This window comes from Phycicoccus sp. DTK01 (genome assembly GCF_017312765.1).
Taxonomy (GTDB): Bacteria; Actinomycetota; Actinomycetes; order Actinomycetales; family Dermatophilaceae; genus Phycicoccus; species Phycicoccus jejuensis.
Genome location: NZ_BOPU01000005.1, coordinates 54,812 through 111,021 on the forward strand (window position 1 = coordinate 54,812; position 56,210 = coordinate 111,021).

Annotated in this window: 53 protein-coding genes and 1 riboswitch (2 of these 54 running past the window's edge); of the genes, 27 read left to right on the forward strand and 26 right to left on the reverse strand. The window is 74.1% G+C overall.

Features of this window, described 5'->3' with window-relative positions:
* Positions 1–2,612 carry the 3' portion of an ExeM/NucH family extracellular endonuclease gene (locus tag J3473_RS12135; protein ID WP_207023756.1) on the forward strand. 688 nt of this gene lie to the left of the window's left edge, so only the last 2,612 of its 3,300 coding nucleotides appear in the window; its start codon lies off the left edge, out of view; the stop codon is at positions 2,610–2,612.
* 94 nt (positions 2,613–2,706) lie between these two features.
* On the opposite strand, the gene J3473_RS12140 is transcribed toward J3473_RS12135, so the two are convergent.
* On the reverse strand, positions 2,707–4,266 hold the full coding sequence (locus J3473_RS12140) for a DEAD/DEAH box helicase (RefSeq protein WP_036829118.1): 1,560 nt from the start codon (positions 4,264–4,266) through the stop codon (positions 2,707–2,709).
* Between the two features lie 253 nt (positions 4,267–4,519).
* Positions 4,520–5,467 (reverse strand): ROK family protein, encoded by a 948-nt coding sequence (locus tag J3473_RS12145; RefSeq protein ID WP_207023759.1) that lies wholly within the window; start codon positions 5,465–5,467, stop codon positions 4,520–4,522.
* A 90-nt stretch (positions 5,468–5,557) separates the two neighbouring features.
* Here J3473_RS12145 and J3473_RS12150 point away from each other — a divergent pair, with 90 nt between their 5' ends.
* The 4 genes from J3473_RS12150 to J3473_RS12165 all read left to right on the forward strand — a co-directional run bounded on the left by J3473_RS12150 (position 5,558) and on the right by J3473_RS12165 (position 9,640).
* Positions 5,558–6,364 carry a DeoR/GlpR family DNA-binding transcription regulator gene (locus J3473_RS12150; protein WP_036829115.1) on the forward strand — a complete coding sequence of 269 codons (807 nt, stop codon included), beginning with the start codon at positions 5,558–5,560 and terminating at the stop codon, positions 6,362–6,364.
* A 224-nt stretch (positions 6,365–6,588) separates the two neighbouring features.
* Positions 6,589–7,848, forward strand: coding sequence for an extracellular solute-binding protein (locus J3473_RS12155; protein ID WP_242525841.1), 1,260 nt, complete (start codon positions 6,589–6,591; stop codon positions 7,846–7,848).
* Between the two features lie 5 nt (positions 7,849–7,853).
* Entirely contained in the window at positions 7,854–8,819 is a 966-nt protein-coding gene (locus J3473_RS12160) for a carbohydrate ABC transporter permease (protein ID WP_207023763.1), read from the forward strand.
* Complete coding sequence (locus J3473_RS12165) at positions 8,816–9,640, forward strand: carbohydrate ABC transporter permease (RefSeq protein WP_207023767.1); 825 nt, start codon at positions 8,816–8,818, stop codon at positions 9,638–9,640. The genes J3473_RS12160 and J3473_RS12165 overlap by 4 nt, the downstream gene beginning before the upstream one ends.
* A 132-nt stretch (positions 9,641–9,772) precedes the next feature.
* On the opposite strand, the gene J3473_RS12170 is transcribed toward J3473_RS12165, so the two are convergent.
* Positions 9,773–10,480 (reverse strand): M50 family metallopeptidase, encoded by a 708-nt coding sequence (locus J3473_RS12170; protein ID WP_207023770.1) that lies wholly within the window; start codon positions 10,478–10,480, stop codon positions 9,773–9,775.
* A gap of 96 nt (positions 10,481–10,576) precedes the next feature.
* Here J3473_RS12170 and J3473_RS12175 point away from each other — a divergent pair, with 96 nt between their 5' ends.
* The 3 genes from J3473_RS12175 (at position 10,577) to J3473_RS12185 (ending at position 12,565) form a co-directional block, all read left to right on the forward strand.
* Entirely contained in the window at positions 10,577–11,500 is a 924-nt protein-coding gene (locus J3473_RS12175) for an N-acetylglucosamine-6-phosphate deacetylase (protein ID WP_207023773.1), read from the forward strand.
* Positions 11,501–11,588: 88 nt separating this feature from the next.
* Complete coding sequence (locus tag J3473_RS12180; RefSeq protein ID WP_207023776.1) at positions 11,589–12,254, forward strand: LON peptidase substrate-binding domain-containing protein; 666 nt, start codon at positions 11,589–11,591, stop codon at positions 12,252–12,254.
* A gap of 29 nt (positions 12,255–12,283) precedes the next feature.
* A complete protein-coding gene (locus J3473_RS12185) occupies positions 12,284–12,565 on the forward strand; it encodes a MazG nucleotide pyrophosphohydrolase domain-containing protein (protein ID WP_030527189.1) in 282 nt (93 codons plus the stop codon).
* A gap of 35 nt (positions 12,566–12,600) precedes the next feature.
* Here J3473_RS12185 and J3473_RS12190 read toward each other — a convergent pair whose 3' ends face one another.
* Positions 12,601–13,299 (reverse strand): dienelactone hydrolase family protein, encoded by a 699-nt coding sequence (locus J3473_RS12190; RefSeq protein WP_207023779.1) that lies wholly within the window; start codon positions 13,297–13,299, stop codon positions 12,601–12,603.
* Between the two features lie 78 nt (positions 13,300–13,377).
* Positions 13,378–14,202: a fructosamine kinase family protein gene (locus tag J3473_RS12195; RefSeq protein ID WP_256437944.1), complete on the reverse strand. Its 825-nt coding sequence runs from the start codon at positions 14,200–14,202 to the stop codon at positions 13,378–13,380.
* 36 nt (positions 14,203–14,238) lie between these two features.
* On the opposite strand from J3473_RS12195, the gene J3473_RS12200 reads away from it, so the two are divergent.
* From J3473_RS12200 to J3473_RS12215, 4 genes are read left to right on the forward strand one after another with little or no spacing between them, the layout of a single operon-like run.
* Positions 14,239–15,012 carry a GAF and ANTAR domain-containing protein gene (locus tag J3473_RS12200; RefSeq protein ID WP_207023784.1) on the forward strand — a complete coding sequence of 258 codons (774 nt, stop codon included), beginning with the start codon at positions 14,239–14,241 and terminating at the stop codon, positions 15,010–15,012.
* Between the two features lie 23 nt (positions 15,013–15,035).
* Positions 15,036–16,187, forward strand: coding sequence for an App1 family protein (locus J3473_RS12205; protein ID WP_084696599.1), 1,152 nt, complete (start codon positions 15,036–15,038; stop codon positions 16,185–16,187).
* 38 nt (positions 16,188–16,225) lie between these two features.
* Complete coding sequence (locus J3473_RS12210) at positions 16,226–17,086, forward strand: Fpg/Nei family DNA glycosylase (protein ID WP_207023788.1); 861 nt, start codon at positions 16,226–16,228, stop codon at positions 17,084–17,086.
* Positions 17,087–17,135: 49 nt separating this feature from the next.
* Complete coding sequence (locus J3473_RS12215) at positions 17,136–17,474, forward strand: rhodanese-like domain-containing protein (RefSeq protein WP_207023791.1); 339 nt, start codon at positions 17,136–17,138, stop codon at positions 17,472–17,474.
* An 82-nt stretch (positions 17,475–17,556) separates the two neighbouring features.
* Here the strand turns inward: J3473_RS12215 and J3473_RS12220 are convergent, their stop codons facing one another.
* Positions 17,557–17,871, reverse strand: a complete 315-nt coding sequence (locus J3473_RS12220; RefSeq protein ID WP_030527182.1) for a multidrug efflux SMR transporter — start codon at positions 17,869–17,871, stop codon at positions 17,557–17,559.
* A 10-nt stretch (positions 17,872–17,881) separates the two neighbouring features.
* A riboswitch (guanidine-III (ykkC-III) riboswitch) is annotated at positions 17,882–17,947 on the reverse strand.
* A 259-nt stretch (positions 17,948–18,206) separates the two neighbouring features.
* Between J3473_RS12220 and J3473_RS12225 the strand changes: the two genes are divergently transcribed.
* Positions 18,207–19,862: an alkaline phosphatase gene (locus tag J3473_RS12225; protein WP_207023795.1), complete on the forward strand. Its 1,656-nt coding sequence runs from the start codon at positions 18,207–18,209 to the stop codon at positions 19,860–19,862.
* Positions 19,863–19,958: 96 nt separating this feature from the next.
* Here the strand turns inward: J3473_RS12225 and J3473_RS12230 are convergent, their stop codons facing one another.
* Complete coding sequence (locus J3473_RS12230) at positions 19,959–21,521, reverse strand: M20/M25/M40 family metallo-hydrolase (RefSeq protein ID WP_207023797.1); 1,563 nt, start codon at positions 21,519–21,521, stop codon at positions 19,959–19,961.
* Positions 21,522–21,786: 265 nt separating this feature from the next.
* Here J3473_RS12230 and J3473_RS12235 point away from each other — a divergent pair, with 265 nt between their 5' ends.
* Positions 21,787–23,001, forward strand: coding sequence for an ATP-binding protein (locus J3473_RS12235; protein WP_207023800.1), 1,215 nt, complete (start codon positions 21,787–21,789; stop codon positions 22,999–23,001).
* Positions 23,002–23,130: 129 nt separating this feature from the next.
* Here J3473_RS12235 and J3473_RS12240 read toward each other — a convergent pair whose 3' ends face one another.
* Complete coding sequence (locus tag J3473_RS12240; protein WP_207023803.1) at positions 23,131–24,132, reverse strand: methyl-accepting chemotaxis protein; 1,002 nt, start codon at positions 24,130–24,132, stop codon at positions 23,131–23,133.
* Positions 24,129–24,665, reverse strand: a complete 537-nt coding sequence (locus tag J3473_RS12245) for a PAS domain-containing protein (RefSeq protein ID WP_207023805.1) — start codon at positions 24,663–24,665, stop codon at positions 24,129–24,131. Before J3473_RS12245 ends, J3473_RS12240 begins: the two co-directional genes overlap by 4 nt.
* 124 nt (positions 24,666–24,789) lie before the next feature.
* Here J3473_RS12245 and asd point away from each other — a divergent pair, with 124 nt between their 5' ends.
* The 6 genes from asd (at position 24,790) to J3473_RS12275 (ending at position 30,779) form a co-directional block, all read left to right on the forward strand.
* Entirely contained in the window at positions 24,790–25,641 is an 852-nt protein-coding gene (asd, locus tag J3473_RS12250) for an archaetidylserine decarboxylase (protein WP_207023808.1), read from the forward strand.
* A gap of 168 nt (positions 25,642–25,809) precedes the next feature.
* Complete coding sequence (locus tag J3473_RS12255) at positions 25,810–26,334, forward strand: OsmC family protein (RefSeq protein ID WP_207023811.1); 525 nt, start codon at positions 25,810–25,812, stop codon at positions 26,332–26,334.
* Between the two features lie 4 nt (positions 26,335–26,338).
* Positions 26,339–27,634 carry an O-acetylhomoserine aminocarboxypropyltransferase/cysteine synthase family protein gene (locus J3473_RS12260; RefSeq protein ID WP_207023814.1) on the forward strand — a complete coding sequence of 432 codons (1,296 nt, stop codon included), beginning with the start codon at positions 26,339–26,341 and terminating at the stop codon, positions 27,632–27,634.
* Complete coding sequence (locus J3473_RS12265) at positions 27,631–28,107, forward strand: CoA-binding protein (RefSeq protein WP_207023817.1); 477 nt, start codon at positions 27,631–27,633, stop codon at positions 28,105–28,107. Before J3473_RS12260 ends, J3473_RS12265 begins: the two co-directional genes overlap by 4 nt.
* 154 nt (positions 28,108–28,261) lie before the next feature.
* Positions 28,262–29,518, forward strand: coding sequence for a PHB depolymerase family esterase (locus J3473_RS12270; protein WP_207023820.1), 1,257 nt, complete (start codon positions 28,262–28,264; stop codon positions 29,516–29,518).
* 40 nt (positions 29,519–29,558) lie between these two features.
* Positions 29,559–30,779, forward strand: a complete 1,221-nt coding sequence (locus J3473_RS12275) for an FAD-binding domain-containing protein (RefSeq protein ID WP_207023822.1) — start codon at positions 29,559–29,561, stop codon at positions 30,777–30,779.
* 3 nt (positions 30,780–30,782) lie between these two features.
* Here J3473_RS12275 and J3473_RS12280 read toward each other — a convergent pair whose 3' ends face one another.
* From J3473_RS12280 to J3473_RS12290, 3 genes are all read right to left on the reverse strand, one after another.
* On the reverse strand, positions 30,783–32,207 hold the full coding sequence (locus J3473_RS12280; protein WP_207023824.1) for an HNH endonuclease signature motif containing protein: 1,425 nt from the start codon (positions 32,205–32,207) through the stop codon (positions 30,783–30,785).
* 137 nt (positions 32,208–32,344) lie between these two features.
* Complete coding sequence (locus J3473_RS12285; RefSeq protein WP_207023826.1) at positions 32,345–32,923, reverse strand: DUF664 domain-containing protein; 579 nt, start codon at positions 32,921–32,923, stop codon at positions 32,345–32,347.
* The gene (locus tag J3473_RS12290; protein ID WP_207023828.1) at positions 32,920–33,495 is read right to left on the reverse strand and encodes a dienelactone hydrolase family protein; all 576 of its coding nucleotides are present in this window, start codon (positions 33,493–33,495) and stop codon (positions 32,920–32,922) included. The genes J3473_RS12285 and J3473_RS12290 overlap by 4 nt, the downstream gene beginning before the upstream one ends.
* Before the next feature lie 55 nt (positions 33,496–33,550).
* Between J3473_RS12290 and J3473_RS12295 the strand changes: the two genes are divergently transcribed.
* Both J3473_RS12295 and J3473_RS12300 read left to right on the forward strand, forming a co-directional pair.
* The gene (locus J3473_RS12295) at positions 33,551–34,522 is read left to right on the forward strand and encodes a YafY family protein (protein WP_207023830.1); all 972 of its coding nucleotides are present in this window, start codon (positions 33,551–33,553) and stop codon (positions 34,520–34,522) included.
* A 57-nt stretch (positions 34,523–34,579) separates the two neighbouring features.
* Positions 34,580–35,986, forward strand: coding sequence for an amino acid permease (locus J3473_RS12300; protein ID WP_030527172.1), 1,407 nt, complete (start codon positions 34,580–34,582; stop codon positions 35,984–35,986).
* 40 nt (positions 35,987–36,026) lie between these two features.
* On the opposite strand, the gene J3473_RS12305 is transcribed toward J3473_RS12300, so the two are convergent.
* Together J3473_RS12305 and J3473_RS12310 are read right to left on the reverse strand one after the other, a co-directional pair.
* Positions 36,027–36,716: a VOC family protein gene (locus J3473_RS12305; RefSeq protein ID WP_207023832.1), complete on the reverse strand. Its 690-nt coding sequence runs from the start codon at positions 36,714–36,716 to the stop codon at positions 36,027–36,029.
* A 60-nt stretch (positions 36,717–36,776) separates the two neighbouring features.
* Positions 36,777–37,307 (reverse strand): GNAT family N-acetyltransferase, encoded by a 531-nt coding sequence (locus tag J3473_RS12310; protein ID WP_207023835.1) that lies wholly within the window; start codon positions 37,305–37,307, stop codon positions 36,777–36,779.
* 190 nt (positions 37,308–37,497) lie between these two features.
* Here J3473_RS12310 and J3473_RS12315 point away from each other — a divergent pair, with 190 nt between their 5' ends.
* Positions 37,498–38,127 carry a peroxiredoxin gene (locus J3473_RS12315; RefSeq protein ID WP_030527169.1) on the forward strand — a complete coding sequence of 210 codons (630 nt, stop codon included), beginning with the start codon at positions 37,498–37,500 and terminating at the stop codon, positions 38,125–38,127.
* 116 nt (positions 38,128–38,243) lie between these two features.
* On the opposite strand, the gene J3473_RS12320 is transcribed toward J3473_RS12315, so the two are convergent.
* Together J3473_RS12320 and J3473_RS12325 are read right to left on the reverse strand one after the other, a co-directional pair.
* Positions 38,244–39,527 (reverse strand): Nramp family divalent metal transporter, encoded by a 1,284-nt coding sequence (locus J3473_RS12320; protein ID WP_207023837.1) that lies wholly within the window; start codon positions 39,525–39,527, stop codon positions 38,244–38,246.
* 137 nt (positions 39,528–39,664) lie between these two features.
* Positions 39,665–40,600: a dihydrodipicolinate synthase family protein gene (locus J3473_RS12325; protein WP_207023840.1), complete on the reverse strand. Its 936-nt coding sequence runs from the start codon at positions 40,598–40,600 to the stop codon at positions 39,665–39,667.
* Between the two features lie 93 nt (positions 40,601–40,693).
* Between J3473_RS12325 and J3473_RS12330 the strand changes: the two genes are divergently transcribed.
* On the forward strand, positions 40,694–41,758 hold the full coding sequence (locus J3473_RS12330) for a LacI family DNA-binding transcriptional regulator (RefSeq protein WP_207023842.1): 1,065 nt from the start codon (positions 40,694–40,696) through the stop codon (positions 41,756–41,758).
* Between the two features lie 123 nt (positions 41,759–41,881).
* Here J3473_RS12330 and J3473_RS12335 read toward each other — a convergent pair whose 3' ends face one another.
* The 8 genes from J3473_RS12335 to J3473_RS12370 form a co-directional block, all read right to left on the reverse strand.
* Positions 41,882–42,406 carry a metallophosphoesterase gene (locus J3473_RS12335; protein WP_030527168.1) on the reverse strand — a complete coding sequence of 175 codons (525 nt, stop codon included), beginning with the start codon at positions 42,404–42,406 and terminating at the stop codon, positions 41,882–41,884.
* Positions 42,403–42,558 (reverse strand): DUF2256 domain-containing protein, encoded by a 156-nt coding sequence (locus tag J3473_RS12340; protein WP_207023844.1) that lies wholly within the window; start codon positions 42,556–42,558, stop codon positions 42,403–42,405. The genes J3473_RS12335 and J3473_RS12340 overlap by 4 nt, the downstream gene beginning before the upstream one ends.
* Before the next feature lie 33 nt (positions 42,559–42,591).
* Entirely contained in the window at positions 42,592–44,217 is a 1,626-nt protein-coding gene (locus J3473_RS12345) for an ABC-F family ATP-binding cassette domain-containing protein (RefSeq protein WP_207023846.1), read from the reverse strand.
* A gap of 303 nt (positions 44,218–44,520) precedes the next feature.
* On the reverse strand, positions 44,521–47,316 hold the full coding sequence (locus J3473_RS12350; protein WP_207023848.1) for a sugar-binding protein: 2,796 nt from the start codon (positions 47,314–47,316) through the stop codon (positions 44,521–44,523).
* Between the two features lie 41 nt (positions 47,317–47,357).
* Complete coding sequence (locus tag J3473_RS12355) at positions 47,358–48,185, reverse strand: carbohydrate ABC transporter permease (protein WP_030527165.1); 828 nt, start codon at positions 48,183–48,185, stop codon at positions 47,358–47,360.
* On the reverse strand, positions 48,185–49,126 hold the full coding sequence (locus J3473_RS12360) for a carbohydrate ABC transporter permease (protein ID WP_030527164.1): 942 nt from the start codon (positions 49,124–49,126) through the stop codon (positions 48,185–48,187). Before J3473_RS12360 ends, J3473_RS12355 begins: the two co-directional genes overlap by 1 nt.
* Positions 49,123–50,487, reverse strand: coding sequence for an extracellular solute-binding protein (locus J3473_RS12365; RefSeq protein WP_207023850.1), 1,365 nt, complete (start codon positions 50,485–50,487; stop codon positions 49,123–49,125). The genes J3473_RS12360 and J3473_RS12365 overlap by 4 nt, the downstream gene beginning before the upstream one ends.
* Positions 50,484–51,638, reverse strand: coding sequence for a carbohydrate kinase family protein (locus J3473_RS12370; protein ID WP_207023851.1), 1,155 nt, complete (start codon positions 51,636–51,638; stop codon positions 50,484–50,486). The genes J3473_RS12365 and J3473_RS12370 overlap by 4 nt, the downstream gene beginning before the upstream one ends.
* A 135-nt stretch (positions 51,639–51,773) precedes the next feature.
* Here J3473_RS12370 and J3473_RS12375 point away from each other — a divergent pair, with 135 nt between their 5' ends.
* Genes J3473_RS12375 through J3473_RS12385 form a run of 3 tightly spaced genes read left to right on the forward strand, consistent with a single transcriptional unit; the run spans position 51,774 to position 54,731 of the window.
* On the forward strand, positions 51,774–52,535 hold the full coding sequence (locus J3473_RS12375) for a DeoR/GlpR family DNA-binding transcription regulator (RefSeq protein ID WP_207023852.1): 762 nt from the start codon (positions 51,774–51,776) through the stop codon (positions 52,533–52,535).
* Positions 52,532–53,896, forward strand: a complete 1,365-nt coding sequence (locus J3473_RS12380; RefSeq protein ID WP_207023853.1) for a 6-phospho-beta-glucosidase — start codon at positions 52,532–52,534, stop codon at positions 53,894–53,896. The genes J3473_RS12375 and J3473_RS12380 overlap by 4 nt, the downstream gene beginning before the upstream one ends.
* A 52-nt stretch (positions 53,897–53,948) precedes the next feature.
* Positions 53,949–54,731 (forward strand): hypothetical protein, encoded by a 783-nt coding sequence (locus J3473_RS12385; protein ID WP_207023855.1) that lies wholly within the window; start codon positions 53,949–53,951, stop codon positions 54,729–54,731.
* A gap of 6 nt (positions 54,732–54,737) precedes the next feature.
* Here J3473_RS12385 and J3473_RS12390 read toward each other — a convergent pair whose 3' ends face one another.
* Together J3473_RS12390 and J3473_RS12395 are read right to left on the reverse strand one after the other, a co-directional pair.
* Positions 54,738–55,550: an ABC transporter permease gene (locus tag J3473_RS12390; RefSeq protein WP_207023856.1), complete on the reverse strand. Its 813-nt coding sequence runs from the start codon at positions 55,548–55,550 to the stop codon at positions 54,738–54,740.
* On the reverse strand, positions 55,547–56,210 hold the 3' portion of the coding sequence (locus J3473_RS12395) for an ABC transporter ATP-binding protein (protein ID WP_207023858.1). The gene runs 290 nt beyond the window's last position; only the last 664 of its 954 coding nucleotides appear in the window; its start codon lies off the right edge, out of view; the stop codon is at positions 55,547–55,549. The genes J3473_RS12390 and J3473_RS12395 overlap by 4 nt, the downstream gene beginning before the upstream one ends.

The following is a 56,210-nucleotide window of genomic DNA, read 5'->3' on the forward strand; positions in this document are numbered from 1 at the left end:
CCCCGCGCCAGCGTCTCGGCGTGACGTTCTCCGAGCCGGTCGCCCTCGCCGACGGCGCGCTGTCCCTCGCGTGCTCGGCCTCCGGCGACGTCGCCCTCGCGGTCTCCGGCGGACCCACCGACTGGTCGTTGGCGCCCGCCTCGCCCCTCGCGGACGGCGAGTCCTGCACCCTGACCGTCGCGGCCGACGGGGTCACCGACCTCGACCAGGTCGACCCGCCCGACACGATGGCCGCCGACGTCACGCGCCGCTTCACGGTCGCGAGCTCGTGCGACGCCGACTTCACGCCGGCCTACGCCATCCAGGGCAGCGGCGCCGAGGCCGCGGTCACCGGCCCCGTCGCGACCGAGGGCGTCGTCGTCGCCGACTACCAGGGCGCCTCCCCCGCCCTGCGCGGCCTCTACGTCCAGGACCTCGAGGGTGACGGCGACCCCGCCACCTCCGACGCCGTCTTCGTGTTCACCGGCAGCGACGACAACGCCTCCGTCGGCGACGTCGTCCACGTCACCGGCACCGCGGGTGAGTTCCAGGGCCAGACCCAGGTCACCGCGAGCAACCTCGAGGTCTGCGGCACCGGCTCGGTCGCCCCGACCGAGGTCGCCCTGCCGATGACGCGCGCCGACGACTTCGAGCGCTACGAGGGCATGCTCGTCACCTTCCCGCAGGAGCTGACCGTCACCGAGCTCTTCCAGCTCGGGCGCTTCGGCCAGGTCACCGTCTCCTCGGGCGGCCGCCTGCAGCAGCCGACCAACGTCGTCGCCCCGGGCCCCGAGGCCAACGCGCTCCAGGCGCAGAACGACCTCAACCGTCTGATCGTCGACGACACGACGCAGGCCCAGAACCCCGACCCGATCGTCTGGGGTCGTGGCGGCCGGCCGCTGAGCGCCGAGAACACCCTGCGCGGCGGCGACACCGTCACCGGCGCCACCGGTGTCCTCACCTACACGTGGGGCGGCAGCTCGGCCAGCCCGAACGCCTACCGCCTGCGGCCGGTGACGGCCGACGGCACCGGCATCGAGTTCGCGGCCGCGAACCCACGGCCGACCGCCGCCCCGAACGTCGGTGGCGACGTCCAGGTCGTCGGGATGAACCTGCTCAACTACTTCAACACCTTCACCGGGTGCACCGGTGGTGTCAGCGGTGCCTCGCTCGACTGCCGCGGCGCCGAGAACCAGGCCGAGCTCGACCGGCAGACGGCCAAGACCGTCGCGGCGATGACGACCCTCGACGCGGACGTCTTCGGCGTCAACGAGATCGAGAACGACGGCTACGGCCCGGACAGCGCGCTGGCCCACCTCGTCGACCGCCTCAACGCGGCGACGGCTCCCGGCACGTACGCCTACCTCGACGTCGACGCCCGCACCGGGCAGGTCGACGCCATGGGCGACGACGCCATCAAGGTCGGCGTCGTCTACAAGCCCGGTGCGGTCACCCCCGTCGGCACGACCGCGGCGCTCAACTCCGCCGCGTTCGTCACCGGCGGCGACCCGGCGCCGCGCAACCGCGCCTCGCTCGCGCAGGCGTGGAAGGTCAACGCGACCGGCGGCGTCTTCGTCACCGACGTCAACCACCTCAAGTCCAAGGGCTCGGCCTGCTCGGCCCCGGACACCGGTGACGGTCAGGGCAACTGCGCGGTCGTCCGCACCAACGCGGTGAAGACGCTCCTGCAGTGGCTCGGCACGGACCCGACCGGGACCGGCGACACCGACGTCCTCCTCGTCGGCGACTACAACTCGTACGCCAAGGAGACGCCGATCCGCACCCTCGAGGAGGGCGGCTTCACCAACCTCGTCGAGAAGTTCCAGGGCGAGGACGCCTACTCGTACGTCTTCGACGGGCAGTGGGGCTACCTCGACCAGGCGATGGGGTCGGCCTCGCTCGTCTCCCAGGTCACCGGGGTCGCGGACTACCACATCAACAGCGACGAGCCGTCGGTGCTGGACTACAACACCAACTTCAAGTCGCCCGCCCAGGTCGCGTCGCTCTACGCGCCCGACCAGTACCGCGTCTCCGACCACGACCCGGTCATCGTGGGCCTCAGCCCGCGGGGTCCGCTCGGGGCGACGGCGGCCTTCGCCGACGCCTCCGTCCGGTGCGGTCGCGACAACGCGTCGCTGACGGTGTCGGTGGCCAACGCCGACGACGCGACGAGCGTCGTCGTCGACTGGGGTGACGGCACGAGCACGACGCGCGAGAACGCCTCGGGCGACGTCACCCTCGGCCACACCTACCGGACGGCCGGGAAGCACACGGCGACGGTCACCGTCACCGACGCGGCCGGCACCGTGGTGCGCACCAGCGCCGACGTCGTCGTCGACTACCGCCTCGACGTCCTGCCGCAGGGCACGCTGACCCTGCCGCGCGGGGTCACCGTCCCGGTCATCGCGGCCGTGCGCGACTGCAACGGGCTGCCGGCCCGCGGCATCACCGCGCCGGTCGTCACGCTGACCGGCGCCGACGGCAGCACCGTGTCGAGCACGTCGATGCGGGCCGTCGGCCCGCTGTGGCTCGACACCGTGCGGACCAAGGGCCTGGCCAAGGGCACGTACACGCTGAGCGTGACCGTGCCCGAGACCGGCCAGTCGGAGTCCTCGACGCTGCGCCTGCGCTGAGCCGCCGAGGGGCCTGACCGGGCCCGGCACGACGGACCCCCGGGTCGCCACGCAGGTGGCGGCCCGGGGGTCCGGTCGTGAACGGGGTTCTCGCTCAGGCGCCGCGGCGCGGGCGCGCGCTCTGCGAGAACGACGCCGCCGAGCCGCCGGAGCGGCCCCCGGCCGAGCCGGCGCCCGAGGACGCGCGGCGCGGGCCCGAGCGGGCCGGACGGCCGGAGGACTGACCGGCGGAGCGCGCCTGGCCCTGGCCGCGGCCGCCGCCCTGCCCGCCGCGAGCGGAGCCGGAGCCCTGCCCACCGCGGGACGGACCGCCACCCTGGCCCCCGCGGGAGGGGCCGGAGCCCTGGCCGCGTGCGGGGCGACCGGAGCGCGACCCGGCGCCGGACCCGCCACGACCACCGGAGGCGCCACGACCACCGGAGCGCGAGCCGGAGCCGTTCCGACCCCCGTCGGCCGCCGGCGCGAGGACGAGACCGCCCTCGACGAAGGTCCGCTCACCCGGCGCGAGCCGGCTGAGCATCGGGTGCTTCGCGTCGACTCGCGTCGTCGTCGGCTTGACCCCGGCCTTGCGGGTGAGGTCACGGACGTCGCGCACCTGGTCGTCGGTCATCAGCGTGACGACGGTGCCGGACGCGCCGGCCCGGGCGGTGCGCCCGGAGCGGTGCAGGTACGCCTTGTGCTCGACCGGCGGGTCGGCGTGGATGACGAGGGCGACCTCGTCGACGTGGATGCCGCGGGCGGCGATGTCGGTGGCGACGAGCGTCTTCGCGGTGCCGGAGTGGAAGGCCTCCATCGTCCGGGTGCGCGCGCCCTGGCTGAGGTTGCCGTGCAGCTCGACCGCCGCGACCCCGGCCGCGTTGAGCTGCTTGGCCAGCTTCTTCGCGCGGTGCTTGGTGCGGGTGAACACGACGGTGCGCCCGGGGGCGGCGGTGAGGTCGACGAGCACCGGCAGGTGGTCGGCGGTGCCGACGTGCAGCACGTGGTGCTCCATCGTCGCGACGGGCGACTGCGCGGAGTCGGCCTCGTGGGTCACCGGCTCGTGCAGGTAGCGCCGGGCGATGACGCCGATGCCGGCGTCGAGCGTGGCGGAGAACAGCATCCGCTGGCCGCGGGGCGGTGTCGCGTCGAGCAGGCGCCGGACCTGCGGGAGGAAGCCGAGGTCGGCCATGTGGTCGGCCTCGTCGATGACGGTGACCTCGACGGCGTCGAGGGACACGTGGCCCTGGCCGATGAGGTCCTCGAGGCGCCCGGGGCAGGCGACGACGACGTCGACCCCCTTGCGCAGCGCGGTGACCTGCGGGTTCTGGCCGACCCCGCCGAAGACGGTGCGCGAGGTGAGGCCGAGGGCGCTCGCCAGCGGCGTCATCGCGTCCTCGATCTGGGTCGCGAGCTCGCGGGTCGGGGCGAGGACGAGGGCGCGAGGGCGCTTGGGCTGGCGTCGGGTCCGGCTCTGCGAGAGGCGGGTCAGCAGCGGGAGCAGGAAGGCGACGGTCTTGCCGGAGCCCGTCCGGCCGCGGCCGAGCACGTCACGGCCGGCGATCGAGTCCGGCAGCGTCGCGGCCTGGATGGGCGTGGGGGTCGTGATGCCGCCGGAGGCGAGCACGTCGACGAGGGTGGACGGCACGCCGAGCGCGCCGAAGGAGGAGGTGGTCACGAAGGGGGTCTCCCGGGAGTGGGCGTCGCCGGTCCGCGGACGGCAGCGACGGGGCTGGATGTTCTGCCGGGCGGGGCTCTGGGGCCGCGGCTCAGGGTGATGCGGACCGGGTCCGTCACACAGGCATCGACATCGGAGAGAACGTTGGGCCCGAGGCAGAACTGGGCGGGCCGCTGGTGACCAGTCTACCGGTCGCGGGGCGGTCCCCCGGACCACCGGGGTCCCCGCAGGACCGTCGGGAGGACGCAGCGGGTCAGGCGGTCCCGGGCAGGTGGGCCGCCCCGATGGCGCCCGCCCAGTCGCCGAGCTCGGCCCGCACGACCTCGAGCGCGTTGTCGGGGCCGCGCAGGCGCAGGGCGGCGCGCAGGGGGTCGAGGAGGACCGGGCCGGCCTGGGCCATCCCGCCGCCGACGACGACACGCCGCGTGCCCGCGGACGCGACCACCGGTGCGAGCGTGCCCGCGAGGACCTCGATGGCGTCGTTCCAGATGCGTTGTGCGACAGCATCGCCGGCGGCCACGGCCTCGGCGACGGTGCGCGCGTCACCCTCCCGGCCGGCCTCCCGCCACCGACGGCCGACGGCTCCGGCGCCGGTGAGCGCCTCGAGGCACCCGCTGCGCCCGCAGCCGCACCGCGGACCGGCCGGGTCGACGACGACGTGCCCCAGCTCCCCGGACCAGGACGAGCCGCGGACGACGCGACCTGCGGTCATGAGGGCGACGGCGACGCCCGTGCCGAGCGGGACGAAGAGGACGTCGTCGACCCCCCGGGCCGCCCCGAGCAGGTGCTCCCCGAGCAGCCCGGCCCGCACGTCGTGGCCGACCGCCACCCGTCCGGGCACCCGCCCGCGGAGGGCGCCGAGGAGGTCGAGGTCGCGCCACCCGAGGTTCGCCGACCACTCGGCGACGCCCCGGCGCTCGTCGACGAGCCCGGGGACGACGACCCCGACCCTCGACGGCGTCGCGCCCGCGAGCCCGTCCCCGGCGGCGACGGCGAGCAGCCGGTCGACGCCGCCGGCGACGACGTCGCCGAAGCGAGCCGCGAGCCCCTCCGGCGTCGGCTGGACATCTCGCGCCACGACCGAACCCTGCTGCACGAGAACGGTCTTGATGCGAGTCCCGCCGATGTCGACGCCGACGGCGAGGTCGCCCCCGTCGACGGCAGGACCGCCGTCCGCGGGGTTCGGGCCGGGAGTGCTCAAGGGATCCTCCTCGTGCGCGAATGCGATGGGTTGGCGGGCCGATCGAGCATAGACGGACGCGGGCCGCCGGGCGCGCCCTACGATGACCGCGTGAGCGACGAGGCCAACGGCACCCGCACGCCGACCTCGCGGTGGGCCGCCGTCCTCGACCTGCTCGCCACCCGGGGGCGGCTCTCGGTGACCGAGACCTCGCGCGAGCTCGGCGTCTCGGAGGCCACGGTACGGCGCGACTTCACCGAGCTCGCCCGCCGGCAGCTCGTGACGCGCCACCACGGCGGGGTCGTCGCGACCGCGGTCGCCTACGAGCTCCCCTACCGCTACCGCGTGAGCCAGACCGACGAGGGCATCGACCGGATCGCCGCCCGTGCGGCCGCGCTCGTCGGCCCCGGGGAGGTCGTCGCCCTCAACGGCGGGACCACGACGACGGCCACGGCGCGCGCCCTGACCTCCCGCGAGGACCTCGTCGGCGAGGACGGCCCGGCGCTCACCCTCGTGACCAACGCGCTCAACATCGCGGCCGAGGCCGTCCTGCGCCCCCACGTGCAGTGCGTCTCGCTCGGTGGCGTCGCCCGGCCGGAGTCCTACGAGGTGACCGGTCCGCTGGCGGCCCAGGTCATCCAGCAGCTCTGGTTCGACGTCGCGGTCGTCGGGGTCAACGCGCTCTCGGCGGCCGAGGGGGCGACCTGCCGGTTCGAGGACGAGGCCGCGGTCGTGCGCGCGATGGTCGAGCGCTCGCGACGGGTCGTCGTCGTCGCCGGGGCGGCCAAGCTCGGCGAGCGCACCTTCGCGGCCATCTGCCCGGCGGAGCGCATCGGCACGCTCGTGACGACCGCCGACGAGGCCGCCCCGGAGGTCGCCGCGCTGCGCGAGCGGGGCGTCGAGGTGCTCTGCGTCTGACCGGGACGCCGCCCCGGTGGCCGACCCGCGCGCGGTGCTGTTCACTGCTCGGGACAGCAGCCGCGACATCCCGCACGGATGAGCGTTCGTGATCGCTTCGTTCACCTATCGCTCACAAACGTGCGCGTGTGTACAGTGGCAGGCGCCCGGGCCGGCGGGTGGTCACGAGCCACGCGGCGGGCAGGGCGGCACGCCGGACCTCCGGCTTCTCGACGAGGAGAGCGATGAGCAGCACGCGACGACACATCATGCTGGCCGCGACCGCGGTGACGGGGGCCATGGTGCTCTCGGCCTGCGGGGGCGGCACGGGGGCCGGGCAGGCCGCCGGGGGCTCGGGGGACGGCGAGAAGGCCACCTCGATCACCCTCATGGCCGCCGAGTACTCCAAGGACAACACCAAGGCGTTCTGGGACGCCTTCGCGAAGGAGTACAAGAGCAAGTACGGGTACACCCTCAACGTCAACGTCGTCAGCTGGGACAACATCGACCAGCAGTCCTCGACGATGATCCAGAACAACCAGCCGCCGGACATCCTCAACCTCAACGCGTACGCCAGCTACGCCAAGGACGGCCTGCTCTACGACGCCGACGCGGTGCTGCCGTCCGAGGTGAAGTCCGACATCCTGCCGACGTTCGTCCAGTACGGAACGTACGACGGCAAGTTCTACGGCTTCCCGGACCTCTCCAGCGCCCGCGCGCTCTTCTACAACAAGACCCTCTTCGACAAGGCCGGCATCAGCGCGCCCCCCACCACCTGGGCCGAGCTCGAGGCCGACGCCAAGAAGGTCAAGGACGCGACCGGCGACGCCGGTTACGCGATGCCGCTCGGGCCGGAGGAGGCCCAGGGCGAGTTCTCGATGTGGCTGTTCAACAACGGCGGCGACTGGAAGAGCGACGGCTCCTGGTCGATCAACTCGGACAAGAACGTCGAGACGCTGACCTTCCTCAAGAAGCTCGCCGACGAGAAGCTCACCCAGTCCAACCCGGCGCGCACCAACCGCGCCGACGCCTTCGACCTCTTCAAGTCCGGCAAGGCCGGGATGGTCGTCGGCTTCAGCCCGCTCGCGGCCGCGCTCGACGCCGACAAGACCGTCGACTACGGCGTCGCGCCGTTCCCCTCCAACGACGGTTCCGAGAGCAAGACGTTCGGCGTCACCGACTACCTCATGGCGTTCAAGAAGAGCGGCAACCAGGACGCGGTCAAGGCGTTCTACGAGCTCTACTACGACAAGGACCAGATCAACACGTTCATCGAGAAGGAGGGCTTCCTCCCGGTGACGACCTCGGGCCTGGAGTACTTCCAGAAGGACGACGCGCTCAAGGTCTACCTCGACACCCTGCCGAACGCGCGGCTCACCCCGACCGACGACCCGACGTGGGACAAGGTCAAGCTCGCCGTCCAGCAGAACCTCGGCGCCGCGATGACCGAGGACCCGAAGTCGGTCCTCGACAAGCTGCAGCAGTCGGCCGAGGCGGAGAGCTGACCGACGTGACGACGACCGACGACGTCCAGGCGCCGTCGGCCCGCACCACCCCCGGCGGTCCGCGCGCTCGACGCCGGACCGCCGGGGTCGGTCGGGTCAGCGCGCCGGTCGCGCTGCTCTGGCTCGCGCCCGCCATCGCGCTCATCGTCGGCGTGGTGTTCTACCCGGCCGTCATGCTCTTCCGCGCCTCGCGCTCGGAGTACTCGATCACCGGGCTCTACAAGGGCTCGGCCGGCTGGGACAACTACAGCAAGGTGCTGGCCTACCCGGACCTGCCGGTCGTGCTCAAGAACACCGTGGTCTGGGTCGTCGCCGTCGTCGCCATCACGATCGTCCTCTCGCTGGCGCTGGCCCAGCTGCTCGTCAAGGACTTCCCCGGCCGGCGCTTCGTGCGCTGGGCGGTCATCGTGCCGTGGGCGGCCTCGCTCGTCATCACGAGCCAGCTGTTCGTCCTGCTCTACGACAGCAACTACGGGCTCATCAACCACGTGCTGACCGGGCTGCACCTCATCGACGAGCCGATCAGCTTCCTCGGCGACGACCGCTTCACGATGGCCTCGATGATCGTCGTCGGCGTCTTCGTCTCGCTGCCCTTCACGATCTTCGTCTTCATCGCCGGCCTGGCCGCCATCCCGACCGACGTCATGGAGGCCGCCGAGGTCGACGGCGCCTCGCCGTGGCAGCGCTGGCGGCAGATCACCTTCCCGCTGCTCCGACCGGCGATGCTCATCGCGACCGTGCTCAACACGATCTACGTGTTCAACAGCTTCCCGATCATCTACACGCTCAACGACCGCAACCCGGGCTTCACGCACGACACCCTCATCACGTTCATGTACAAGCTCGCCTTCAAGAGCCAGGAGAAGGACGTGGGGATGTCGGCCGCGACCGGCGTGCTCAACGTGGCGATCATCCTGCTCGTCGTCCTCGTCTACCTCAAGGTCGTCAACTGGCGGGAGGAGACCCGATGACGACGACCCGCCGCCCCCGGCTCGTCGCGTTCACCGCGGCCGTCGTCGCGCTCGTCTTCCTCGCGCCGTACGTCGTCATGGTGCTCGACAGCCTCCGCACGAGCACCGACGTCAAGACGACCCCGCCGTCGTTCCTCCCGCGGGTGTGGCAGTGGGACACCTACGCCACCGTCATCGGCGACGGCAGGTTCCCGCACTGGCTGCTCACGTCGCTCATCGTGTCGGTCGGGGCGACCGCCGTCGTCGTGCTCGTGGCCGTCCCGGCGGCGTACATGACGGCGCGGCACCGCTTCCCGGGCCGCGGGGTCTTCCTGCTCGTCGTCCTCGTGACGCAGATGTTCGCGCCCACCTCGCTCGTCGTCGGCCTCTACCGGCAGTTCTTCGAGCTGAACATGGTCAACACCTACGGCGCGCTCATCATCACGAACGCGGCGTTCAACCTGGCCTTCGCCATCTGGATCCTCCACGGGTTCTTCTCCTCGATCCCGGTCGAGGTCGAGGAGGCGGCCGCGCTGGACGGCGTCGGCCGGGTCGGGATGCTCCGGCGCATCATGCTGCCGCTGACGCTGCCCGGGCTCGTCACCGCGACGATCTTCACGTTCATCGCGGCGTGGAACGAGTACGTCGTCGCGCTGACCCTGATGATCGACGACGACAAGAAGCCGCTGACCGTCGGCTTCCGGTCCTACGTCACCGGCTACGAGCAGAACTGGGACCAGCTGTTCGCGGCGTCGGTCATCGCGGTCGTGCCGGTCGTCATCCTCTTCGCGGTCATCGAGAAGCACCTCGTCGGCGGCCTGACCGCCGGCTCCGTCAAATAGCCCTCCCCCCATTCCCGACTTCTTGCGAGTTGAGCCGCTCGACACGCCGTCCGCACGGCGTGTCGGCGGCGGAACTCGCAAGAAGTCGGGTGGATGGTGGCCGCGGCGCGGGTCGGACGGTGCGTGTCGCCGTCAGGTGCGGAGGGCGGGGACGACGGTGCCGGCGAGCACCCAGGTCGACGCCCCGAGGACGAGCACGAAGGTGGCGAGCCAGAGGACGCGCGGCACGCGGGTCAGCTGCGCGAGGACGGCGGGGTCGCTCGTGCCGGGGTCACGGGCTCCGGCCACCGCCCCGAGGTGGCGCCACGCGCCGACGACGAGGACGAGCCCCACCCCGACGAGCACCTGCGCCTGCACCCGGACCGCGCCCGACCACCACAGCCACGCGGTGAGCGCCCCGACGACGAGGACGACGAGCACCGTCAGCGCCGACCGCGACCGGACGAGCGCGACGAGCAGGACGACGAGGACGGCCGCGAGCACCGGTGCGGCCCAGCCGCGCACGGCCAGCCAGGCCAGCGCGGCACCGACCACGGCGGGCGCCGGGTAGCCGGCCCACGTCGTCGCGACCCGACCGGGGCCGCGCGCCGGCCCGACCGTCACCGCGTGGCCGGACATGTCGCCGCGCAGGACGAACCCGGTGAACCGGCGGCCGCACAGCATCCCGACGACGGCGTGCCCGAGCTCGTGGACGAGCGTCACGCCGAGCCGCAGCACGGACCAGACCGGCCCCACCCCGACGGCGACCAGCGCCGTGACGAGCACGACGAGCAGCGGCCGGCCGGAGAGGGCCACCTCCCCCACCGGCTGCACCCGCTGCCACACCTGCCCGACGTCCACGGTCACGGACCGTAACGGCCGCACCTGTGCCCCCGGTGGGAGGGCCCGGCCGGGAGCCCCGGTGGGACGGTCCGGGCGGCCGGTAGCGTCGGGGAGGTGACCGGCCTCGTCGACATCCACTGCCACGGCGCCGCGGGCGCCGAGCTCGGCCTCGCGACCGACGGCTCCCGGGCCGCGGCCGCCCACCACCGCGCCGACGGGGTCGAGCACCTCGTCGCGAGCCTCGTCTCGGCGCCGTTCGACGACCTCGTGGCGCGGGTCGCGACGCTCGGGCCGCTCGTCGCGGACGGCACGCTGGCGGGCATCCACCTCGAGGGACCCTTCCTCGCGCACGGCCGTCGCGGCGCCCACGACCCCGCCGCGCTGGCCGACCCCGAGCCCGCGCTCGTCGAGCGGCTCGCGGAGGCCGCGGCGCTCACCGGGGCACCGGACGCCCTGCGGCAGATGACGGTCGCCCCCGAGCTGCCCGGCGCCGACCGGCTGGTGCGCGCCCTCGTCGAGCACGGGGTCCGCCCGGCCGTCGGGCACACCGAGGCGGACGCCGCCCTGACCGCGCGCACCCTCGCCGCCGTCGCCGACCTCCAGGGCGCCCCGGCGCTCGTCACCCACCTCTTCAACGGGATGGCGCCGATGCACCACCGGGCCGGCGGACCGGTCGCCGCCGCCCTCGCCGCCGCGGCCCGGGGCGACGCCGTCGTCGAGCTCATCGCCGACGGCGTGCACGTGGCCGCCGAGGTCGTCCGGATGGTCTTCGAGACGGTCGGGCCCCAGAGCATCGCCCTCGTCTCCGACGCCATGGCCGCGACGGGCCTCGGCGACGGCCGGTACCGGCTCGGCGGCCTCGAGGTCGAGGTCTCCGGGGGGACGGCGCGCACGACCGACACCGGCTCCATCGCCGGCAGCACCTCGACCCTCGCCGGGTGCGTCCGGTGGTGCCTCGAGGTCGTCGGGCTGCCCGAGGACGACGTGCTCACCGCCGCGACGAGCACCCCCACGCGCGCCCTGGGCCTCCTCGTCTGACGAGCCGCCGCTCGGCGCTTCGACCCGTCACCCGAAGGGGTGCGGATGCATCGCGTGCGGCAGGTCTCCGCGTGCCTACAGTTGGGGCATGGAGCCGCTGCCGATCTTCCCCCTGGGCGGGGTCCTCCTGCCCGGCGGCCGGATGCCGCTGCAGCTCTTCGAGCCGCGCTACCTCGACCTCGCCCAGCGGCTGGCCGACGAGCCCGAGGGCGAGCGGCGCTTCGGCATCGTCCGGATCCGGCAGGGGCACGAGGTCGGCGAGGGCGCGGCCACCGACCTGCACGAGATCGGCTGCGAGGCGGTCGTCGACGCGATGGCCATCGCGCAGGGCTCGGCCGGCGCGGTCGTGCACCTCGTGGCGCGCGGTGGGCGACGCTTCCGGCTCGACGCCATCGACGAGGGCGCGGGCACCTCGTTCCTCACCGGTCGCGTCTCGTGGCTGCTCGAGCCGGCCGCCGCGACGGACCCCGACCTGCGGGCGCTCGCCGCCCGGGTGCTCGCCGCGCACGCGGCCTACCTCGAGGCGCTCGGGGCGACGGCGGACCCGGTCGAGGGGCGGCCGGTCGACCTCGCCTACCGCATCGTCGAGCGGATGGTGCTCGAGCCGGGCGACCGCCAGCGGGTCCTCGACTCCGCCGACGCGGTGACCCGCCTGCGGCTCGTGCTGGGCCTGCTGACGCGCGAGACGGCCATCGTCCAGCGCTTCCGCGCGGTCCCCACGCCGACCGACCTCGGCGGGGCGTCCCTCAACTGAGGGCCGGGCCGCCTCGTAGGCTGCCGGGCATGGACCTCGGCCACCTCCAGCGCGTCATCGAGCAGACCTACGGTGAGCGCGACCGCGAGCGCGGGGTGCCGAGCACCGTCGCCTGGCTCGCGGAGGAGGTGGGGGAGCTCGCACAGGCGGTCCGCAAGGGCACGGCCGCGCAGCGCGAGCACGAGTTCGCCGACGTCGTCGCGTGGGTGGCGTCGCTCGCGAACCAGACGGGGGTCGACCTCGACGCGGCGCTGGCGCGCTACGCCGACGGCTGCCCGAAGTGCCACGCGATGCCCTGCGCCTGCGCCTGACCCGCATCGCCCCGGCCGGCTGCCGGCCGGTCGGGTCAGCCGGTGGGCAGCGTGCGGGCGAGGAACTCCACGGTCCGCGCCCAGGCGGCGGCCGACGCGTCGCCGTCGTGGTTGACGAAGTCGTCGTTGTCGAAGGCGTGGTCGGCGCCGGGGTAGGTGACGACCTCGGCCGGGGCGTCGCCGCCGGTCACCCGCTCGGTGATGCGCCCGACGACGTCCATCGGCAGGTAGGCGTCGGACTCGCCGAAGACGTGGAGCGAGGGCGTCGACACCGACGGCACGGCGTCGACGAGCTGCGGCAGCGCCGAGCCGTAGAACGAGACGAGCGCATCGGCCGGCTCACCGGCGACGACGGCGTAGCCCAGGCCGCCGCCGAAGCAGAAGCCGACCACGCCGGCGCCGCCCGTCACGGCCTCGTCGTCGCGCAGGGCCCGCAGCGCCTGGGTGGAGTCGGCGACGGCGGCGTCCCAGTCGAGCCGGCCGAGCAGCCCCATCGCCTCCTCGAGCATCGACGGCCCGTTCGGCACGTCGGAGACCCCGAGCCGCCAGAAGACCTCGGGGGCCAGCACGACGTAGCCGAGGGCGGCGAGGTCCTCGGCGCGCCGGCGGATGTAGGGGCTGATGCCGAAGATCTCCTGGAGCAGGAGGACGCCGGGGCCGGTGCCGCTCTCGGGGAGCCAGCGGTGGGCCGGCATCGTACCGTCGGGGAGGGTGACGTCGACGCGCTCGCTCATCGGGTCAGTATGTCCGTGCCCGCTGTGCCGTGCAGGAACCGTCGAAGGTGTCGTTCCCCGTCCGGGCGCGGGCTGCGGTCAGGCGTAGCGGCGCGCGGCGTCGAGCGCCTGCCGGACGTAGCCGCCGCCGAAGAGCACCGCGTGGAGCAGCAGCGGGTGGACCTGGTGCAGCAGCACCCGCTCCCGCCAGCCGTCGGCGAGCGGGGCCGCCTCGTCGTACGCCGCGAGGAGGCGCTCGAGGCCGGGGGCGCCGAAGAGCGCGAGCATCGCGAGGTCGCCCTCGCGGTGGCCACCGTGCGCGGCCGGGTCGATGAGGACCGCTCCGTCGCGGGTCCACACGACGTTGCCCGACCAGAGGTCGCCGTGGATGCGCGCGGGCTCGTCCGGGGTGTCGAGGGCGCCGGACGCCAGGCGCTCGGCCAGCCGCTCGAGGAGTGCCACGGCGTCGTCGTCGAAGGTCCCGCGCTCGCGGCCCAGCCGGGCCAGGGGCAGCACGCGGGCCTGCGCGTGGAAGGCACCCCAGGTGTCCCACCGGCCGAGCACCAGCGGCAGGGGCTCGCTCAGCGGGCCGAGCCAGCCGTCGCCCTCCCAGCCCTCCGGCGCGCAGCCCCAGGCCGGGGCGCCGGCCGCGTGCAGCGTCGCGAGCCCACGGCCCAGCTCCTCGGCGTCCGTCGGCGTCGCCGGGGCGGCGTCGAGCAGCGGCAGCTCGAGGTGGTGCGGCCCGTCGTCGAGGACCTCGGCGACGGCGGCGCCGCGCGCGGCCGCGAGCCAGCGCAGCCCGGCGGCCTCCCAGGCGAAGTAGCCCGCGGGCGCCGTGGTCGAGGTCTTCCGGTACCGGCGCGGCATGCGTCCCATCGTGGCACTCGCGGCGCCCCCGACGTGCAGCCGCTCGGTATCCTGCACGTCGAGCAGACCGGGTGACCTCGGAGGATTCCCCTGATGACGAACACGTTGACCGTCCCACCGCCGGAGAACGAGGACACCGACCAGACCGCACTCCTGGCCCGGCTGACCGATGAGGTCAGCGGGGTCCTGGAGTCGATGGGCGAGCTGTCGGACTACCTCGAGCGCGTCGTCCACGCCGTGCGCCGGGCCGTCGACGGCTGCGACGAGGTCGGGGTGACCATCCTGTCCAAGGACCGGCCGCACACCGCCGCCTACACGACCGTCCAGACCCTCGAGATCGACGCGGTCCAGTACGCGCTCGACGAGGGGCCGTGCCTCGAGGCCGCCCGCACCCGCGAGGAGCAGCTCGTCGCCGACCTCTGCTCCGACGACGGGCGCTGGCCGCTCTTCGCGCAGGCCTCCCGCGAGGACGGCCTGCGCAGCCTGTACGCCGTCCCGCTGGTCAGCGGTGACCAGTGCGTCGGGGCGCTCAACCTCTACGCCTGGGCCACGGACGCCTTCGACGGGTTCGACGCCGCGCTCGTCCGGGTCGCCGCGAGCCGGTGCGCCGACGCGGTCGTCGCCGTCACCGCCCTCGACGGGATGCGCGAGCTCGCCGGCCAGCTCGAGCAGGCGATGGCCAGCCGCGCCGTCATCGAGCAGGCGAAGGGCGTCATCATGGCGATGCGGGGGGTGCCCGAGCACGACGCGTTCGAGATCCTGCGCAAGACCTCCCAGGACCGCAACGTCAAGGTGCGGGTCCTCGCCGAGGACGTCGTCGCGGGTGTCCTGCGCGTCAGTGCCGCCCCGGGTGGTGCGGACGCCTGATCGGCGTGTCCTAGAGTCGGGTCATGGCGCGTCCCCACGCGGCAGCCCTCGTCGAGGATGCCTACACGAGCCGCAAGGCGCGGTTCCTCGAGGCGCGCGGCTGGGTGACCCGGATCGTGCCCTCGACCGGCTACGGCAGCTCGTCGCAGCTGCGCGTGTTCGGGCGCGTCATCCACACCCGGGGGCGTCCCGAGGACGAGCCGACCGAGCCGACGTACGCTGCGCGCCTGCGCGCCGTCGAGCTCGAGACCCGGGGCTGGAAGGCCTTCTTCGCCACGCCCGCGGTCGAGGAGCCGGTGACGGTGCGGGTCAACGAGCGCCTGGTCAGCACGCGCACCGACCGGGGCGGGTTCATCGACCTCGTCATCCGCGGGCACGGCCTGACCCCCGGCTGGCACCAGGTGTTCCTCTCCTCGCCCCGGGCCGAGACCATCGACGTGCCGGTGCTCGTCGTCGGGTCGCAGGTGACGCACGGGATCATCTCCGACATCGACGACACGGTGCTGTCGACGTCGCTGCCGCGCCCGATGATCGCCGCCTGGAACACGTTCCTGCGCTCCGAGGGGGCCCGGCGCCCGGTGGCCGGGATGGCCACGATGTACCGCGAGCTGCTCGCCGCGCACCCCGAGGCGCCGGTCGTCTACCTCTCGACGGGCGCGTGGAACACCGCGCCGCAGCTGACCCGCTTCCTGCAGCGCAACGGCTACCCGGCGGGCCCGATGCTGCTCACCGACTGGGGCCCGACGAACACCGGCTGGTTCCGGTCCGGGCAGGAGCACAAGCGCGCGCAGCTGCACCGGCTGGCCCGTGAGCTGCCGAACGTGCGCTGGCTCCTCATCGGTGACGACGGCCAGCACGACCCGCGCCTCTACACCGACTTCGCGGCGGCGCGACCGGACCGGGTGCGCGGCATCGCGATCCGTGAGCTGACCGCGGGCCAGCAGGTGCTCTCGCACGTCATCCCGATGGCCACGGACGACATCGCCCCCGCCCCGACCGAGCGGCTCGAGGTGCCGGTGGTGCGCGGCCCCGACGGCTACGAGCTGTCCCGTCGCGTCCGGGGGCTGTGGGAGGGCGGGGTGCCGCAGCGCACGCTGCGCGAGTACGCCTCCACCGTCGTCACCTCGTCCGAGGACCCGCCGGCCTACGTCGTCGAGGACCCGGACGAGCGCTGACCTCCCCCCGCGTCGGTGGTGGACGGTAGCGTCGGGCCATGCCCGAGCTGCCCGAGGTGCAGGCGCTGGCCGACTTCCTGGCCCAGCGCACCGACGGGCTCGTCGTCACCGGCGTCGAGCTCGGGAGCTTCCACGTGCTCAAGACCTTCACGCCGCCGCCCGACGCCCTCGTCGGCGCCCCGGTCGACGGGGTGTCGCGGCACGGCAAGTTCCTCGACCTCGACTGCGGCGGCACGCACCTCGTCTTCCACCTCGCGCGGGCCGGCTGGCTGCGCTGGTCCGACGCGATGCCGGCGACGGTGCTGCGGCCGGGCAAGTCGCCGATCGCGCTGCGGGTGCGGTTCGACGACGCGTCGGGCTTCGACCTCACCGAGGCCGGCACCCAGAAGCGCCTCGCCGCCTACGTCGTCAACCGCGTCGAGGACGTGCCGGGCATCGTCTCGCTCGGGCCCGACCCGCTCGCCGACGAGTTCACGCAGGAGGTCTTCGCGGGCATCCTCGCGGAGCACCGGATGCAGGTGAAGGGGCTGCTGCGCGACCAGTCGATCATCGCCGGGGTCGGCAACGCCTACTCCGACGAGGTGCTGCACGTCGCCAAGCTGTCGCCGTTCGCGATCGCGGCGAAGCTCGACTCCGAGCAGGTGACCCGCCTGTACACGGCGCTGCGCGAGACCCTCGCCCACGCGGTGGCGACCGCGTCCGGCAAGCCGGCGAAGGAGCTCAAGGACGCCAAGCGGGCGGGGATGCGGGTGCACGGCCGCACCGGCGAGACCTGCCCCGAGTGCGGCGACGTCGTCCGGGAGGTCTCGTTCGCCGACTCCTCGCTCCAGTACTGCGCCACGTGCCAGACCGGCGGCAAGCCCCTCGCCGACCGGCGCACGAGCAAGTTCCTCAAGTAGCGCGGACGCGACCGCCGGCGCCGGCCGGGCCGTGCGCGATGCTGGGGGCATGAGCGAGTTCCCCGACGTGCCGGTCTCCGCGGTCCCCGACGACGCGACCTTCCTCGACATCCGCGAGCAGGACGAGTGGGACCGCGGCCACGCCCCCGGCGCCGTCCACATCCCGATGGCCGAGCTGCCGCAGCGCCTCGACGAGCTCGCGCCCTTCCTCGACCGCGACGAGCCGCTGGTCGTCACCTGCCGCTCCGGCGGGCGCGTCTCACGGGTGCTGCCGTGGCTCGCGCAGCAGGGCTACGAGGTGGCCAACCTCGACGGCGGGATGCGCGCCTGGCACGCGGAGGGCCGCCCGATGGAGGCCGCCGGCGGCGCGGAGCCCCAGGTCCCCTGACCCCCCGCCCGATCGCGCGCTACACCGCAGTAACTGCCGCTGTGACGACACGTACTGCGGTGTAGCCCGGCACGGAGGCGGGTCAGGAGACGAGCTTGAGGCCGACGACGCAACCGACGATGCCGAGCACGAGCAGGACCCGCAGCAGCGAGACCGGCTCCTCGCCCGTCGCCATCGCGACGGACACGGTGAGCACGGCGCCGATGCCGACCCACACCGCGTAGGCGGTGCCGACGGGCAGCTCGCGCATCGCCCAGCCGAGTCCGCCCATGCTCGCGGCGAGCGCGACGACGAAGACGACGGCGGGGACCGGACGGCTCAGGCCCTCGGACCGGCCGAGGGCGGTGGCCCAGACGGCCTCGAGGACACCGGAGAGGACGAGGACGACCCACGACATGACGTGCTCCTGAGGGCCGTCTTGTCGCGTCACCGGGTACGGCGCCCATCGTCCGGGAGCCCGTGCGGGGCTCTGCCGCCACTGTCGCACGCCCCGTCCGCCGGGGCAAACCCGTGTCGATGGTCTCGTCTGTGACTCTCTAGCTCTTCCACTAGACGAGGCCAGACGCGTGCATCGACGGGTGGCACCGCGGTCGCCGGCTCGCTCTTGACGCTCCCCTGACCCGGGCCGGGTGAGCCGCAGGGGCACCGGCCACCCCGGGGTCACGGACCCTTCACGCACCCCTCGTGCCGTGCTCCCCCGCCGGTCGCCGACCGGCGGCGAGGGTGGCGGCCATGACCACGACAGCCTCCCGCCGGACCCTCCTGCGCGTCGGGGCGGTCGCCGCCGCCGGCGCCGCCACGTCCACCGTCGCCCTGCGCGCCGACGCCCGCCCGACCGCGGCCGCCCCGACGCCGCGCACCGACCCCTTCACGCTCGGCGTCGCCTCGGGCGACCCCTCCCCGGACGGCTTCGTCCTCTGGACGCGGCTGGCCGTCGAGCCGCTGGCCGCCGACGGCCTCGGCGGGATGCCGGACCGCACCTTCGTCGTCGGCTGGCAGGTCGCCCGGGACGAGGACTTCCGCCAGGTCGTGCGCTCCGGCGTGGTCCCGGCCCGGGCCGCCAGTGCGCACGCCGTCCACGTCGAGGTCGGCGGCCTGCTGCCCGGCCGGGAGTACTTCTACCGCTTCCGCCTCGGACGCTTCGTCACCCGCACCGGCCGCGCGACGACCGCCCCCGCGCCCTGGCAGTCCCCGACGTCGCTGACGATGGCCTTCGCCTCCTGCTCCAACCTGCCGTCGGGGTACTTCACGGCGTACGGGCACCTCGCCGACGAGCGGCCCGACCTCGTGCTCCACCTCGGGGACTACCAGTACGAGGGCGCCGGGGACGGCATCGGACGGCACCACGCCGGCCCGGAGACGACGACGCTCGCGGGCTACCGGCAGCGGCTGGCGCAGTACAAGACCGACCCCGACCTCCAGGCGGCGCACGCCGCCGCCCCGTGGCTCGCGATCTGGGACGACCACGAGGTCGACAACAACTACGCCGACGACGTGCCCGAGAAGGTCTCGGAGACACCGGGGTTCCTGGACCGGCGGGCTGCCGCCTACCGCGCCTACTACGAGAACATGCCGCTGCGCCGCACCTCCGTGCCGCGCGGGCCGGACCTGCAGCTCTTCCGGCGGGTGGGCTGGGGCTCGCTCGCGACGTTCCACATGCTCGACACGCGGCAGTACCGGTCCGACCAGGCGTGCGGCGACGGCTACAAGGACTGCCCGGAGGCCGCCGACCCGCCGCGCTCGCTGCCGGGGCACGCGCAGGAGCGCTGGCTGCTCGACGGGTTCCGCCGCTCGCGCGCCCGCTGGGACCTGCTCGGGCAGCAGGTCTTCTTCGGCCGCCGCGACAACGACCCCGGCGCCGCGACGACCGTCTCGATGGACGCCTGGGACGGCTACCCCGCCTCGCGCGAGCGGGTGACCCGCGGCTGGGTCGACGCCGGCGTGCGCAACCCGGTCGTCCTCACGGGCGACGTGCACGCGCACTGGGCCTCCGACCTGTTCCTCGAGGGGGACGACAGCCGGGTGGTCGGGTCCGAGCTCGTCACCTCGTCGATCACGTCGGGCGGCGACGGGTACGACGAGGCCGACGGCACGCACCCGTGGGCCGCGTGGAACCCGAACCTCCGGTTCTGGACCAACCTGCGGGGCTACGTCAGCACGACGATCACCCGGGACGAGCTGACCGCGCGCTTCCGGTGCGTCCCGGTCGTCACCACCCCCGGAGCGGAGGCCTTCACCCGCGCGACGTTCGTCCTCGGCGACCGGGAGCGGGGGCTCGTCCAGGTGCAGGACGCTCCGATGGCGAGCGCCGTGGCCCGCGGCACGGCGCGCTCGGACGCGGACAAGGTCGCCGACACCGTCCGCGAGGAGACGCACGGCGGCAGCTGACCGCTGCGATTCGGGCTCCGGCACAGGCGGACCCGCCCCGCATCGCCCCGGTCGTGGGGCGGTGGGGGGCGGGTCCCTGTACGTGGTGGGTCGGCGTCAGGCGCGGAAGCCGTCGAAGACCCGGTACATGAAGTCCGTGCCGCGCTCGAGGGCCTCGACGTAGATCCGCTCGTCGTTGCCGTGCATCCCGATGAGCTGGTCGTTGTCGATGACGTACGGGTAGACGCCGTACCCGGGGATGCCGCGCTCGCGCCACGGCCCGAGGCTCGTCCCGGCCTCGAAGAGCGCCGGCGAGAAGACGGCCTTCGGGTAGGTGCGCTTCGCCGCCCGCTCGATCGCGTCGTAGAGCGGGGTGTCGAGCGACGCCGGCGCGGTGGCCCACGTCTCGTCGAGCTGGTCGAGGTAGTCGGCCTCGCTGACACCCTCGGGCGCCCCCAGACGGACCTCGATGTCCTTGCCGCGCAACGTCCGACGCAGCCGCGCCACGAAGTCACGCGGCTTCTCGCCACCGGGGATGCCCCGGCAGTTGACGCGCACGTGCGCCTCGGACGGGATGACGTTCTCCTTGTACCCCGCGTCCTCGATGACGAAGGCGGTCGTCGTGCGCAGCAGCGCCGAGTGGAGGTAGGGGTAGTCGGAGTACCGGACGACGAGCGCGGCGGCCCGCTCGCGGACCTTCGTGCTGCGGGTGCCGAGCATCAGCCGGATCGCGTTCGCGAACCGGCGGTCGTCGGTGGCCCGGGCGAGTGCGGAGAAGTACTCGCGGGTGACCTTCGTGAGGTGCACCGGGGCGAGGTCGTCGCCGATGTCCGCGACCGCCCGCGACAGCGAGACGATCGCGTTGTCCGGGATGGGCTTCGACGAGTGCGTCGCGGTGCCGGAGGCGTAGAGGTCGAGGTTGAAGTAGACCTTGTCCTGGCGGGTCACCGTCACGAGCATCGGCGTCGTGCCGTTGGACTGTGCGAGGAACCAGCCGCCCTCGGTCAGCACCATCCCGGCGTCGAGCTTGTCCCAGTGCTTCTCGGCGAGCCAGCCGGAGCCGTAGCTGCCGGCCTCCTCGTCGCAGTCGGTGAGGACGATGATGTCGCGCTCGAACCGGTGCCCCTCCTGGACGTGCCGCAGCAGCCCCGCGATGGACGCCGCGTTGGCGCCCTTCATGTCGAGCGCGCCACGGCCGTAGATCTCGCCGCCCTTCACCACGGCGGCGAAGGGGTCGACCGACCAGTTCTCGCGCTCGACGGGCACGACGTCGGAGTGGCCGAGCAGGAGCAGCGGCCGCGCCGAGGTGGTCCCCTTGATCCGCGCGATGAGGTGGACGTTGTCCGGCTGGGGGGTCGGGATGATCTCGGAGCGGACGCCGGCGGCGTCCCAGACGCCGCGCAGCCACTGCGCGTGCGCCCGGGTCTTGCCGCCCTCACCGAAGTTCTGGGTGTCGAAGGAGATCATCCGGCGCAGGAGCGCGAGCGGGGTCGGGGCGGTCGCGGCGGGCAGGCCGGCGACCGGTCGGGCCACGGCCCCGCTCCCGCTGACGAGGCCGGTGGCCGCGAGGGTCGCGGCGCCACCGGCGCCCGCGAGGAGGGCGCGTCGCCCGAGGCGGCGGGCGGTGCCGCCGTCGGTGGGGGTGGTGTCGGCTGGTCCGGTCGATGGGTGGTCGGTCATCGTCGTGGTCCTCACGTCATTGTGTGGTGGATGTCGCTGTGTGGTGGTCCCGGGGCGCCCCGACTGTTTCCCCGGGTCCGGGGGTGACCCACGGGTAGGCCCGGCGTCGTCGACGAACGGTCCCCGCGGTGGTGCGAGCGGTCGGTCGACCTCCGCGGCGGGGTGACATGGGCGGGCCATGTCACCCTGGCGCGTCGGCGGCGACACGATCGGGGCGTCTGCGGATGTATCGGGTCAGGGCTAGAGATGCCCATACGGTGTGATCGTGGACCCGATCCGGAACCCCTACGCCCCCGGCGCCGGCCAGCGGCCGCCCGAGCTCGCCGGGCGCGACGAGCAGCTGGACGCCTTCGACGTCGTCCTCGAGCGGGTGGCCCGGGGCCGTCCCGAGCGCTCGGTGGTCCTCACCGGCCTGCGCGGCGTGGGCAAGACCGTCCTGCTCAACGCCCTGCGCTCGGCCGCGGTGCGGGCGGGGTGGGGCACCGGCAAGCTCGAGGCGCGGCCCGACCAGTCGCTGCGTCGGCCGCTGTCGTCGGCCCTGCACCAGGCGGTGCGCGAGCTCGGGCCGGCGGGCGGTGCCGGGGACCACGCGCTCGGGGTGATCCGGTCCTTCGCCCAGCGCGAGCCGGAGTCGGGCCGCTCGGCCCGGTCGGCCCCCAAGCTGCGCGACCGCTGGAACCCGGGCATCACCGTGCCCGCGGTCACCGGGCGCGCCGACTCGGGCGACGTCGAGATCGACCTCGTCGAGCTGCTGTCCGACCTCGGGGGGACGGCGGCCGACACCGGCCGCGGCATCGCCGTCTTCATCGACGAGATGCAGGACCTCGGGCCCGAGGACGTGTCGGCCCTCTGCGCGGCCGCGCACGAGATCAGCCAGACCGGGCTGCCGCTCATCGTCGTCGGCGCCGGGCTGCCGCACCTCCCGGCGGTCCTGTCGGCCTCGAAGTCGTACTCCGAGCGGCTGTTCCGGTACTCGCGCATCGACCGGCTCGACCGCGACGCGGCGGACGCGGCGCTCGTGCGGCCGGCGGCCGACGAAGGGGCGGAGTACGAGCCGGACGCGCTCGCGGCGATGTACCTCGCGACCGGCGGGTACCCCTACTTCATCCAGGCCTACGGGAAGGCGGTGTGGGACAGGGCACCCGGCTCGCCCATCACGCCGGCCGACGTCGAGGTCGCGGCGCCGGAGGCCGAGGCCGAGCTGGCGGTCGGGTTCTTCGGGTCGCGGTTCGAGCGGGCGACGCCCGGTGAGCGCGAGTACCTGCGGGCGATGGCGGAGGTCGCCGCCGCGGCCGGGGGCACCGACGACGCCGACGCCGTCCCGACCGCGGACGTCGCGGCGCACCTCGGACGCAAGCCGCAGTCGCTCTCGCCGGCCCGCGACGCGCTGCTCAAGAAGGGCCTCATCTACTCCGGCGAGCGGGGGCTCATCGCCTTCACCGTGCCGCACTTCGGGCGGTACCTGCGCGACCACACCTGACCCGGGCACGCGCGGGCGGGCGTGCAGCAATCGTCACATTCGTCGATGTCTGCACGGCGTACAGGACGGGCACCGGTCGCGCTCCGGAGTGCGCGCGACCGGTGCCCGTCCAGCCCGGGGGGCGCCGCCTCAGGTGCGGCGCATGACGTCGAGGAAGGTCCCGACCTCGGCGCGGAGCATCTCGGCCATCTGGGCCAGGCCCTGGCCGACGCGGGGGTCGAGACCGTAGCCCCCGTCCGACATCGAGGCGTTGCCGTCGACGGCGTAGCGGAGGTCGTCGACCATCGGCGACATGTCGCGGACCATGCCGTGGACGGACTGGATCGCGTTGATGCTGCGGCCGGAGGCGGCGATCATCTCCTGGACCTGGTTGGTGATGTCCTCCGTCGACTTCGCGGTGGTCTCGGCGAGCGACTTGACCTCGGAGGCGACGACGTCGAACCCGCGGCCGGCGGTGCCGGCCCGGGCCGCCTCGATCTGCGCGTTGAGGGCGAGGAGCTTGGTCTGTGCGGCGACCGAGGAGATGAACCCGACGACGTTCTCGATCTCGCGCGAGGCGCCGTCGAGGTTGGCCATCGTCGTCGTCGCGGCGTCGGCCTGGCCGACCGCGTCCTCCGCGTAGCGGCCGAGGTTGGCGGCCGTCGCCGACAGCTCGGTGGAGGCGGCCGCGACCTGCTGGGACACCGCGAGGACGGTCTCCTCGAACCGGTCGGCGAGCTCGAGGCGCTCGGTGACCGCGCTCTTGGAGCGGCCCTCCGCCTCGATCATCGCCGCGCGGGCCGCGTTGATGGCGCCGGCGCCGCGCAGGAAGGAGCCGAACAGGCCGGCGGGCAGCACCTGGCGGTAGTAGCGGCCCTCGATGATGGCCTCGAGCGCGCCGGTCACCTCGCGGGCGAAGGCATCGGTGCGGTCGAGCGAGTCGTTGAGGGCGAGCCGCAGCCCGGTGACCTCGGGGAAGGCGTCCTCCCCGTCGATGCGGGTGAAGCGGGCCTCGGAGTCGCCGGCCCCGGCAGCGGCCGCGACCCGGCGGGCCTCGGCCAGCGCCTCGCGCAGCACCTCGACCTCGCTGCGGCGGCCGGAGGCGCCCTTGTCCTTGGTGGCGCCGCGGCGGCGTGCGGTGACGATGCTCATGCTGCGACCTCCGTGGCGAGGGACCAGACCCACTCGTCGTAGGTCATGCCGAGCTGCTCGAGGCGCTCGTGCAGGAAGGTGAGACCGGCGGCGGAGGCCTCGGTGGCCCGGCCGAAGGAGGCCTCGTGCGAGCGGATCTCGCGGTAGAGGGGCTCGATGACGTTGAGGGCCGAGCGGCTCGGCACGCGACGGTTCGAGTGGTAGCCGATGATCGAGCCACGGGCGTCGAACGTCGGGGTCACGTGGGCGAAGACCCAGTAGTGACCGCCGTCGCCGGCCATGTTGACGACGTAGGCGAAGAGCTCCTGGCCGGCCTGCAGCCGGTCCCAGAGGAGCTTGAACACACCCGCGGGCATGCTCGGGTGGCGGATGATGTTGTGCGGCTTGCCGAGCACGTCCGCCTCGTCGAAGGCGGAGACGCGGCAGAACACCTCGTTCGCGTACGTGATCCGACCCTGCAGGTCGGTCTTGGTCACGATGATCTCGTCGCGACCGAACGTACGCTCGACGCCGCTGGGGGTCGTGCGTGTCATGGGGGGCCTTTCTCCGGAACGGCAATGTCCACCCCGCTCATCGGCGCCGCGACGGGGTGCTCGAGCAAGATCGCGTCAAGATCGGCTCAGGATCGGCGTCGGCCGCCCTTGCTAGGTTGGCCGGGTGCTCGGACGCCTCCTCATCGCCCTCGTCTCGGTCCTGCCCCGGCACGGGATGAGCCGCGGCGCCGGCTGGCTGGCGAGCCGGACCATCCCGCGCCGCCGGCGCGCCACCGTGCTGGGCGGCTTCAGCCGCGTCGTCGGCGCCGACCCCCGCGAGGCGGCGCTCCCGCTCGAGGAGTACCCGACGCTCAACGCGTACTTCACGCGCACCCTCGCGCCCGGGCTGCGGCCGGTGGCCCCGGGGGCGCTCGTCTCGCCCGTCGACGCCACGGTCGGGGCCTGGGGCGAGGTCGTGTCCGACACGCTGGTGCAGGCCAAGGGGCACGACTACTCGCTCGCGGCCCTGCTCGCGGACCGGGCGTACGCCGACCTGTTCGAGGGCGGCACCTACACGACCCTGTACCTCTCGCCCAGCGACTACCACCGCATCCACGCCCCGATCGACGGTCGGGTCACGGCGGCCACCTACGTCCCGGGCGACCTCTGGCCGGTCAACAGCGCCGCGGTGGCGAACGTCGCCGACCTCTTCGCGCGCAACGAGCGCATCGTCGTGCGGATGGAGACCGAGGGCGGCGGCCACGTGGCCGTCGTGCCGGTCGGCGCGACGATGGTCGGGATGACGCGCCTCGCCTTCGACGAGCGGCTGCACACCAACGCGCGCCGGCGCGAGGTGCAGCGGTACGACTACGACGAGCCGCACCACCTCGCGGCCGGAGACCCGCTCGGGCACTTCGAGTTCGGGTCCACCGTCGTCCTCGTGTGCTCACGGGGGGCCGGAGTCGTCGAGCCGCTCACGCTCGGGGCTTCCGTGCGGATGGGCGAGCGGATCGGGTCCCCGGCGACGTCCGCCTGACGCGGCGCCTCCCCGGCGTGGGGTGGGCGCGTCTCGGTCGGCGAGACCGGCTGTCGAACCACGCAGCCACCGGACGGCCGGCATAAGCATCCGTTATACCGTCGCAAACATCGAGTGATCTCCGGTCGCGCCGCGACCTCTCCCCGAACCCGCCCCCAGGAGCCCCCGATGACCGACACGACCACCGCCGCCACCGATCTCGCCCCCGTCGTCGCCGCCCTCGAGGCGGCCGTCACCGCGGACGCCGCCAACGCCGCAGCGCTCTTCCGGGTGCACGCCGTCGGCGGCGACGGCCCGACGAGCACGATCCGCGTCAACCGCCACGCGTTCGAGCAGGACGAGCCGGCCGGCTTCGGCGGCGCCGACTCCGCGCCGGGGCCCGTCGACTACGCGCTCGCGGGGCTCGCGTCGTGCCAGATCGTCGTCTACAAGTACTGGGCAGCCAAGACCGGCGTGGCCCTGGACCACATCGCCGTCGACGTCGACGGGGACTTCGACTTCCGGACGATGTTCGGGTTCGAGGGCGGTGGCCGTCCCGGCCTGACCGACGTGCGGGTCGCCGTGAGGGTCAGCGGCTCGGAGGCGCCCGAGCGCTACGAGGAGCTCCAGCGGCTCGTCGACGAGCACTGCCCCGTGCTCGACCTGGTCGGCAACGCCACCCCGGTGTCGACGACGCTCACCGTGGCATCCTGACCGGATGACGGACCGTTCCTGGGGATTTCGGACCCGCGCGCTCCACGCCGGTGGCCCGCCCGACCCGACGACCGGGGCGCGCGCCGTCCCGATCTACCAGACCAGCAGCTTCGTCTTCGAGGACACGACCGACGCCGCGAGCCTCTTCGCCCTGCAGAAGTACGGCTCGATCTACACACGGATCGGCAACCCGACGGTCGCCGCGCTCGAGGAGCGGATGGCCAGCCTCGAGGGCGGCATCGGGGCGCTGGCGGCGGCGAGCGGTCTCGCCGCGGAGTTCCTCGTGTTCGCGGCGCTGACCGGTGCGGGCGACCACGTCGTCGCGGCCGGCAGCCTCTACGGCGGGACGCTGACCCAGCTCGATGTCACCCTGCGCCGCTTCGGGGTCGAGACCACGTTCGTCCGCGGTACCGATCCGGCCGACTACGCCGCCGCCATCACCCCGGCCACCCGCTGCGTCTTCGTCGAGGTCGTGGCCAACCCCAGTGGCGACGTGGCCGACCTCGCGGGACTCGCCGACGTCGCGCACGCGGCCGGCATCCCCCTCGTCGTCGACGCCACGACGGTCACGCCCTGGGTGTGCCGTCCCCTCGAGCACGGTGCCGACATCGTCGTGCACAGCGCGACGAAGTTCCTCGGCGGCCACGGCACGACCCTCGGTGGTGTCGTCGTCGAGGGAGGCCGGTTCGACTGGGGCAACGGCAAGTTCCCGCGGATGACCGAACCGGTGCCGTCGTACGGCGGCATCGAGTGGTGGGGCAACTTCGGCGAGTACGGGTTCCTCACCCAGCTGCGCAGCGAGCAGCTGCGCGACGTCGGGCCGGCGCTCTCACCGCACTCGGCCTTCCTGCTCCTCCAGGGCGTCGAGACGCTCCCCCAGCGGATGGACGCCCACCTGGCCAACGCGCACGAGGTCGCGCACTGGCTCGCCGCCGACCCCCGGATCGGCTGGGTCCGCTGGGCGGGGCTGCCCGACCACCCGCACCACGAGCGCGCGCAGCGGTATACGCCGAAGGGCCCCGGAGCGGTCTTCTCCTTCGGTGTCCGTGGCGGTCGGGAGGCCGGGGCGCGCTTCATCGAGGCGCTCCGTCTGTGCAGCCACCTCGCCAACATCGGGGACGCGCGCACGCTCGTCATCCACCCCGCGAGCACGACGCACCAGCAGCTGTCGGCCGCGCAGCTCGAGGCGGCCGGCGTCGGAGAGGACCTCGTCCGCATCAGCGTCGGGCTCGAGGACGTCGAGGACATCCTCTGGGACCTCGACCAGGCGCTCGCCGCCGCGTCCGGAGGCCGGTCGTGAGCGGGGGATGGACGCCGCCGTCGGCGCAGGAACGCCGCGCCGTGCTCGAGCGGACCCGCAGCGTGGCGATCGTCGGTGCCTCGGCCAAGCCCTCACGGGCCAGCTACTTCGTCGCGACATACCTGCTCTCCAGCAGCGACCTGCGGATCTTCTTCGTCAACCCCGCCGTCGACGAGATCCTCGGCCACCCGGTGTACCCGTCGCTGCAGGCGCTGCCCGAGCCGCCCGACCTCGTCGACGTCTTCCGCCGTCCGTCCGAGCTGCCCGCGGTGCTCGACGACACCCTCGAGGTGGGGGCGAGCACCCTGTGGCTGCAGCTCGGCCTGTGGGACGACGACGTCGCCCGGCGCGGCGCCGAGGCCGGCCTCACGGTGGTGATGAACCGCTGCCTGAAGATCGAGCACGCCCGGTTCGCCGGGGGTCTGCACCTCGCCGGGTTCGACACCGGGGTCATCACCTCCCGCCGTCGTTGACGGCCCCGTGCGGCGGTGTCGTCGCGCACCATGTCGCACGGGCCCAGGGGCGACCGCTCGTCCTGGGGTCGCACGCCACCGTCGCACCGCGGTGCGGGTGGCACGGTGTCCCGGTCCGGCGTCGACGGAGCCGCCGGGAAACGGAGGCAGACCGATGACGTCCACACCGTCCACCGCCCGCGCGACCGCCCTCGGGCGCAGCCTGGTCCTCCTCGTGGCGCTCGCCGTCCTCGGGGCCGTCGGCCTCGTCGTGACGACCTCGCCACCCGCGCGGGCCGCCGGGCTCACGCAGGTGACCGGGTTCGGCAGCAACCCCGGCGCACTGGCGATGTACAGCTACCGACCCGACGGGCTGCCCTCCGGCGCACCGCTCGTCGTCGAGCTGCACGGCTGCACCCAGAACGCGTCGACGTACTTCGCGAACTCAGGGTGGCGCGAGATGGCCGACCGCCACGGGTTCGCCCTCGTGCTCGCGCAGCAGAGCAGCAGCAACAACTCGAGCTCCTGCTTCAACTGGTTCCAGGCGTCCGACACGGCGCGCGGGCAGGGTGAGGCGCTGAGCATCAAGCAGATGACCGACTACGCGGTGTCCTCCTACGGCCTGGACTCCTCGCGGGTCTACGTCACCGGCCTCTCCGCCGGCGCGGCGATGACCGCCGTCATGCTCGCGACCTACCCCGACACCTACGCGGGCGGGTCCATCAACGCCGGCCTCCCCTACCGCTGCGCGAGCAGCACGCTCGACGCGTTCTCGTGCATGAACCCCGGTGTCGACAAGACGCCGGCCGCGTGGGGCGACCTCGTCCGCGCCGCGTCCTCGGGGTACACGGGCAAGCGGCCGCTCGTCTCGATCTGGCAGGGGACGTCCGACACGACCGTGGCCCCGATGAACGCCGGCGAGCTGCGCGACCAGTTCACGAACGTCGCCGGCCTGTCGCAGACCCCGACGAGCACCGGCACCGTCGCGTCGGGCGTCACGTTCGAGGACTACGCGGGGCGGGTGCGGGTCACCCGCGTCCAGGGGATGACGCACGGCACGGCCGTCGACCCCGGGACGGGCACCGCGCAGTGCGGCACGGCCGGTGCGTACTTCATCGACACCTCGGTGTGCGCCGCCTACCAGGACGTCCGGTTCTTCGGGCTCGACGGCGGCACCGCCCCGACGCCGACCCCGACGGCCACGCCGACCGCGTCCCCGACGGCGAGCCCGACCCCCACCCCGACTCCCACGCCCACCGCGACGCCGACCTGCGTCACCGCGACGAACTACGCCCATGTGACGGCCGGGCGGGCCTACCAGTCCGGCGGCTACGCCTACGCGACGGGCTCGAACCACAACCTCGGCCTCTACAACACGTACTACACGTCGACGCTCAGGCAGACCTCGACGGGCTACTGGGAGAAGTGCTGAGCCACAGCGGTTCCGCATCGGCGGCGGGGTAGAACGGAGCATGCGCCTCCCCACCCCGCCGCCACCCGGCGGTGACGACCCCGTCGCGTGGGTGCGTGAGCACCTCGGCCACCTCGTGCGCGAGGGCGCCGACGGCACGCGGCGGGGCGGGCACGTCGGGGGGCAGAGCGCCGCCGACACCGCGCTCGCGACGCTCGACGTCAGCGGGTACGCGTCGCGCCGCAGCACCGTCCTCCCGGTCGAGCGGCGCGGGGCGAGCCGGATGTCCCCGTACATCCGGTACAACCTCGTGACGCTGCGCGAGGCCTGGGACGCGGTCGCCGACGCTCCGGCCCGCGACCGGACCAAGTACCGCGACGAGCTGCTCTGGCAGGAGTACGCCCGTCACCTCTACGCCCGGGTCGGCCGGGCGCTCGGCCGACCGCTGCGGCGCGAGCAGCCGCGGACGGCGGACCGCTGGCCGGCCCCGTGGCCCGACGAGATGGCGTGCATGGCCGCGACGACGGGCGAGCTCGTCGAGGACGGCTGGCTGGTCAACCAGACCCGGATGTGGCTCGCCTCCCAGTGGGCGGTGCGGGCCGGCGCGGACTGGCGGGTCGGCGAGGACGTCTTCTTCGCCCACCTGCTCGACGGCTCGCGGGCCGCGAACCGGCTCGGGTGGCAGTGGACGGTCGGCACGGGGTCCGGGCGTCCGTACGGGTTCAGCCGCTGGCAGGTCGAGAAGCGGGCGCCGTCCCTGTGCCGCGGGTGCGCGCTCGCGGACCGCTGCCCCGTCCAGGGCTGGCCCGAGGACGGCGTCGGCCCAGCGGCGGACGGTCCGCCGCTCGGTCGGGCGCCCGTCCCGGCCGGCCCGGCCGAGGTCGAGGGGGGTGGGGCGGACGAGGTCTGGCTGACCGCGGAGTCCCTCGGCGACGCCGACCCCGCCCTCGCCGCCGACGAGGAGCGCCCGGCGGTGTTCGTCCTCGACGAGCCGCTGCTCGCCGGGCTACGGCTCTCGGGGAAGCGCCTCGTGTTCCTCGCCGAGACGCTCGGCGACCTCGCGACACGGCGTCCGCTCGAGGTGCGGCTCGGGGTCGTCGCGGAGGAGCTGACCGGGCGGCGGCTCGCGGTCACCCACGCGCCCGTGCCCGGGTTCGCCCGGCGCGCTGCCGAGGTGGAACTTGTGGAGGTCCATCCCTACCCGTGGCTCGTGCGGCCGCGCAGCGTGCCGGTGCAGTCGTTCACCGCGTGGCGGCGCGCGGTGGGGGCGCCCCGCTCCTGAGGGTCAGAAGGGAGGGGTGTCGGGCCACCGGGTCGGAGGTCGCCGAGGCGGATGGTCGCCGGTCGGTGCGACGGTGAACCGCCGGCTCGGGCGGTGGACCTCGACCCGGCAGGGCGCTCGTCCCCAGCAGTCGCCGCCGAGGCGCGACTCGAGCGCGTGCTCGAGGTCGCTGTGCGGACCGTCCGGAACGGTGAGCCGGGGTTCGCCCGGTGGGGCGGCGAGGTCGTCGGGGGCCGGGAGGTCCCGCGGCGGCCGGTCCCGGAGGTGGTCGGGCGGGTCGGTCCTGCGGACCCGCCCGGTGGGGTCGGTGACGGTGTAGGTGCCGTCCGGGTCCAGCCGCGTGCGCCATCCGGGCCGCTGCTTGGTCCGGTGGTGGCGGCGGCAGAGACAGACGAGGTTGAGGGCGCTGGTCGGGCCGGCGGGCCAGGGCGCGACGTGGTCGAGGTCGCACCAGCGGGCCGCGACGGAGCACCCGGGGAAGCGGCAGTGCCCGTCCCGCGCGCGGACCAGGGCCGCAAGGGCCGCACCCGGCCGGTGGGCGGTGGTCGCCAGCGCGTCGCCGGCGTCGAGGAGGGCGCCGGTGACCGGGTGGGCGTCGTGCTCGACGACGGTGGTGCTGACGGTGGCCTGCCGGAGCACGAGGTCGGTGAGCGCGCGGGCCCGGGCCCGGTCGATGCGCGCGCACGTCCCGTCGTCGACGTAGCGCTGCGCGAGCGCGTCGATCGCCGCCCACGCGCCGCGCGCCTCCTCGCTGGGGAAGGTCCCCAGCCACGTGTCGACCCCCGGCTCGTCGACCCAGCGGCGCAGACCCGTCGCGGAGCGGGCACGCTCGGCGCGCTGCCGCAGGAGGTCGGGGTCGATCGTCGCGAGCAGGCGGCGGACGCGTCGGCGCAGCCGGGTGGCGTCCTCCCGCTCGAACCACTCGTCGAGGGACGCCACGACCGCTCGGCGGACGTCCGCCGGGCACTCCTCGAGCTCGGCGGCGACGACGTGCGCGCGGGACGCGTCGAGGCGGCCCTGACCCATCGCCTCGTGCAGGCCGCCGAGCCCGGTCTCCGTCGGCGTGCCCTCGGGGCCGTCGGCGGCCCGTCGCACGGCGTCCCGGACCCGCTGCTCGGCGGCGATGGCCGAGAGGCACAGGACGCCGGAGACGATGGCCGGGGCGTCGAGCGCCACGTGCCCAGGGGCCTTCCGGATCTCGCGGACGGTGCCGTCCTCGGCCCGCTCGGGATCGAGCGCCACGAGGCCGACGAGGACCTCGTCCTGCAGTGCCGTCGCCTCGTCGACGAGGGCCCGGAGCTCGCCGAGGGTCGCCGTCAGCGCCTCGCGGGTCCCGACCCGCGTGCCGTGCGAACGCCCGGTGGAGAGGGCCGAGCGCGCCCGGCGCACCACGTCGAGGAGGTCGTCGGACCTGCGGTCGGTGCCCATGTGCTCCCCCCTCCCCTCAGTGGTCCGATCCTATCGAACGCACGTCCGATTGACAAGAGCCCAGAGGGGCTGAATTGGTTGCACGGCAACCTCATTCGCCACACCACCACCATGCTGATCCCTCTCCGGGCGAGGGCTCAGGACGACGCGCCCCCACCCGGTGGACGCCAGTCCTCCGGCGGGTCCTCACCGACCCGGCCGTCCACCGCCTCGCGGAGCAGGTCGGCGTGGCCGGTGTGCCGTCCGTACTCCTCGAGGAGGTCGAACAACAGCCGCCGGATGCTCGCGTGCCGGCCCTCCTCGTCCGCCGCGTGCGCGTCGCCGTCGAGCCCCCGGGCATCCACAGCCTCGCGCACCAGGGCCCGGTTGCGCTCCACTGCACCGTCGTACAGCGCGTACAGCACCTCCGGCGGGTCGGACGCGGCGGAGGTCATCTCCCAGTCGTCCTCGTCGTCCCAGCCGTTGTCGTCCCAGACGTCGGGCATTGGTGCGCCGGAGAGGCGTCGGGTCGAGTAGAAGTCCTCGACCGTCGCGAGGTGCTTGAGCAGCGCCCCGAGGCTGAGGGTGGACGTGGGGATGGTCGCGCGCAGCCCGTCGGCGTCGAGGCCGTCCGCCTTGTACCGGAACGTGGCGCGCATCCGGTCCAGTGACCCGAGCAGCTGGTCGGCCTCGGAGCCGGCGAGCGGCGGCTCCCACGGCGGTGGGGTACGGCTCACGGCATGCGCTCGAGCATCGCCAGCGAGCGCTCGACGACGAGCGCGGTGGCGTCCGCGTCGTACGACGGCAGGGAGCTGTCGACGAACAGGTGGACGTCGCCGGGGTAGACGAAGAGCTCTGCGCCGGAACGACCCTCGACGAACTCGCGCGCGGCGTCGACGTCCCCCTCGGCGCCGAAGAAGGGGTCGTCGGCCATGCCGTGCACCTGCACCGGGAGCCCGTCGGGCCACGTGCCGAAGTTCGACGGGTCGGCGAACGCCTCGAACAGCAGCGCTCCCGCGGCCCCGGGGGTGTTCTGCGCCACCTGCTGGGCCGCCATGACGCCGAGCGAGATGCCGGCGACGACGAACCCGTCACCGAGCCCGTCGGCGGCGGCGACGCCCCGGGCCCGCATCTCCGCGAAGCCGACCGACCCGACGTACGCCGCGCCCTCGTCGATCGACGCGAAGGTGCGCCCCTCGAACAGGTCCGGCGTGTGCACGGTGTGCCCGGCGGCGCGGAAGCGGTCGGCGAGGTCGACGACCCCGGGGGTCAGGCCCTGGATGTGGTGGAGGAGCAGCATCTCGGTCATGCGCAGCACCGTAGGGGCGGTTGCGGACGGTCGGCGTCCGGTTGAGGATGGCGGCGTGCGCCCCGACACCAGCCCGGCCGCCCGCGCCCTCATCACGATGGAAGCGATCCAGGACGAGCCGGGCATCACCGCCGAGCGGCTCGCCGAGCGACTCGGGGTGTCCGCGAGGGCGGTCCGGCGCTACGTGGGCATCCTGCGCGACGCCGAGGTGCCGGTGGAGTCGACGCGCGGGCCGGCCGGTGGCTACCGGCTCGGCCGGGGCACGCGGCTGCCGCCGCTGGTCTTCAGCAGCGCCGAGGCGCTCGGGCTCGTCATGGCCGTGCTCGACGGCCACCACGCCGCGGCCGACCCGACCGACCCGGTGGGGGTGGCGGTGGCGAAGCTCCTGCGGGCGATGCCGCAGCACGTCGCCGACCAGGCCGACGTCGTGCGGCGCACCACCGCCGCGGCCCCCGACCGCGGCGCCGCGCGGCCCGACCCGGCGACCACCGTCGCGCTCGTGCGGGCGCGCAGCGAGACCCGGTGCGTCACCGTGCACTACCGCTCCGAGAACGGCCGCGAGTTCACGACCGACGTCGAGCCGTGGGCCGTCGTCGTGCGGCACGGGCGGTGGTACCTGCTCTGCCGGTCGCTGCGGTCGGGGTCGGTGCGGACCTACCGGGTCGACCGTGTCCACCGTGTCGACCTGCTGGACACCACCTTTCGGGTGCCGGACGACCTCGACCCCGTCGCCTCCCTCGAGGAGCACCTCGGCGCGGGATGGGAGCACGCGACCGAGGTCGTCATCGACCTTCCCCCGGAGCGTCTCGACCACGTGCCACGCACCCTCGGGCGGCTGGAGGCCGACGGCCCCGGCCGGACCCGCCTGGTCGGCACGACGAGCAACCTGCCGGGGTACGCGAGCGACCTCGCCCAGCTGCAGGTGCCGTTCACGGTCGTCGCCGGTCCGGAGCTGCGGGCGGCCGTCGCCGCCCTGGCCGATCGGCTCGCCGCTGCCGTCGCCGAGCCGGCCCCGTCGACGACCTGAGAGAAGCCCGGACCCTCCGGCGCGCGGGCCACCCCGGCGTGCGGTAGGAACGTCCGGGTGACCACGCCCGACCAGACCTCGCAGAGCGGCCAGAGCCAGCTCGGGACGAGCCTCAAGCCCCGCCACATCACGATGATCTCGATCGCGGGGGTGATCGGCGCCGGCCTGTTCGTCGGCTCCGCCAACGCGATCGAGCAGGCCGGCCCCGCCGTCCTCGTCTCGTACGCCCTCGCCGGCAGCCTCGTCGTCCTCGTCATGCGGATGCTCGGCGAGATGGCGACGGCCAACCCCGACACCGGCTCGTTCTCGGTCTACTCCCAGCGCGCGCTCGGCCGCTGGGCGGGCTTCTCGGTCGGGTGGCTCTACTGGTGGTTCTGGGTGCTCGTCATCCCCGTCGAGGCGACGGCGGCGGCGGACATCCTCAGCCGGATGGTCGGCCTCGACCAGTGGATCTGGGCGCTGCTCGTGACCATCCTGCTCACCGGGACCAACCTCGTGTCGGTCGGCAACTACGGCGAGTTCGAGTTCTGGTTCGCGCTCGTCAAGGTCGTCGCGATCATCGCCTTCATCGCGCTCGGCGTGCTCGCCATCCTCGGCCTGCTGCCGACCTCGGAGGTCAGCGGCGTCTCACGGCTCTGGGAGCCCGACGGCTTCTTCGCCGGCGGCGGGGGCGCCATCATCGCCGCGATGCTCACGACGATGTTCTCGTTCATGGGCACCGAGATCGTCACGATCGCCGCGGCGGAGTCGCCCGACCCGGCCAAGGGGATCACCAAGGCCGTCAACTCGGTCATCTGGCGGATCTTCATCTTCTACATCGGCTCGATCGCGGTCATCGTCTCGCTGGTGCCCTACAACCGGCTCGAGAACGGCTCGTACCAGACGGTGCTCGAGGCGATCGGCATCCCGGGAGCGCCGGTCATCATGGACGTCGTCGTCCTCACCGCCGTCGCGTCCTGCCTCAACTCGGCGCTCTACACCGCCTCGCGGATGGTCTTCTCGCTCGCGGCCCGTGGTGACGCGCCGAAGGCCATCGGCCGGGTCAACGCCCGCGGCGTGCCGGTCGTCGCCATCCTGCTCTCGATGGTGCTCGGCTTCCTCGCGGTCGTCGGCAACTACGTCCTGCCGGACAAGATCTTCGGCTACCTGCTCGCGACGTCGGGCGCCATCGCGCTGTTCGTCTACCTGTCGATCGCGGTCAGCCAGCTCGTCCTCGGCCGGCGGATGCGGGCGTCGCACGAGGTGCCGCCGGTGCGGATGTGGCTCTTCCCCGGCCTGACCATGGTCGTCATCGGGTTCATCGTCGTCGTCATCGGCCTCATGGCCTTCGACCCCGGCCAGCAGCAGGCCATCGCCTTCTCGGTCGTGTCGGCGGCGGTCATCGTCGCGCTCGGGGTCTACCGGCAGCGGCGCGCGGGGGACGCGCGCGAGGTCGTCGAGGACGAGCCGGCCGCCCGCGCCTGAGGCCGTTCGCCGGGATGCCGGTCGGCGCCGCGCGCCCGGCTCAGGCGCCGGGCGCGCAGACGACGCCGCGGTTGCCGTCCGGGTCGGCGAGGACGACCAGCCGGGGAGCCTGGCTGTCGTCGACGACCGTCGCGCCCGCGGCGACGGCGGCGGCGATGCGCGGGCCGGCGGCCTCGGGGGCGACGTAGACCTCCACGTGGACGCGCTGCCCGGCGCGCTCCTCGGCGGGGTCGTCGAACCAGAGGTTGGGGATGCGCTGGGCGGCGTCCCGCACCTCGTCGCCGGGCGTGCCCCGGCCGCGGCTCGCAGGGTCGCCGGTGAGCAGCGCGGCCCAGACCGGGGCGACGCGCGCGGAGTCGGGGGTGTCGAGGCCGAGCTCGAGCACGCTGACGGCGGCCGGGTCGGGGGCGAGGCCCTGCGCGGCGGCGACCTCGGTGATGCGACGGGCGAGGTCGACGTCCTGCTGCGTCATCCACTCGACGACGTGCTCGGTGCCGTCGTCCTCGCGGTAGATCGCGTCCTCGGTGCTCAGCTTGAGGTCGACGACACCCGGGGCGATCGCCACGCGCGGGTGGTGGCCGACCTCGTCCCCCGCCTCGGCGACGGCGGCGACGAAGCGGGCGGCCGCCCCGAAGTCGTCGACGCGGTAGCGGGCGTGCAGCCCCTGGGCCAGCCGGCGCCAGTCGTCGAGCGCGGCCGCGGCGATGTCGTCTCCCCCGAGCATGTCCATGGCGGGCGACCCTAGCCCCGATGTGCCGTGGACGACAGCCCCCGGGAGGGCGGCTCCGGGTCAGGGAGCGACGAGCTCGAACACCTCGAGCGTGGCGTCCATGTACCTGGTGCTCGGGCCGAGGTGGCGCATCCCCAGGCGCCGGCACACGGCCGTCGAGGCGGTGTTCTCGGGGTGGACGACGGCGACGACGCGGGTCAGCCCCCGGGCGAAGGCGTCGTCGAGGATCATCCGTGCCGCCTCGGTGGCGTAGCCGTGGCCCCAGGCGTCGGGGTGCAGGTGCCAGCCGACCTCGACCTCGGGAGGCCCGTCCGTCCGTTCGTCCGTGCTCAGGGGCACGGGCTTGAGGAGGAGGTTGCCGAGCCGGCGCCCGTCGTGGTCGGCGACGAGCCAGACGCCGTGCACGTGGTGCGCGCTGATGGCCCGCCGCCGGTGGATCGACGCCAGCGCCTCGTCGCGCGAGGTCATCGTCGACGGGGCCGCGCCGAGGTGCCGGACGACCTCCCAACGGCCCTCGAGGTCGAGGAGGAAGTCGGCGTCGGCGGGCTCCCAGGGCCGCAGCACGAGCCGCTCCGAGGTGAGGGTGCGCACGGCGCCGACCCTAGCGACGAGGCGCCGGCGCCGGGCGCGTGCCGGATGTCCCCGCAGCCGCCGGGTCGTCCGGCAGCAACCCCGGCGTCCGATCTGCCGGCCTCGCGCGTCCGGAGTGCGGGCAACCTGAGACGACCGGCGGGGTCCATCGATAACATGTGGTCAGCCATCTTCAAACGAGGAGTTATCGATGTCCCTCCACCTCGGCGACACCGCCCCCGACTTCACTGCCGACTCGACGGCCGGCCCGATCAGCTTCCACGCGTGGAAGGACGGCGCTTGGGCCGTGCTGTTCAGCCACCCGGCCGACTTCACGCCCGTCTGCACGACCGAGCTCGGCCGGACCGCGGCGCTCGCCGGGGAGTTCGCCGCGCGCAACGCCAAGCCGATCGCCGTGTCCGTCGACTCGGTCGAGGACCACGGCCGCTGGGTGCCGGACATCGCCGAGGTCGGCGGGGTCGCGGTCGACTTCCCGATCATCGCCGACCAGGACCGCGCCGTCGCGCAGGCCTACGACATGATCCACCCCGGCGAGGGTGACACCTCGACCGTGCGGTCGGTCTTCCTCGTCGACCCCGGCAACAAGGTGCGCCTGACCATCACCTACCCGAAGTCGGTGGGGCGCAACTTCACCGAGATCCTCCGGGCCCTCGACGCGCTCCAGCAGACGGACGCCGCCCCGGTCTCGACGCCGGCCGAGTGGCAGCCGGGCGACCGCGTCATCGTCGCCCCGACGATCTCGACCGACGACGCCCGCGAGCGCTTCGAGAACGTCGACGAGGTCAAGCCCTACCTGCGCTTCGCCGACGCCCCGGCCTGAGCCGGCGGCCGTCCGGCCCGAGACACGAGAACGTCCACGAGACCCCGGCTCCGAGCCGGGGTCTCGTGGACATTTCGGGGTGACCCCGAAAAGGTGAGGTCACCGAAGAGGGCGGGTCAGGACAGGAGCGTCGTGGCCAGCCGCACCGACGTGGCGATGATCGCCACGAGCCCGATGGCCCCGACGACGTTCTGCCACGGCCGGTTGCGCAGGTCACCCATGAGCGAGCGGCGGTTGCTCATGACGAGGATGAGCGCGCCGAGCACCGGGGCCACGAGGACGGTCAGCGACTGCGCGACGACGATGAGCTCGACCGGCGAGCCCTGGAAGAGCAGGGTCGTCGCGAGGCCGAAGGCGAGGATGGCGCCGGTGACGACCTTGGCCGTCGGCGACCCGGACGACGGGCCGCGGCCCAGGGCGTCCGAGAGCATCGTCCCGCCGGCCGTCGCGTTGGCGACCATCGACGAGAACGCGGCGCCCGAGAGCCCGAGCGCGAAGAGCAGCGCGCCCACCGACCCGCCGAGCGGCTCGAAGACCTTGGCGAGGCCGACGATCGTCGTCGCCTTCTCGCCGGTCGCCCCGAGGACGGCCGCCGCGACGACGATGACGAGTGCGGTCATGATGCCGGGGGCGACGATGCCCGGCACGGTGTCGGCCACGGTGACGTCGCGGTACTCGGCCGCGCGGCGACGACGCTCGCGGGTGCAGTACGCCGTGTAGAAGGCGGCGTTGATGGAGAAGTTCGTCCCGACGAGCGCCACGACGAGCACGGTGCTGCCGGCCGGCAGCTCGGGCACGAGCCCGTAGGCGGCCTGTGCCCAGTCCGGCCGGGCGACGAACGCGCTCGTCACGAAGCCGACCGACATGAGCGCGACGACCGCGACGAGCATCCGCTCGACGACCGAGTAGACGTTGCGCGCCAGCAGGACCAGCGCGACGGCGACCGTCGCGAGGATGCTCCAGAGCACGGGCCTGCCGCCGAAGACCATCGACAGCCCGAGACCCGACCCGACCGCGTTGCCGACGGAGAACATCAGCGTGATGCAGAAGACGCCGACGCCGGCGACCCAGCCGGTCGGGCGGCCGAGGTGCTCCTTGATCGAGGTGATGAGCGAGACGGGCGTCCGGATGCCGAGGCGCACGCTCATGTCGGTGTAGACGAGCATGAGCACCGTCGACACGGCGATGACCCAGACGAGGGTGTAGCCGTAGGCGCTGCCGGCCTGGACGGCCGTCGTGAGGTTGCCCGGCCCGAACTGCCAGGCCCCCACGACGAACGCCGGGCCGACGAGGGCGAGCTGCCGGAGGAAGGGCCGCGGACGTCGCGGCTGGTCGTGGTCCGGCGCCGCGGGGGCGGTCGCCGGGCGCGGGGCGGTGCTGGTGTCGGTGCGCTCGCTCATCGCGAGACCTCCTCTGGCGGCGCGGCCGCCGGTCGTCGTTGACCCGGGTGGTGCGCCGGCAGCAGTGTCTCAGCCACTGCGGCCGGTGGGGAGGGTGGCGGGACGGGGGTCCGTCCCGCCACCGGAGGGGTGTGCGGTCAGGCCGGCACGGAGGTGCGCGTGAGCCCGGCGCTCGAGAGGGCGGCGGCGATCTCGGCGTGCGCGCCGTCGGCCAGCGGGAGCAGCGGCGAGCGGACGGTCGCGTGCTCGAGGATGCCGCGGGCGACGAGCCCCTCCTTGAGCGCGACGGTGCCCTCCATGTGCGAGCCGCGGTGGTAGACGGTGCGCGTCACGGGCAGCAGCCGGTCGTGGATGGCGCGGGCCGCCGCGTAGTCGCGCGCCTTGCCGGCCGCGATGAGCTCGACGAGGGGCTCGGGCGCGAGGCCGCCGTAGCCGACGAGCGCGCCGTCGACGTCGAACATCGTGTGGAGCAGGTACTCGTCGTGGCAGGTGAGGACCTGGAGGTCCGGGTGGGCGGCGCGCAGCGCGGGGATCTCGGTGTCCCAGCGGCGCATGTTGCGCACGCCGTTCTTCGTCGCGAAGACCCCCTCCTGGCCCGCGATGTCGATCTGGGTCTCGAGGTCGTAGCTCGCCTTCGTGGCGTCCGGGTACTGGAAGAGGATGAGCGGCAGGCCGCTGGTCTCGAAGATCTCGCGGTAGCGGGCCTGCGGCGCGCCCGGCTGGAAGCCGAAGCGGAGCCAGCCGTGCGAGGGGTAGACGAGGCCGGCCGACGCGCCGGCCTCGACGGCCCGGCGGGCCTCGAGCGCGGCCACGGTGCTGCCCTCGCCGGTGATGCCGGCGATGATCGGCAGCCGGTCGCCGACGGCCTCGCGGAAGGCGCGGATGGTCTGCGCCTGCTCGTCCTGGGTGAGGAACGTGCCCTCCCCGGCGTGGCCGAGGACGACGAGGCCCTTGACCCCCTCGACGGACGCGAGCCAGCCGCCGAGCCGGTGGATGGCCGCCTCGTCGACGGCGCCGTCGCGGGTGAACGGGGTGACGGGGGCGGGGACCAGGCCCCGGAGGTCGAGAGTCATCGGTGACCCTTTCGGTCGAGCGGTGCAATCGTTGCTGGGAACGTTTGCAAGAACGATTGCAACGATGCACCCGCGGCGCGGTACTGTCAAGACATGTCCGAGGGAGATGTCGCATCCGCAGGTCGCGGGGCGACGGCGCTCGACCCGGCGGCCGGAACCCGCGGCCGCGTCGTCACCCTGCGCGACATCGCCGACGAGGCCGGCGTGAGCATCTCGACGGTCAGCCGCGTCCTCGACGAGCGCACCCCCCGCTCCGGCAACGCGACCGCCCAGCGGGTCCGCGAGGTCGCCGACCGGATGGGCTACCGCCGCAACACCGTCGCCTCGGCGCTGCGGCGGGGGAGCACCGGCACCATCGGCGTCGTCGTGCCCCGGCTGACCGACGCCGTCATGGCCATGGTCTACGAGGCGATCGAGCGCGCCGCCCGGGCCCGCGGCCTCTTCGCCGTGGTCACGACGAGCGGGGACGACCCCGACGACGAGCGTGAGGCCGTCGAGACCCTCCTCGACCGCACCGTCGAGGGGCTCGTCCTCGCCTCGGTCCGGCTCGACGACGACCTCCCCGCGCGGCTGCGCACCGCCGGCGTCCCGCACGTCCTCGTCATCCGGACCGACGACGTCAGCCCGAGCTCGCTCGGCGACGACGAGATGGGCGGCTGGCTCGCCACCCGCCACCTGCTGGACCTCGGCCACGAGCGCATCGGGCTCGTCACCGGGCCGGGGTTCGCCTCGAGCGCCCGGGACCGGCTGCGGGGGGCGCGGCGGGCCCTGGAGGAGGCGGGCGTCGAGGTGCCCGAGGGGTGGGTCGTCGGCGACGGCTACCGGACCGAGCACGGCATCGCCGCGGCGGAGCGGCTGTTCGCCGGCCCGGACCGACCGACGGCCGTCTTCGCCGCCAACGACAACCTCGCCCTCGGCGTGATGGCGGTCGCGCACCGGCGCCGGATGGTCGTCGGCGAGGACCTCGCCCTCGTCGGCTACAACGACACCCCGGTCGTCGCCAACCTCTCGGTGCCGATCACCTCCGTGCGCGTCCCGTTCGACCAGATCGCGACGACGGCCCTCGACCTGCTGCTCTCGCCCGGAGGTCGCGGCGGGGTCCGACGGGCGATGCCGACCCTCATCCCGCGGGCCTCCAGCGGCCGACCGCTGCGCTGACGCCGTCCCGTCAGGTGGGGCACCGCCGGCCGCTCGGGACCCCGGTTCGTTCGCGAGACCCCGGTTCGGATCCGGGGTCTCGTGGACATTTCGGGGTGACCCCGAAATGTTGAGGCGCCGGGGTCAGGCGGGGGTGTGCGGGGGGAGGCGGTGGAGCTCCACGTCGTGGATGCCGCCGTCGGCCAGGCGCAGGGTCATCCACGTGAAGTCCGGCTGGCGCCGGCGGTCGGTCGGCGAGCCGGGGTTGAGCAGCCGCAGGCCGTCCTGCGCGGTGTCCCACGGGATGTGGCTGTGCCCGAACACGAGCAGGTCGACGTCCGGGTACGTGACGCGCATCCGCTCCTCGCGGCGCTGCTTCTGGCCGGTCTCGTGGACGACGGCGACGCGCACGCCCTCGATGGTCGCGCGGGCGACCTCGGGCAACCGCGCCCGCAGGCCGGGGCCGTCGTTGTTGCCCCAGCAGGCGAGCAGCCGGGCGCTGCGGGCCTCGAGGGCGTCGAGCGTCGCCTCGTCGACCCAGTCGCCGGCGTGCACGACGAGGTCCGCCGCCTCGACGGCGTCCCAGAGCGGCGCCGGCAGGTCCTTGGCCCGCTTGGGCAGGTGGGTGTCGCTCATGAGCAGCACCCGCGTGCCGGGCTCGCGGCTCATGCGTCTTCCTTCGGGCGGTTGCGGCGGCAGGCCTCCGAGCAGTAGCGCACCTCGTCCCAGTCGCGGGCCCACTTCTTGCGCCAGGCGAACGGCCGGCCGCACGTCGCGCAGACCTTGGTCGGCAGGTCGGCCTTGCGGGTCATCCGCGCCATCGGGCGTCCTGGTCGTGGCGGCGGCTCATCGCCTCACCGTACGTCGCCGCGTGCGGACAGCGGCAGCTCGCGTGCGGTCCATCGACGCCGCAGCCAGCGGTCGTGCGACGCGACGAGCACCGTCGCCGGCGACGCGTCGACCGCCTCCTCGAGCTCGTCGACGAGGGTGAGCGACAGGTGGTTCGTCGGCTCGTCGAGGAGGAGGACGTCCGGGCGGTCCAGGACGACGAGGGCGAGGGCGAGGCGTCGCTGCTGGCCGAGGCTGAGGTCGCCGACCGGGCGGGCGGCGTCGCGCGGGTGGACGAGCCCGAGCGGCAGGAGCGCGGCCCGCGCGTCGTCCTCGGCGAGGCCCTGCTGCGCGGCGACGAGCTGCTGGGGGCTGCGCCGCGGGTCGTCGAAGACGGTGTCCTGCGCGAGGCGCGCCACCCGGCCGCCGACGTCGACGCCGCGGTGCCGCGGGGCGTCCTCGAGGGCGCGCAGCAGCGTGGACTTGCCGCAGCCGTTGGGCCCGGTGACGAGCAGGTGCTCGCCGGGCGCGACGTCGAGCCGCGCGAGCCGGAGGCGTCCGGGCACGTGGAGGTCGCGGACCCGCACGCCCGAGGACGGCGCGCCCCCGCGGCCGAGGTCGATGTCCAGCCTCAGCCGCGCCGGGGGACGCGGCACGGGGTCGGCGACGATGCGCTCGAGGCGCCGCTCGGCGTCCTTGGCCCGGCGGCGGGCGGCGGTCTGTACGCGCGAGCCCTTGAACGCGTGGATGAACTTGTCGTTGTCGGTCGGGCCCCGGCCGTGGGCGACGCCGCCCTCGCGGGTGACGGCCCGCTCGCGCAGGTCCGCGACGAGCTCGCGCTCCTCGAGCCACTGCTCCTCCCAGCGCCGGCGGGCGGCCGCCTTCGCCGCCCGGTAGTCGGCGAAGGAGCCGGTCCAGGACGCCCCGCCGACACCGTCCGTGCCGCGGTGGCGCGGGTCGAGGTCGACGACGCCGGTGCAGGCCCGCTCGAGCAGCACCCGGTCGTGGCTCGCGACGAGCACGGCTCCCGGCATCGACGAAAGCTCGGACTCGAGGAACTCGAGCGCGGCGTCGTCGAGGTGGTTGGTCGGCTCGTCGAGGAGCAATGCGTCCGGGCGGCGCACGAGGAGCGCCGCGAGGGCGAGGCGGGCGCGCTCGCCGCCGCTCGTCCGCGCGACGAGCCGGTCGTGGGGGATGCGCTCCAGCCCGAGCGCGTGCGCCGCCACCTCGGCCCGGCGGTCGGCGTCCCACGCGTCGCGCGCGACGGCCCGGGCCAGGGCGTGGTCGTAGGCCGCCGAGGTCGTGGCGTCGTCCGGCCGCGTGGCGAGGTCGGTGGCGAGCCGCTCGACGTCGGCGGCCAGGCGGTGCAGCGGCGCGAGGGCCGCGCGCAGCACGGCGCCGACGGTCGCGGACGGGTCGAGCCCGGAGTCCTGCGGGAGGTACCCGAGGTCGTCGGGGACGCCCGCCGACCCCGACGTCGGGGCGAGCCGGCCGGCGAGGCAGGCGAGGAGCGTCGACTTGCCGGAGCCGTTCTCGCCGACGAGCCCGACGCGATGGCCGGGCGGGACGGTGAGCGAGACGCCGTCGAGGACGAGGCGGCCGTCGACGGCGTAGGACAGGTCGCGGACGACGAGGGGGGAGGATGCTGGCACGGGGACTCCACGCGGTGGTGCTTGCGTGCTCGCCGGGCGGTGCCTCGGGCGCGAGCAGGGCGTGGGTCAGTGCTTCATGGTCCGACCACGGTACCCCGGCGCCACCGGATGGTCGCAACCACTTTCGTCCCCTTCGCCCCCCGGACGCAGGTGCGGGCTACACCGCAGTCATTGCTGCTGTGGCGACACTTACTGCGGTGTAGCCCGCGATGGGTGGTGCGGGTGGCGGGTTCTCACCGGTGTCGAGTGCGGAAGTGGCCGCCGGAGCAACCACGTCCGCACTCGACTCCGATGGGGCGGGGGTCAGCGGGGGCCGGCCATCGACGCCAACGTGCCGCCGGCCCGGTCGAGCCAGCCGACGTAGACGCGGGTGTTGCTCCCGCCCCGCCGGTCGAGGTCGACCGTGATGCCGCGCTCGGTGGCGCCGCCGATCGTGACGGTGCGGGACCCGATGGTGCCCTTGCCGTCGACGACGTAGACGTGCGCCGTCCCGGCGGCGTTGGCGTGCAGGCGGACCCACGCGGTGTCCTTCGAGGTCGAGACGCGCTCGACCCATCCGGCGCGCTGCGGCGTGCTCGCGGGGCCACCGGCCAGCGGCACGTCGTTGCGCACCGCCTGCTCGAGCGACGGCGGGCTGTCGAGCGAGGACAGCGCCGTGCGCGGGATCACCGGCTCCGGCGCTTCGGTCGGACGGTCAGCCGGCGGGGTGTAGCCCGGCAGCGTCGCGACGCCCCAGCGGTACGGGTCGCCCTGCACGCCGCCCCAGGTCGACCAGCCGATGCGGGTCTGGCCGGTCTTGTCCTGGGTGTCGGAGTCGTAGACGAACAGGTCGAGCCCGAGGTGCTCGGGGTCGACCGCGCCGGGGAGCTCCGACATCGGGATGGACACCTCGACGGTGTAGCCGTCGTAGGGCTCGTTCACCGTCGACGCCACCTTCATGCCGGGAGCGGTCTCGGCCGCCGGGCCCTGGTGGTTGTCGGCGTCGCGCAGGCCGCACGCCGGACCCTCCGCCGTGGCGGGGAGGACGGCTGCCTTGAACGTCGTCGACGTGTTCTCGCTGTCGCCCCGCGGGTCGATCGCGATCTCGACCGAGTCGGTGCGCCAGTGCCGCTTGCAGTCCGCGGTGTCGAGCCGGGTGCCGAGCACGTCGTCGGTCACGTGCACGAGGACGTTGAGCGTGTCCTCGTGCCAGGCGACCTTCGCCGTGGCCGAGCAGTCGGCGGCCGAGGAGCAGGCCGTCCCCTCCCAGAGGCGGGAGATGTCGATGGCCTCACCGGGGTACTCGCCCGGCGACTCGGTGCCGTCGACCACCGGTGCGGCGGAGGCCTCCTCGATCGTCGTCGTCGGGACGATCTCGAGGGCGCCACCGGCCGTCGAGGTGCCCGCCCGGGTCGTCGTGACGATCCGGTAGGCGTAGTCACCGGCCGCGGCGCCGGGGGTGCCGCCCTGGTTGGAGGTCGGGAGGGAGGCGTCGGTGTTGGTGACGGTGAACGTCACGCTGCCGTCCGCCCCGGCCGCCAGCGGCCCGTAGTCGGCGCTCGCCGGCTCGGCGGAGAAGCCGTCGGGCAGCTCGAGGGCCACCGTGCCGGCATCCGGGCGGGTGCCGTTGTTGTGCAGGTCGACCCGCACCTCACGGCTCTTGCCGGAGGCGATGGGCAGGACCGGCGTGACGGTGCCGCTCAGCTGGGGCTCGTCGGCCGTCGCCGGGGCCCACCGCTCGAAGTCGGCGACCTGCGGCAGCAGCTGCTGGCGCGCCGAGACCGTCGGGACGACCTCGACGACGCGGTCCGAGTAGCCGGACCCGATCTTCGTCGAGAGGCGGGCGGCGACGCGCGCCCGCTGGCCGGCGTCGGCGTCGGCCGCCGGGGTGACCGTGAACGTGCGGGTGACGGTGCGCCCGGGCTTCACGGTGCCGAGGTCACGTCGGCCGGTCGCGGTCCAGCCGTCGGGCAGGTCGAGCCGGACGGAGGCACCCGGCAGGGCGCGACGGGGCGCCGTGACGGAGACCGTCGCCTCGAACGACCGGCCGGGCAGGACACCGAAGAGGTCGGTGTCGACGCGCAGGCCGGTGCCCAGCGGGACGGTGCCCGGTGCGTGCACCGTGGACCCGGCGAGCGCCGACCAGGAGCGCTGCGCCGCAGCGGTGCCCGGCTCGGCGAACGGCACGCGCGAGTCGACCTGGCGGAAGACGTCGCAGCCGATCTTCGTCGGGTCGGTCGGCACGTCGGGGAAGCCGGCCCAGCCCTGGGAGGCGTACTGGCGCTGCGCGTCGCGCTCGACGGCGGCCCAGGTGCGGCCGTCCGGCGAGGTGGCGCCGGCCCACACGCCGTAGACCGTCTGGGTCGGGTCCTTCGGGGCGAGCTGCGCCATGCACTGCTCACCGGTCGGGGCGGTGGCCGACCCGCGCATCATCAGCTTGTCGGGCGAGAACGGCCGCAGGCCCTCCGTGCGGATCTGCTCCGGGTAGCGCGTCGGGTCGCCCGCGGCCGCGAAGGCCTCGGTCGCGAGGCGCGCGGCCTCCTGGTGGTTGCCGTGGTTGCCGGGAGACGGCGCGGGGTCCATCGTGAAGAGGATCTCGGGGCGGGTCTCGCGGATGACCCGGACGACCTTGCCGAGGACCTCGTCGTGGTCCCAGACCTCCTGGGTCAGCGGGTCGCTGACGGTGTAGTAGAAGTCGACCTCGTCGAGGTTGAAGATGTCGGTGATGCCCGCCCGACCGACGGCCGAGCGCTCCTCCTTCTCGCGCAGGAGGCCGAGCGGCGGGCCCTCCTCGGGGCCGACCGCGTTGCCGCCGCCCTCGCCGCGCGTCACGGTGACGACGCCGGTGCGCAGGTGGTTGTCGTGACCCCACTGCCCGTAGGCCGACAGCGAGCCGGCCTCGTCGTCGGGGTGCGCGCCGATGAACAGCGCCCCGAGGTCGACCGGCTTCCCGGCGGACGTCGTCGAGGTCGGCGGGCGCGAGGAGTGTCCTCCGCCGTGGTGGTCACCGGACGTGGTCGCCGCGGCGGCCCCCGCCCCGGTGAGCGCGAGCGCGACGGTGGTGGCGAGCGTCGCCACCCTCCGCGCGGACGCGCGTGGTCTGCTGACGTGCGTGGTCATCGTTGACCCCAATCCCTGTCGGTGGTGCGGAATCCCCTGCCCTACTCCCGGACTGCTCCTTCGAGCATCCCGGCGATGAAGTGGCGCTGCAGGAACAGGTAGAGCACGACCACCGGGGTCGCGACGATGCAGGCACCGGCCGCGAGGAGGGTGAAGCCCTGCGTGTACTGCCCCTGGAAGAACGCCAGCCCGAGCGGCGCGGTGCGCAGCGACTCGGAGACGACCATGACGAGGGGGACGAGGAACTCGTTCCACGTCCACATGAAAGTGAGCACGGTGAGCGTGACGACCGCCGGCCGGGCGAGCGGCACGAGCACCTGCCAGAGGATGCGCCACGTCGAGGCGCCGTCGAGCCGGGCGGCCTCGACGACGGACCGGTTCGCGGAGCGGAACCACGCCCGCATCCAGAAGGTGCCGAACGCCACGGACTGCGCGACCTGCGGCAGCAGCAGCGCCCAGATGGTGTCGGTGAGCCCGAGCGCGCGCAGGTCGTAGTACAGCGGCACGAGCACGGCCTCGCTCGGCATCATGATGCCGACGAGGAAGACGTAGAACAGCACCGTCGCCCCGCGGAAGCGCATCGTCCCGAGGGCGTAGCCGGCGAGGAGCGAGAAGACGACGCTGACGACGACGACCGTGCTCGAGACGAGGAGGCTGGTGCGCAGGTAGCTGCCGAACCGGCCCTGGTTCCAGGCGGTCACGAAGTTCTCGGGGTGCAGGCCGAGGACGCCGGCGCCCACGGTGCCGCCCGCGGCGTCGTCCGGCCCGAGGGCCGCGACGACGACCCCGAGGATCGGCCACAGCGCGAAGACGGCGAAGGCCGCGAGGATGACGTAGTTGGTGGCGCGCTCGGCGCGGGAGACGCGCATCAGCGGTCCCGCTCCGCGATCCGGGTGATGCCGAACGAGATCGCGAAGATGATGACCGTCAGCACGACGGCGATGGCGGCGGCCGACCCGACACGCCCCTGCTGGAAGGCGCGGTTGTAGACCTCGTACGACGGCACCGAGGTGCTCGTGCCGGGCCCGCCTCGGGTCGTCACGTAGACGAGGTCGAAGGTGCGCAGCGCCGCGATCACGGTGAGCGTCAGGGCGACCGCGATCTCGCCACGCAGCGCCGGCAGCGTGACGACGAAGAACTCACGCACCGCGCCGGCGCCGTCGAGCCGGGCGGCCTCGTAGAGCTCGGTGGGGATCTTGCCCATCCCGGCGAGCAGCAGCACGGTGACGAGGCCGATCTCGAACCACGTGCCGATGAGGCCGACCGCCGGCAGCGCGGCGGTGTAGTCGCCGAGCCAGCCGCGGGTCAGGGCGTCGAGACCGATCGCCGACAGCAGGTCGTTGATGCTGCCGTCGGGCGCGTACATCCGGCGCCAGGCCACGGCGATGACGACCATCGCGACGACCTGCGGCAGGAAGACGACGGTGCGGAAGAAGGCGAGGCCGCGGACCTTGGCGCGCCCGAGGACGGCGGCGAGCACGAGGCCGACGACGAGCGGCAGCAGCGCGTAGAACGCGATGAGGACGAGGGCGTGCCCGAAGGACGCGCGCAGGGCCGGGTCGCCGACGACCTCGACGTAGTTGTCGAGGCCCGCCCAGGTCGCCAGCGTGTTGCCGTTCCAGTCGTAGAGCGAGATCTGGACGGCGCGCAGGAGCGGGTAGAGGAGGAAGGCCGCGTAGACGAGGAGCGCCGGCAGGACGTAGAGCCAGCCGACGGCGCGCGGCTCCCCGGGGGGCCCGCCGCGGCGTCGGCGGCGGGTCCCCTCGGGGGTGCGGGCGCGGCTGGGTGCCGCGGTCGCGGTGTCGCTCATCCGTTCTGGGCGACGAAGTCGCCGTAGTCCTTCTGCACCGTCTCGAGGAACTGCTCGGGCGTGGCCTTCTTCGCGAGGAGGTCCTGCAGGGCCGCGCCGAGAGTGTCGGACATCGTCGGCGTCGCGTAGTCGAGGTACGGGACGAGCGAGTCGTCGTCGACGGCGGTGCCGAAGGCGGTGAACACGTCCTGCCCGATCGCGCTCGGCGCCTTCTGGTCGGCGGTGTCGGCGACCGGCAGGTTCTCGGTCTTCGCGAGGACGCCCATCGCGTCCTTGTTCGTGATGAAGTCGATGTAGGCCGCGGCCGCGTCGGGGTTCTTCGTCTTGCTCGAGACCGCCCACGGGATGCCCGTGCCGCCGGTGGCGACGGGCGCCTGCTGGGCCTTCGGCGGCAGGACGAAGGTGACGTCGTCGCCCATCGCCTTGCCGAGGTCGGCCTGCAGCCAGGTGCCGGCGATGAGGTAGGCGCCGGTGCCCTTGCTGAACTGCTGCCAGGCGGGGTCGTAGCCGAGGCCGTTGACGTCCTTGGAGAAGTAGCCCTTGTCGACCCAGTCGACGAGCGTCTGCGCGGCCTTCGTGTTCTCGGCGGTGGTCCAGCTGCCGCCGGACTGGCCGAAGCCGAGGGTCCGGATCTGGTCGGCCGGCGTGGTCTGCGCCTGGACGGTGCCGAAGACGTGGATGGCGGGCCACTTGTCGAGGTTGCCGAGGACGAGCGGCTGCTCGCCGGCGTCCTTGACCTTCTGGAGGCTCGCCTCGAAGCCGGCCCAGTCGGTCGGGACCTCGGAGACACCGGCCTTCGCGAGGACGGCCTTGTCCGCGTAGACGCCGACGACCTCGCCGACCTGCGGCAGGCCGTAGAGGTTGCCGGTGCCGAAGGTCTTGCCGTCGGGCGAGTAGCTCGAGTACTTGCGGACCGACTCGGGGTAGCGGTCGGTCCAGCCGTAGGCGTCGGCGTAGCGGTCGAGCGGCAGGAGCTGCCCGGCCTGGACGAACTTGCCCATGTCCGGGCGCCCGTTGTTGGCCTGGAAGACGTCCGGGGCGTCGTTGCCCGAGAGGGCCAGGCCGAGGGTGGTCTTGAGGTCGTCGAACGAGCGCGAGACGCGCTTGAGCGTGATGTTCGGGTACTTCGCCTGGAACTCCTTGTTGAGCTCCTCGATCTGCGCGGCCTGGCCGCCGCGGACCTCCTGGTCCCAGACGGTCAGGGTGACCTGGCCGAGCGACGCGGGGTCGGTGTTGACCGTCCCGGTCGGGGCGGCGCTGGACCCCGTGCCGTCGCTGCCCGACCCGGGCGTGCAGGCGGTGAGGGCCAGGGCGCCCAGGGCGCCGACGGCGATCAGGCGGGTGGTGGGTCGTCTCCTCATGCGGGTGCTCCTCGGTGGATGACGGTGCCGCGGGGGTATCCCTCGACGTCGACGTGGCGGGCGATGGTGGCGGTGGCGCGGCGCCCGGCGCCGACGGGGACGTCCTGGACGAGGTCGTCGAGGAACGCGTACCGGCGGCGGACCGAGCGGTGGTAGCTGTCGGTGGCCTCACCGTCGCGCAGGTGGTGCCACCAGTCGGCGATGTCGCCCCAGCCGGGGGCGGCGAGCGAGCCGCCGAAGTGCTGCACGGCGAGTGCCGAGCACAGCGCGGCGAACGAGATGCGCTGCTGGAGAGGCCACTCCGCGAGGGTCCCGAGGACGACGGCGGCCCCGAAGACGTCACCGGCGCCGGTGGGGTCGAGGGCGTCGACGCGCAGCGCGGGGACGACCGCCTCCTCCCCGGTGCGCGAGTCGATGGCCAGCGCGCCCTCCTCGCCGTTGGTGACGACGGCGAGCGGCACGAGGTCGGCGAGCGCGTAGAGCGCCTCGCTCGGGGTGCGGGTGCGGGTGTAGGCCATCGCCTCGACGGCGTTGGGCAGGAACGCGTCGCACGTGCCGAGCTGGTCGAGCACGGTGCGTGGCCACGTGCCGCTGGGGTCCCAGCCGACGTCGGCGAACACGAGCGCGCCCTGCGCCCGGGCCTTCTCGACCCATGTCGGCTCGTCGGCGTCGACGAGCAGCCGGTCGGGCGCGAGCTCGGCCATGACGGCGCGGCTGCGCGGCGGCTCGCCGATGAGGGCGGTCGCGTCGAGGGGCGGCGGGTGGCCGTGGCTGACCATCCCGCGGTCGCGGGCGACGGCCATCGAGACGGTGACCGGCGAGTGCCAGCCCTCGAAGCGGCGCGAGCGGGAGAGGTCGACGCCCTCCTCGTCGGCGAGGGTCTCCCAGCAGAAGTCGCCGTAGGCGTCGTCGCCGAACGCGGCGGCGAGCGAGGTGTTGAGGCCGAGCCGCCGGGCGGCGACGGCGAGGTTCGCGATGCCGCCGGGGCACGAGCCCATCCCCGTGGCCCACACCTCCTGGCCGCCGTCGGGCAGCGCGTCGAGGCCGGTCATGATGATGTCGAGGAAGACCGTGCCCCAGACGAGGACGTCGATCTGCGGGGCGTCGTCGGCCCGCTGCACGGCGAGCGGGTCGAAGGCCGGGGACGGCACGGCGGGCTCCTCGGGTCAGCGGGGCGGTCGAAGGGCCAAGCATGCACCCGACGACGGGGTCGGACAAGCAGTCGGTGCACACAATTCTTCATCCGTGATCATGACGTGACGAAATCTGATCGGTACAGTGACGGCATGCGAGCGGCCCGGCAGCGATCCATCGTCGGTCGCCTCCGCGCGCGCGGGGTCGCCTCGACCGAGGAGCTCGCCGAGCTGTGCGGGGTGTCCGTCGCCACGGTGCGGCGCGACCTCATCGAGCTCGAGCGGCTCGGCTCCCTGCGTCGGGTGCACGGCGGCGCCGTCCCGACGAACGTCGCCGACGCCGACGCGCTGCGCGGCTTCGCCGAGGTCGCGGCCACCGACGCCGCGGACAAGGCAGCGGTCGCCCGGCGGGCCGCCGCGATGGTCGCCGACGGCGACTCGGTCGTCCTCGACATCGGGACGACGACGATGCTGCTCGCCCGCGAGCTGCGCGGTCGGCACGTCACGGTCGTCACCGCGAGCCTCGCCGTCCTCGACGTCCTGCGCGACGACGACGCCGTCGAGCTCATCCTCCTCGGCGGCATCGTCCGCCGGACCTACCACTCGCTCGTCGGGTCGCTCACCGAGGACGCGGTGCGCCAGGTGCAGGGCTCGTACGTGTTCCTCGGCGCCAGCGGCGTCCGGGCCGACGGCACCGTGCTCGACACGACCGCGGTCGAGGTGCCGGTCAAGCGCGCCCTGCTGCAGGCCGGCGACACCTCGGTGCTCCTCGTCGACCGGCACAAGATGCCCGGCACCGGCTCGCTGCGCGTCTGCGAGGCCGGCGCCGTCGACCTCGTCCTGACCAACGAGGGGGCCGACCCCGCGACCCTGGCGGCCTGTCGGGCCGCCGGCACGGAGGTGGTGCTCGCATGAAGCTCGCGATGCTCGGCGGTGGGGGCTTCCGGACCCCGCTCGTCTACGGCGCCCTGCTGCGCGACCGGCACGAGCGACGGGTCGACGAGGTGTGGCTGCACGACGTCGACGAGGAGCGGCTGGCCGCCATCGGGCGGGTGCTCGCCGAGATGGCCGACGGCGACCCCGACGCGCCGCGCGTCCGCACGAGCACCGACCTCGACACCGCGCTCGAGGGCAGCGACTTCGTCTTCTCGGCCATCCGGGTCGGGGGCCTCGAGGGTCGCACGGCCGACGAGCGCGTCGCCCTCGACCTCGGGCTGCTCGGCCAGGAGACCACCGGCCCCGGCGGCCTCGCCTACGGGCTGCGGACCGTCCCTGTCGCGCTGCACGTCGCCGAGCGCGTCGCCGCGGTCGCCCCCGACGCGTGGGTCATCAACTTCACGAACCCGGCCGGGATGATCACCGAGGCGATGCAGTCGGTGCTGCACGACCGCGTGGTCGGCATCTGCGACAGCCCGATCGGGCTCGCACGGCGCGCCGCCGCGACGCTCGGCATCGACCCGGCCCGCACGACCGTCGACTACGTCGGGCTCAACCACCTCGGCTGGCTGCGCGGCCTGCACTTCGACGGACGCGACGTCCTGCCCGACCTCCTCGCCGACGACGCCGCGCTCGCCTCGATGGAGGAGGGGCAGCTCTTCGGGCTGGACTGGGTCCGCACGCTCGGGGTCGTGCCCAACGAGTACCTCTACTACTACTACTTCACCCGCGACGCGGTCCGCTCGATCACGGCGGCGCCGCAGACCCGCGGCGAGTACCTGCTGGACCAGCAGCAGGGCTTCTACGCGTCGCTGCGCTCCGGAGGGCCCAGCGGCCCGGGCGGGTCCGGTGCGCTCGCCGAGTGGGACCGCGTGCGGATGGAGCGCAACGCCACCTACATGCAGGAGGCGCGCGGCGAGGACGAGGAGCGCGACGAGGCCGACGTCCAGGGCGGCGGCTACGAGGGGGTCGCGCTCGCCATCATGGCGGCGATCTCCCGCGGCGAGCCGGCCGAGCTCATCCTCAACGTGCGCAGCCGGGGCACGGTCCCGGGCCTGCCGGACGACGCGGTCGTCGAGGTCCCCTGCACCGTCGACGCCTCCGGCCCCCGGCCGCACCCGCTGCCGCCGCTCACCGGGCACCCGCTCGGGCTCGTCGAGCAGGTCAAGGCCGTCGAGCGGCTCGTCATCGCGGCGGCCCGCACCGGCTCCGAGCGCGACGCGGTGCAGGCCTTCGCCCTGCACCCCCTCGTCGACTCCGTCACCGTCGCCCGCGAGCTGCTCGCCGGCTACCGGGCGCGCATCCCGGCGGTCGACGCCGTCTTCGCGCGCGGTCGCTGAGGCCGGGTCCGGGCCACCCGCCTCGTAGCATCGGCCGGGTGGGAGACCGACGATGAGCCCGCGCCGCCGGGCGTTCCTCGCGGGGGCGCTCGCCGTCGTCGTCCTCGGCGTGCTCGCGCTCGTGCTCGTCCCCCGGCTGACGTCGGACCCCGCCGACACCACCGCCGGCCCGGTGCTGCTCGTCCCCGGGTACGGCGGCAGCACCGCGTCGCTCGCCCCGCTCGTCACCGCCCTGCGCACCGCGGGTCGCGACCCGCGCGTCGTCGAGGTCGGGGACGGCACCGGTGACCTCGCGGCCCAGGCGGCCGCGGTCGGTCGGGCCGCCGACGCCGCGCTCGCCGAGGGCGCCGCGTCCGTCGACGTCGTCGGCTACTCGGCCGGGGGCGTCGTCGCGCGCGTGTGGGTGGCCGGCGAGGGCGCCGGGGTGGCCCGACGCGTCGTCACGCTCGGGTCGCCGCACCACGGCACGACCGTCGCCGACCTCGGCGCCCTGCTCGGCGGGGCCTGCCCCACGGCCTGCCGCCAGCTCGCCGAGGGCAGCGACCTGCTCGCCGGCCTGCCCGAGACCCCCGGCAGCGCCCGCTGGACGAGCATCTGGACCCGCGACGACGAGACCGTCACCCCGCCGGACTCGGCCGTCCTCGCGGGCGCGGAGGGCGTCGAGCTGCAGGCGGTCTGCGCGGACGCGCGGGTGACCCACGGCGGGCTGCCCGGCGACCCGCTCGCGGTGGGCGTCGTCCTGCGCTCGCTCGGCCGCACCGCCCCGGACGCCCCGCCCACGAGCGCGGACTGCGCGGCCCTGCGGGCGGCCGGCGCCGGGGCGCTCGGCGGCTGACGCGGCTCAGCTCGTGACGTCGCGGGTCGTGAAGTTGGCCCACGCCGCGCCGAGGAAGACGAGCACGTACCCGGCCTGCACGAGCGCGCCGGCCTGGAGGTCGTGCCACGGGATGGGGTCGCGGAACAGGTCGACCCACGCCAGCCAGTACCGGGTCGGCAGGTAGTCGCGGACCGAGCCCGCGGCGTCGAGCGTCACGAGGACGGTGCTGCTCACGAGGGCGGCCAGCCCGCCGAGGGCCGCGCCGAGCGAGGAGTCGGTGAGCGTCGAGAGGAAGAGCGAGATGGCCGCGAGCCCGACCATCGACCAGCCGATCGAGAGCACCATGACGCCGGTGCGCCACGCGAGGTCGGTCGGGGTGAGGGCGGTGCCGGAGAGCGTGGTCGTCGTCAGCTGCCCCGAGTTGCCCAGCAGCGAGATCCCCGTGACGTACCCGACGACCGCCACGGCGACGACGGCCAGCAGCGTGTACGCGACGACCGACACGAGCTTGGCCGCGAGGAGCCGGGTGCGGCCCACCGGCCGGACGAGGAGGTAGCGCAGCGTCCCGGTCGACGCCTCGCCCGCGACCGCCTCGCCCGCCTGCACCGCGACTGCGATCGGCAGGAAGAACGGCAGGACGATGCCGAGCGCCGCCGCCGGGTAGAGCGCGCCGTTGCCGAGGACGGCGGCGAGCAGGGTCGGCCCCTGGCCCGGCCGGGGCGCGATCCCGGTGACCGCCAGGAAGACCGCGACGACGACGGGCAAAAGGCAGAGCAGCCCGATGCTCACCCAGGTGCGAGGACGCGAGACCAGCTTGCGCAGCTCGACCCGGATCACGAGGTCAGCTCCAGCACCGACTCCTCGAGGGTCCGTCGCTCGGGGGCGGCCTCGAGGACGGCGACGTCGGCCCGCACGAGCCGCGACGTCGCCTCGGCGACGCTCGACCCCTCGAGGACCAGACGGCCGGCGGGCTCCCCGGTGCGTCGCCGGTCCGGTGGGGGCACCCCGAGCGCCCGCGCCGCGGCCTCCACGTCGTCGACGTCGACGACCGTGCGGCCGGTCGGACCCCGCAGGGCGTCGAGGTCGTCCTGGGCGACGAGCCGGCCGCGGTGCAGCACCCCGACCCTCGTGCAGAACAGCTCGACCTCGGCGAGCAGGTGGCTGGAGAGGAAGACCGTCGTGCCGCCCTCGTTGAGGCGCAGCAGGAGGTCGCGCACCTCGGCGATGCCGCGCGGGTCGAGGCCGTTCGTCGGCTCGTCGAGGACGAGCAGCCGCGGCCCCCGCAGGAGGGCGGCGGCCAGCCCGAGGCGCTGGCGCATCCCGAGGGAGTAGGCGCGGACCGGCTTGCGGCCGACGTCGGCGAGGCCGACCTCCTCGAGGACGGACTCGATGCGCCGCCGCCGGCTGCGTCGGGAGCCGACCTCGGCGGCGAGGGGGTCGCCGACGTCACGGGGGCCGGCGGCGTCGAGGAGGCGCAGGTTGGCCCGGGCCGACAGG

Excerpts from the sequence above, each read along its gene's own strand:
- J3473_RS12155 (WP_242525841.1), top strand. The coding sequence starts at position 6,589 with ATGAGCAGCACGCGACGACACATCATGCTGGCCGCGACCGCGGTGACG.
- J3473_RS12165 (WP_207023767.1), top strand. The coding sequence starts at position 8,816 with ATGACGACGACCCGCCGCCCCCGGCTCGTCGCGTTCACCGCGGCCGTC.
- J3473_RS12180 (WP_207023776.1), top strand. The coding sequence starts at position 11,589 with ATGGAGCCGCTGCCGATCTTCCCCCTGGGCGGGGTCCTCCTGCCCGGC.
- J3473_RS12185 (WP_030527189.1), top strand. The coding sequence starts at position 12,284 with ATGGACCTCGGCCACCTCCAGCGCGTCATCGAGCAGACCTACGGTGAG.
- J3473_RS12190 (WP_207023779.1), bottom strand. The coding sequence starts at position 13,299 with ATGAGCGAGCGCGTCGACGTCACCCTCCCCGACGGTACGATGCCGGCC.
- J3473_RS12200 (WP_207023784.1), top strand. The coding sequence starts at position 14,239 with ATGACGAACACGTTGACCGTCCCACCGCCGGAGAACGAGGACACCGAC.
- J3473_RS12205 (WP_084696599.1), top strand. The coding sequence starts at position 15,036 with ATGGCGCGTCCCCACGCGGCAGCCCTCGTCGAGGATGCCTACACGAGC.
- J3473_RS12210 (WP_207023788.1), top strand. The coding sequence starts at position 16,226 with ATGCCCGAGCTGCCCGAGGTGCAGGCGCTGGCCGACTTCCTGGCCCAG.
- J3473_RS12215 (WP_207023791.1), top strand. The coding sequence starts at position 17,136 with ATGAGCGAGTTCCCCGACGTGCCGGTCTCCGCGGTCCCCGACGACGCG.
- J3473_RS12220 (WP_030527182.1), bottom strand. The coding sequence starts at position 17,871 with ATGTCGTGGGTCGTCCTCGTCCTCTCCGGTGTCCTCGAGGCCGTCTGG.
- J3473_RS12225 (WP_207023795.1), top strand. The coding sequence starts at position 18,207 with ATGACCACGACAGCCTCCCGCCGGACCCTCCTGCGCGTCGGGGCGGTC.
- J3473_RS12230 (WP_207023797.1), bottom strand. The coding sequence starts at position 21,521 with ATGACCGACCACCCATCGACCGGACCAGCCGACACCACCCCCACCGAC.
- J3473_RS12240 (WP_207023803.1), bottom strand. The coding sequence starts at position 24,132 with ATGAGCATCGTCACCGCACGCCGCCGCGGCGCCACCAAGGACAAGGGC.
- J3473_RS12245 (WP_207023805.1), bottom strand. The coding sequence starts at position 24,665 with ATGACACGCACGACCCCCAGCGGCGTCGAGCGTACGTTCGGTCGCGAC.
- J3473_RS12255 (WP_207023811.1), top strand. The coding sequence starts at position 25,810 with ATGACCGACACGACCACCGCCGCCACCGATCTCGCCCCCGTCGTCGCC.
- J3473_RS12260 (WP_207023814.1), top strand. The coding sequence starts at position 26,339 with ATGACGGACCGTTCCTGGGGATTTCGGACCCGCGCGCTCCACGCCGGT.
- J3473_RS12270 (WP_207023820.1), top strand. The coding sequence starts at position 28,262 with ATGACGTCCACACCGTCCACCGCCCGCGCGACCGCCCTCGGGCGCAGC.
- J3473_RS12275 (WP_207023822.1), top strand. The coding sequence starts at position 29,559 with ATGCGCCTCCCCACCCCGCCGCCACCCGGCGGTGACGACCCCGTCGCG.
- J3473_RS12280 (WP_207023824.1), bottom strand. The coding sequence starts at position 32,207 with ATGGGCACCGACCGCAGGTCCGACGACCTCCTCGACGTGGTGCGCCGG.
- J3473_RS12290 (WP_207023828.1), bottom strand. The coding sequence starts at position 33,495 with ATGACCGAGATGCTGCTCCTCCACCACATCCAGGGCCTGACCCCCGGG.
- J3473_RS12305 (WP_207023832.1), bottom strand. The coding sequence starts at position 36,716 with ATGGACATGCTCGGGGGAGACGACATCGCCGCGGCCGCGCTCGACGAC.
- J3473_RS12315 (WP_030527169.1), top strand. The coding sequence starts at position 37,498 with ATGTCCCTCCACCTCGGCGACACCGCCCCCGACTTCACTGCCGACTCG.
- J3473_RS12320 (WP_207023837.1), bottom strand. The coding sequence starts at position 39,527 with ATGAGCGAGCGCACCGACACCAGCACCGCCCCGCGCCCGGCGACCGCC.
- J3473_RS12325 (WP_207023840.1), bottom strand. The coding sequence starts at position 40,600 with ATGACTCTCGACCTCCGGGGCCTGGTCCCCGCCCCCGTCACCCCGTTC.
- J3473_RS12330 (WP_207023842.1), top strand. The coding sequence starts at position 40,694 with ATGTCCGAGGGAGATGTCGCATCCGCAGGTCGCGGGGCGACGGCGCTC.
- J3473_RS12335 (WP_030527168.1), bottom strand. The coding sequence starts at position 42,406 with ATGAGCCGCGAGCCCGGCACGCGGGTGCTGCTCATGAGCGACACCCAC.
- J3473_RS12340 (WP_207023844.1), bottom strand. The coding sequence starts at position 42,558 with ATGGCGCGGATGACCCGCAAGGCCGACCTGCCGACCAAGGTCTGCGCG.
- J3473_RS12350 (WP_207023848.1), bottom strand. The coding sequence starts at position 47,316 with ATGACCACGCACGTCAGCAGACCACGCGCGTCCGCGCGGAGGGTGGCG.
- J3473_RS12355 (WP_030527165.1), bottom strand. The coding sequence starts at position 48,185 with ATGCGCGTCTCCCGCGCCGAGCGCGCCACCAACTACGTCATCCTCGCG.
- J3473_RS12360 (WP_030527164.1), bottom strand. The coding sequence starts at position 49,126 with ATGAGCGACACCGCGACCGCGGCACCCAGCCGCGCCCGCACCCCCGAG.
- J3473_RS12365 (WP_207023850.1), bottom strand. The coding sequence starts at position 50,487 with ATGAGGAGACGACCCACCACCCGCCTGATCGCCGTCGGCGCCCTGGGC.
- J3473_RS12375 (WP_207023852.1), top strand. The coding sequence starts at position 51,774 with ATGCGAGCGGCCCGGCAGCGATCCATCGTCGGTCGCCTCCGCGCGCGC.
- J3473_RS12380 (WP_207023853.1), top strand. The coding sequence starts at position 52,532 with ATGAAGCTCGCGATGCTCGGCGGTGGGGGCTTCCGGACCCCGCTCGTC.
- J3473_RS12385 (WP_207023855.1), top strand. The coding sequence starts at position 53,949 with ATGAGCCCGCGCCGCCGGGCGTTCCTCGCGGGGGCGCTCGCCGTCGTC.